A 55830-nucleotide genomic window follows, 5' to 3' on the forward strand; every position below is an offset into this window, starting at 1 on the left:
CCCTGCTCCCTCGACCGCTTAGCCAATATAACGGGAAGCATGGGAAGGTGTCAAGTAAAAAGGCGAAGAAAAAATCCGGGGGCTGAAAACGCCTTCCTACAGCCTGCTGCGTTGAGTTAGTCTCTAAGGGTGTAGAGATTAAGGAGCAAGCAAGCTGTGAATATCGGCGCTGTCTTACCGTCGTGGATCGTTTTGCAACCGCTTTTACAGAGTTGGCTGGTTGAGGATATTGGGCGAGGTGATCGTGCTACCAATTCACTCTTTTTAAAGGGTGCTCCTCTTGGCAGGGCGGAATGGATTGCAAAGGAAGCTGGTGTCATTGCTGGGCTGCCGATAGCAGCAAGAGTCTTTTCCCTATTGAATGGGCAAATCAGCTTTGATGCAAAGGTGGCTGAGGGAGAAAACGCAGAGCAAGGACAGGTAATCGCGTTGATTGAAGGGTCGCTAGACGCGCTGTTGACCAGTGAACGGGTTGCACTGAATCTGGCGATGCGATTGAGCGGCATTGCGACGTTAACCCGCAAGTATGTAGAGCAAATTGCAGATTTGCCCACTCAACTGGTGGATACACGCAAGACAACACCGGGCTTACGCCTGTTGGAAAAATATGCAACGCAGGTTGGAGGAGCAGTCAACCATCGAATGGGACTAGACGACGGTGTGATGATTAAGGACAATCACATTGCAGCGGCTGGAGGGATTGGAGCAGCGATCGAACGAATCCGCCCTTTTGTACCGTACCCATTGATGATCGAGGTAGAAACAGAAAGTTTGGAGCAAGTAAGAGAAGCGCTACAGCATAGGGCTGACATCATCATGCTGGACAATATGCCGCTGGAACGAATGCAACAGGCAGTCTCCCTCATTCGCCAAGCGAACGATCGCATCAAAATTGAAGCGTCTGGCAATATCACGCTGGAAACGATTCGATCTGTTGCGGAAACAGGAGTGGATTATATTTCAAGCAGTGCGCCTGTCACGCGATCGACATGGCTAGACCTCAGTATGAGACTTGTGAATGCTGGCTAAGCCGCTTACAAACCCGTTGGTAATCCTGTGGGCTTACCCTTAATGCTGGTGACTATTCTTCCCCAACCTGCTTCACCGCCTTGATCCCAGAAGATGCGCTGCATCGTGTCGTAGGTGTAGGGATCAAACGCGCCGCCAATACCGATGTCGTAATTATCGCTTGCGCCGTGGCGAGTACCGTAAGGGTCGTGGATAAGCCAGAGCTTTTTGGCAGGATCATGCCCAACGATGACGCAAATGTGACCAGAGAATTTGTATGCAAAGCCAGCAATGACGGGAACACCTGCTTTGAGAGACGACAGTACATCCTTTGAGGAGACAGTGTAGCTGAAGTAAGACTCGACACCCAATTCGTTTAGGGCTTTAGTTTGAGCATCGTGATCGGTTGTATCACCGTACTTGGCAACAATCCGCATATAGATTGATTCTGGCTCTGAGAGTCCTTGTTCTTTCGCCTTATGAGTCAGCTCTCCCTTAAGGAGAAAGTTTGCCAGCATTGTATTGCTAGTAGTGTTGCACTGTCGCCAGTCATACCAAATTTGCCCATCTCTGATAATTTCCTCGTTCCCCAATTGACTGGCATATGCCACGTTTAGCTTGAGGGTTTGAGTGGCTTCTTCGCCTTCAACATGAATATGTGGATCGTAAGCGTAAACTGCGTAAAGTTTGGCAACGCCATCTTTAGACGTTATGGGTGATGCCAGCTTAAGAAACAGGTGCTGGTTGCGATCGGGCGCAAACTCGGTGATAAAAAAGCTGCTGCCTTTAGACATGAAAAGTTTTTCAGCATCCGTTAAATCGTTTGCTCCTAAAACGCGCTTTTTGAGGAAAGTATCAGCTTTGACAGTTACTTTGGGCATCGGGATATGGCTTTTCAAGCTCAACTAATTCTCTTAAAGTTCCCAACTCCGATCGGATCTGATCGGAGGGCGACAAATTCTAGTTTGAGTTGTGTAGGACATACAGGCAAGCGTCGCTGGCAATGGTTTTGCCCTAAACAAGACTATTATATCAAGGAGAAATAACTTGGAAGCGTGATCGGGTCTTCAAGAAGAGTACGCTAGTTTAATCTGTTAAGGTCTATGAAGCGGACGGCGTTTTCTTTGCTATGAATTTTACGATCGCTCAACTAAAAATTCGCCTTGGACAAGCATTGATAGCCGCTTTTGGTGCTGATTATGGATCAGTTGACCCGGTCTTGGTGCCTGCAAGCAACCCCAAGTTTGGAGACTATCAGGCGAACGTGTCTTTGTCGCTAGCGAAACCGTTGGGCAAAGCACCACGAGCGATCGCCGCACAGCTTGTCCAACAGCTTGATGTCGCTGATCTGTGTGAGCCGCCAACGGTAGCAGGTCCCGGTTTTATCAACCTGACGCTAAAAACGAGCTATCTAGAAGCGCAGATTAAAGCCATTCAGTCTGATCCCCGGTTGGGAGTGGTGGCGATCGTTCATCCCCAGCGCGTGATGGTGGATTATCCCAGCCCCAACATTGCGAAGGAAATGCACGTAGGGCACTTGCGTCCAGCCATCATTGGAGACTGCCTCGCGCGGATTCTGGAGTTTATCGGGCACGATGTCTTACGCATCAGTCATATCGGCGACTGGGGCACTCCGTTTGGGATGTTGATTGCTTACTTGCGCGTAGCTTATCCAGACGCGCTAACGGCAAGTGAATCGTTAGATTTGGGCGACCTGTCTACGTTTTATCGGCAGGCAAAACAGCGGTTTGATGCGGATGACGCTTTTCGTGAGGCGGCGCGACTGTCCGTGGTGCAACTTCAGGCAGGTGATCCGGAAACCCTGCTTGCCTGGAAAATTGTGTGTAAGCTGTCCAGCCGCTCTTACCGCATCATCTACGACCTGATGGGGATCGCGCACGTACTTGAGCGAGGCGAATCGTTCTACAATCCCTTACTGGAAAGTGTTGTTGAAGATCTAAAAGCAACTGGACTGTTGGTTGAAGATAACGGGGCGCAATGTGTGTTTCTAGAAGGCTTCACCAATAAGGAAGGCAAGCCGCTACCGCTAATTGTGCAAAAGTCGGATGGCGGCTATAACTACGCGACAACAGACCTGGCAGCCATTCGTTATCGGGTGAAAGAAGACAAGGTGCAGCGGGTGGTTTATCCGGTTGGCATGGAGCAAACCAATCACTTTATCCAGATTTTTCAGGTGGGACAGCGAGCGGGCTGGATTACGGATGCGGTGGAGTTCATCCACGCACCATTTGGTTTGGTGCTGGGGGAAGACAATAAAAAGTTGAAGACCCGATCGGGCGAGGCTGTGCGTCTTCAGGATTTATTGGATGAAGCGATCGCTCGTGCCCGTGCTGACCTCGAAGCCCGATTGGCAGAAGAAAATCGACAGGAGACAGAGGAATTCGTTGCTCATGCGTCTCAAGTAACAGGTATTAGCGCGATTAAGTACGCTGACCTAAGCCAGAACCGCACCAGCAACTATATTTTTAGCTACGATAAAATGCTCTCGCTGCAAGGCAATACAGCTCCCTACATGCTGTATGCCTACGTTCGTGTGCAAGGCATTAGCCGGAAAGGTCAGATCGATTTTGAGCGGTTGGGCGCTGATGCCGCGATCGTGCTGAAAGATGAATCTGAGCTAACGCTAGCAAAACACATCTTGCAACTAGATGAGATCTTGGCACAAATTGATCAAGATTTATTACCCAATCGGCTCTGCCAATACCTGTTTGAGCTGAGTCAAAAGTTTAATCGGTTTTACGAGCAGTGTCCCATTTTGGAAGCAGAGGAGCCATTACGAACCTCACGGCTGATTCTGGCTGATTTAACGGCACGATCGCTCAAGTTGGGACTCTCTCTACTCGGTATTCCTGTATTAGAACGGATGTGAGGCGGTAGAGCTAGCAATTAATCGCTAAGGTCGATCGTGAGAGGTTAAGTACTCATTTCTGTCACTGGTTCAAGCCTCTGTTCAGGCTTCCAGGTGGAGGAAGAGGTTGAACTGGTCTCACGACTGGGTTTCTTAACCCGCCATTAGGACTATTAGGAGTAAGAAACGTACCAGAAGGGTTGACTATCTTGCTCCCTGTAGTGACGCGGCTGCCATCCGGGTAATAGTAGGTGTTGGAGCCGTTTGTACCTGGAACAGTGACACTGGGGTTCACAACCGTTCCAGTCGGGGTCACGATCGCGCCACCTTGATAAATTCGTGTGCCAGATGGGTAATTAAGCAAATTGCCCGTGTTCCCAATACCGTTTTGTACAACCTGAGCACTGGCTGCCATAGCAGGAGCGATGCCAATTAATAAGCCCAATAAACTACGCAAAAGCAAAGATTTCATTGCAGAAGTCCGATGAACTAGCTTGATCCTAGAGTAGACACCTACTATAAACCGCTCATTGCAGTGTCATGTTAGGCAGTGGGTGTCACTGTAGCGACCTCGGTAGCATCAATGGTGTATTGGCGTACAGAGAAGGGCTTGGTCAGCCAACGGGCACGCAACAGCGTGAGATACTTCTGGAAATGCTCAGTGTGGAAGTGAAAGTCGAATGCCTCCTTGCCAGTCCATTCCTCTATAAAGACAAATGTGTTTGGATCGGTGGTGTCTTGGAAGTACTCCCAGCTCACGCAACCCTCCTCGGTGCGAGATGGCTCGCTGAGAAGGTTGCTAGCGGAGATAAATGCCTCACGCTCATCAGGCTTGATCGTGAGCTTGGCGACAGTGAGCAAATGCTTATTGCTAGATGTTTGCGCTTGCATAGGGGCGATGCCGAAGACGATGAGAGAACAAGAAAGGTAATTTTCATCAAAAGCATCTCACCATTCAACCTAGTTTATAATCAAGTCCTATCTGCTTGCTTCCGCTTAACTAATTGCCCCTTGCCAGCGATAGGCACGTAGATTGATGCGTCCTTGAGCGTTGAACTGGATGCCTTCAGCTTCGAGAAGCGATCGCTGCAAGTGATCACTTCCATACCGCACAGGCGACTCCGAAATCTCGCCTTTTGCATTAATCACCCGATGCCAGGGAATATCCGCGTCTGGAGCAACCCGAAACAGGGCATAGCCTACCAAACGTGCTCGCCCTGGTAGGTTTGCCAACTCTGCCACCTGCCCATAGGTTGCCACCTGACCATAGGGAATTTGTTGCACGATCGCGTAGATGGCTTCGTAGGAGGACATGGAGAAGAAAGGCTAAAGGCTGAAAGTTAGAGGCAGCATTTTTATACTTCATCCTTCATACTTTAGCCTTCCGCCTTGCCGTCTCCAGAAGATCGCCACTCGTTCTTCCCACTGTTGCCAGTAATGATTGATCGTTTCCAGGTCAAACCAGAAGACTTCGGCGGGCAAATCAGGGATGGCGATCGCCAGCAGCGCATGATGCAAGTTTAAATCATAGTCCTGATAAGTTTGTTGCACTGCTCCCCAGTAAGCAACGACTTGCAAGGGATAGTCGTTCAAGTGCTCCAGTGAATGTTTGGGGCGATCGGCGGTTTTCCATTCGCAAAGACACGCAATGCCGTCGTAATTGGCAACACAATCAACTTTCCCGGCATAGCCGAGATCATGGTGAAAGACGGTGCCTTCAACCAGTCTCACCTCATCCACAGCGAGAATGACAGGCTTGATGCTTTCCCAGTAGGGCTTGATTCCGTCTGGGCACAGAACGACTTCGCCTTGCAGATAGCGCTGCACCTGTTTATGCGTGCCCGTACCGCGACGGCTGGCAGTGCCACTAATGCGGGCAGCTTCCTCTACACCCACGCGTTCTTTCCAGTGAGCAAGGGCATCTCGCTGCTGCTGCGATCGCGTCGCGTTGAGAATCGTGCTGACACTGGGTAAGCGATCGCCGCGATCGTTTACATAATACTGCCTGCCGCTCTGCCGCTCTTGTTTCGCGCTAAGTACAGGAAGCGCCTGAGAATCAGAAATCATACCATTGCAGTTGTGACAGTCTGCTTAGATTGTAGGCGTTGCTGAAAGCCAGATCCCCGACTTCTGCACCAGACTTAGCCAATTACAGCAAGACAAAATCAAGAAGTCGGGGATCTCTGTCGCCCTTTCAACGCTAACCACTCCCGACTCCCTAACGATGCTCTCTTACACCCACCTGCTGGCACATTTTAAGCAGCGGACAGGTTGAACAACGGGGTGAGTCTCCAGTGCAAATGTGTTTGCCAAAGGGCACTAATCGTTCGTTGAGTTCAATCCAGTAGCGCTCTGGCAATTTTGCTTCCAGCGCTTTCAACGTTTTTTCGGGTGTGCGCGTTTGCACATAGCCCCAGCGGTTTGTGACGCGATGCACGTGGATATCCACACTGATAGACGGATGTTTACAAGCAATACCCAGCGTCAGGTTGGCGCATTTCGGACCCACGCCTGCAAACGAGACAAGCGTATCGAAATCGCACGGCAGCTCATCGCCATACTTGTCGATAATTTGACGGGCGATCGCCCAGATTTGCGGCGCTTTCGTCTCATGAAAGGTAGAGTCGCGGATCAGATCTTCGATTTCTTCGGTAGTCAGGCGTGCCATTTCTGCTGGAGTACGAGCGCGATCGAACAACTTAATGGCAACTGGAAGTGACGCTTCATCCCGCGTGCGAATGGAGATGATACAGGCGATGAGTTGCTCAAACGGCGACGTGTAGCCCAGTTCTGCCAACGCAAACATTGCTGCTTTCGGGAAGGGACGAACGGCTTCTCGCAGCAAGATCATTGCCTGATCAATATCGAATAGTTGCTGATTCAAACGGCTAAACGCGAGGGGTTACACTTTTTATCCTTCATCCTTTAGACTTTAGACTTCCTTCAACAGGTAGAATATCTACGACCAACCTAACGAAACCACCATGTCTCAGGCAGCGATCGGCATTATTGGCGGCAGCGGACTCTATAAAATGGAGGCGCTGAAAGATGTAGAAGAGGTGACGATCGACACGCCCTTTGGCAAACCGTCTGATGCGATTATTTTAGGGACGATCGACGGCACACGCGTTGCCTTTCTGGCACGGCATGGCAGAAACCACCATCTCACACCGTCAGAGCTGCCGTTTCGCGCCAATATCTACGCCATGAAAAGTCTGGGTGTGCAGTATTTGATCTCCGCCTCAGCCGTTGGTTCGCTCAAGCAAGAGGCAAAGCCGTTGGATATGGTGGTGCCGGATCAGTTTATCGATCGCACCAAAAACCGCGCTTCTACCTTCTTTGGCGATGGCATCGTTGCCCACATTGCCTTTGGTGATCCCGTTTGCCATAACCTGGCAAATGTCCTATCAGATGCAGTCGCCAGCCTCAATCTTACGGATGTCAATCTGCATCGCGGCGGCACCTACGTTTGCATGGAAGGTCCCGCTTTTTCGACCAAAGCCGAATCCAATCTGTACCGCAGTTGGGGCGCAACGATTATCGGCATGACCAATCTGCCAGAAGCGAAGCTGGCGAGAGAAGCAGAGATTGCCTACGCCACACTAGCACTGGTAACTGACTACGACTGCTGGCACCCCGACCACGACAGCGTCACCGTTGAGCTGGTGATTGCCAACCTTCAGCGCAACGCCGTCAACGCCCAAAAAGTCATTCAAGAAACCGTCCTCCGTCTGAGCGAGAATCCACCCACATCAGATGCCCATTCTGCGCTCAAGTACGCGATCCTCACACCGCTGGATAAAGTTTCGGACGCAACTAAGGCAAAGCTGAACTTGCTACTGCAAAAGTATCTTTAACGCATAGCGAATGACACACGCCCTGAGACTCTTTTGGAAGACAACGGCTGCACCAGGTTAATCGCAAGGACGCTGCCACTCAACTGGTGGATCTGATCGAAGCAGCAGCCAGCGACGAGTCTGAAGACCTCATCACCTAACCACTTAGAAACGGTAAAAGAGTCATTTCGCAAACCACTTATGGTGCTATTAACATCAGCGATCGCACCTGAAATCTTACTTTTTTCGGCTCGAATTTCTTGACTATTGTCCTGGGACGTTTGTTACTTGAATAACGTGAATAGGAAAAAGTCTACAACTTTCCCAACTGCTCCGCCAATATGTTTTCCAACTTCGCTGCCAGCAGTTTTTCCGGGCTTTCCACCTACAAACTTACCAATTGTTGAGCCTGACGGGTAGAACCATTACCCCATGTCCAATTAGGATCAGACTGTTTTGAACCATAACTGATTCTGTCGATCGTAGCCATCAAGTAGGGAATTACACCTTAATCACGAATGCGAACGAAAACCTTTGTCCAAAGTTCACCTAACCACTGTTTGCCGTCAGGAGTGACCTCACGCCCATTCGCTACAGCAACAACAGGAATGCATTCAGCAATATCAAGGCTTGTGTACTCTGCAATTACACTGCGAATACGATCATCCATTGCAGCATAATTGATCTCTGTCATGGCTCAATCTTCACCCCTTACTCCTCACCCCTTACCCCTTACTCCTCACCTCATTGCTGCTGCGCCATGTCCATCAATAGACGCTGAGAGCTTTGCTCGGAGACACCTGTAGCGGGACGACGTTGAATATAGTGTCCGTCTGGCTGTAAATCCCAAGCCTGGCGGTTGTCGGCGAGGAGGATGCCGAGGATTTCTTGCAGGTCTTTGGCGATCGCGGGATCGTCGATCGGTACCACAGCTTCCACGCGGCGATCGAGGTTGCGTGTCATCCAGTCAGCGCTGCCGATGAACACCTCTTCTTGTCCCTGGTTGTGGAAGTAGAAGATACGGGAGTGCTCCAGGAAGCGCCCGACAATACTCACGACGCGGATGTTTTCGCTGATGCCGGGTACCTGAGGACGCAAACAGCACATGCCACGCACAATCAGATCGATCTGCACACCTGCTTGCGAGGCTTCGTACAGCGCCACGATAACGCCAGGATCGACCAGTGCATTCATTTTGGCAACGATACGGGCGTGATGTCCGTTGCTGGCATGGTCGCTTTCGCGATGAATGAGCGAGAGCATACGATCGCGCAAATTGACGGGAGCTACCAGGAGCTTGCGGTAGACCTGCTGCCGTGAATAGCCCGTTAAGTAATTGAATAGATCGGTTAGATCGGCACCGAGATCTTCGCGGCAGCTCAATAAGCCTACGTCTGTGTACAGTCGAGCCGTTTTGGGATTGTAGTTTCCGGTGCCAATGTGGACGTAACGCCGAATGCGTCCCTCTTCTCGCCGCACAACCAGCATGACTTTAGTGTGGGTCTTGAGTCCAACTAAACCATAGACGACATGCACACCGACATTCTCTAGCTTGCGTGCCCAGTTGATGTTGTTTTCTTCGTCGAAGCGGGCTTTGAGTTCTACCAGCACGGAGACTTGTTTACCGTTTTCGGCGGCGGCAATGAGAGCATCGACGATCGGTGAATCGCCAGAGGTGCGATAGAGCGTTGTTTTAATCGCCAGTACATCTGGATCGTGCGCTGCCTGCGTGAGGAACCGCTGCACTGTGTTGGAGAAGGAATAGTAGGGATGGTGCAGCAGCAAATCTTGCTTGCGAATTACCGCAAAAAGGTCGTCTTCCAGCTCAAGCGAACTGCGATCGACTTCAAGGCTCCGGCGCAGACGGTTGGGTAATGCCGATCGCCAGGGTGGATCTTTCAACTCTGGCAGCGGTAAGCCATTCAGCGCAAACAGATCGCTCAAGCAAAGCAACCCTTCCACTTCGTACACATCGATATCGCCCAGTTCCATTTCCTGACGCAGCATCTCGCGCACCAGTTCGGGCATGGAGGCATGAACTTCTAACCGCACGATCGAACCACCAAAGCGTCGTTTGCGAAGCTCTTGCTCGATCGCCAGCATGAGATCATCCGCTTCATCTTCGGCAACTTCTAAGTCGCCATCGCGCGTAATGCGAAACGGGTAGTATTCCTGGATGTTCATACCAGGAAACAGGCTTTCTAGATTGTGAGCAATCACCTGCTCCAGCGGTACCGCAGTCCACGCAGCAGGCATCTCTTTTTGCTGCCGTCGCAGATGCTCTGGCAGCGGTAGAAAGCGTGGCAGAATTTTTGGCACTTTGACTCGAGCAAACAGTTCCTCACCATTCGCCGGGTCTTTGATGACCACTGCCATGTTGAGACTGAGGTTAGAAATGTAGGGAAAGGGATGCCCTGGATCGATCGCTAGCGGTGTCAAGACTGGAAAAATTTGCTCGTCATAATACGTTTGCAGGTAAGCGCGCTGCTCCTGATTCAGCTCAATGTAGTCCAGCAGATACACTCCTTTGGTTGCCAACTGCGGGCGCAACGCTTGCTCAAAGTGTTGATGCTGCTGCGTGACCATAGGACGCAATCGCTGGCTGATCAGGTCTAGCTGTTGCTGTGCGGTGCGTCCATCAGCAGGCAACTTTGTGACCTTCGCTTCCACCTGTTCTTTTAGCGCTGCCACTCGCACCATGAAGTATTCATCCAGGTTGGAGCTGAAAATCGCCATGAATTTCAGCCGCTCTAACAGCGGTGTGCGCGGGTCAAACGCCTCGTGCAGCACTCGATTGTTAAACTCTAACCAACTGCTTTCACGGTTGAAGTAATACTGAGGATCGGTGAGGTCAACGTCGAGCGGAGACTGCTTTTCTGTAATGACCTTTCTACGCCTTGGCATGATTTAACCAAACACCTCATCTTCTCTGCCTTTCCACCACTCTCCGAGCTGCATCATATCCTGATGGATATCGGCGATCGCCTCCAGGTATTCTGTTTCAGAAAGAGAATCGCGGCGCTCACGCAGCTTGAGTAATCGTAGTTGACCTAACAGCCAGGGCTTCGTTATGCCATCAGTGTGTTCAATGTAGAAGGCGAGGTCGTCGCTCGACAGTTTCTTAGGCGCATCATCATTCATGGGCAGCACGATCGAGAATCAGGTGGCAACAGCAAACGTCACTCACCCCATCGTATTACTGATACCTGAAGAAAGCGAAGCCAGGTCGAAGTTAATTATTCACTGAGCCAGACGCGAGTCAGCCAACCGCGATCGTGCGTTAGATGTCAGCCAACGGCACTGCTACTGTGAGCCACTGCAATGCACTGTTGACTCAACACAATCGTACGGTGCGCGATCGCATTAATAGAGTGAGCCACTGCAACAGCAGCGTGGGCGGCTCGCATTGGCATGGTGCGCGATCGCCTTAGCATTGTGATGCATCACGTTAGTATGTTGAGTCAGCACAATTGTATTTTGAGTCAGTACAATTGTATGTTGAGTCAGCACAATTGTATTGCGAGCGATCGCACTAGCAGTGTGATTGGAGATACCTATAATCTGTCACAATCGGTAGTCTTGAGTGATGGAAGTTCGAGCTGAGAAGCCAGACGATGTAGAAGCGATTTTTAGAGTCAATGTTGCGGCATTTGGGCGAGAGGGTGAGGCAAATTTAGTCGATCAGCTGCGAGGGGTTGCTTCCACGTTGTCCTTCGTTGCTGTTGAGTCCGAGCAAATTGTTGGACACGTTTTCTTTAGCCCAGTGGCGATCGCAGGAGACTGTGCTGATCGTTTACTCGTTCTTGGATTAGCGCCAGTAGCCGTGCTACCTGACTATCAGCGACAAGGAATCGGGTCATTGCTGATTCAGTATGGTTTAAGCGAGTGCGCTCGGTTAGGTTTCAAGGCTGTGGTCGTGCTGGGTTCTCCAGACTACTATCCACGATTCGGGTTTGTGCCAGCCAAGCAGAAGGGACTGGGATGTGAGTACTCAGTGCCCAATGAGGCGTTTATGGTGTTGGAGTTGGAACGTGGCGTATTGGAGGGACGTGCTGGAATGGTGAAGTATCGGTCAGAGTTCAACGAACTTGAGTAGCGATCGCCGTAGAACAAATCTGTTAGAGCGGTGAATAGAGGCTCTACGCTTCGTTGTTGGATGCATTCGTTCGGTTGCGACGACAGGAAACCCAATCTTATCAACCACTCCGAAGTGAATGATTCAACTTGACGCTGCCACACGGTGTCATTCCACTCGCTCTTACATCTTTACAAATCTGGCAACCCAAGTTGCTGGCTCAATTCTTGGCGTAAGCGATAGATGATGGTGTTGGGTTCTAGCTGGTTGAGAATGTCTCGAATCACCGTGTTGGGTCCTTGTGATCCCCAGCTACAGCCTTGCTCCAGGTAGACCTGCACAGCCCGACCGACAGCATACGCTCCGTAGCCTGCAATGCCGCCCTGGGCGATCGCCGTCCCTGCATATGCCGAAAAGCTCGTCGAAGCTTCCAAGCCTGACGCAGCGGCTGCCGCACTTTTACCCATACCCAGCAGCAGACCGCTGCCAAATTCAGATAGCATCAGGCTACCAGAGCTGAGGAGAATCGTTTTCCAAAGCTTGGTGGCTTCGTGGCGAGTGACCGGTAAACCGTAGAGTTCAGACAGGGCGCGAATCATTGCCAGATCGGAAATGGTGCCGCCAACCAGATCGAGCACTGCGATCGGGTTAATGCCCACCGCGATCGCCTTGTAGCGAGCAAACTTCCAGATCAGCGCATCCGCTTCGGCATTGCGAACAGCCATAATTTTGCTGGCTAACGCTGCCTCGGCATCTCTTGCTTGAAAAAGGGCATTCAGCGCTAATAGCGTCCGTCCTTCTTGCCGCAGAATGGCGAGGATTTTCTGCTTGAGGCTGTCGATTTGCACAGGCGGAGCCTCCCATTCATAGGTTACGCGACCATCCACCTCAACCCGTACCTGCATGGGAGCCGGATCAGCCGCAACAAGGATGATCTCATTTGCCGACATCAGCCGCTGAAGCTGCATCCCATCAATGCTTTTAGCGGCAAGCTGCTGCAAATTCTGGTAAATTGCCTGTCGGGTCTGGTCAGGATACAGATCGATCTTATTGAAGACCAACAGCAGAGGCTTTTGCGATCGTCGCAGGTCACAAAGCGCCTGATATTCGGTGCGCGTAATGTCGCCAGCAACCACAAACAGAATCAGGTCTGCTTGACGAGCAATGTCTTGCGCCATCTGTGCCCGTGCTTGTCCATCAATTTCATCCAGCCCAGGCGTATCAATGAACTCAACCGTCAATTCCTTAGTAGCAAGAGTGGCTAAGGCTGCACTCTCCGCGTCTCCGCGTTTCTGCGGTTCCCTTCCTGCCAGCGACCAGTAGACCGATCGCGGTGCCTGCGTTACACCATTCAACGGTCCCGTAGGCAAAATCTTCTGACCCAGCAGGGCATTCAACACTGCCGACTTGCCGCGACTAACCAAGCCAAACACGGCAATGCGAACCACCTGACTTTCAAGCTTATTCAGTGTGACGGTGAGTTGCTCGACATCACTGCGAAGCGTTTCACGATCGGTACCGCTAGGCGGACGATTTTTCTCAGACCGAAAGAACGCATTGTAGCGACTCAGTGCCTGCCGTAAACTACTACGGGCGCGATTGAGAGACGATTCTTGCGGGTCAACACTACTGGTCGATCGCGGGTTGGGTTCAGTGGGAGGAAAGAGTTGAGTCAAGGCTCGGCATAGAAAGACGGACGTTAGCTCCATTCTCGTCCAAAACTTGAACTTCTTGGCGATCGCCTAAAGCCGAAGCCGATTTAAGCGGGATGAGTAGCGGCTCGTTCAACAGTTCAGGGGCGGTTTCAAGAGTGGCGGTAACGGTAAGTGGCGATGGCTCTGGCGCAGAGGACACCAGTCGCTCCATTGCCTGTCTGACAAAGCCTTGTAGAAAGGTTAACTGCTGATTCTTCTGAAAAACAGACTGCAAAATTTCGCTGAGACGCTCGATCGCCAGCGGATTGGCTTCCATCAGCGTCAGGTTTGGCTCTTGATTGTGGAAATACTCGATCAGGCTCAACCCCACGATGCGCGTGAGATAGGCTGCACTCACCCCTTGAATGCAGCCACCTGCTACATACGTCAACGCATTCACTTTCAGGAAACCCGCGATCGTCTGCGTCGATAGCTCCACCAGACCCAACTTCAGCATCAGGCTACCGAGCGTTGCTGCCATTTTCTGCGCCTGCTGGAGCGAAAACTTCTGGCGGTACAGCGTACCCAGGTCAAGAATCATTTGCGCGTTAATCGCAGCCGTTGCCAGCACATCCAGGGTTGGTACGGGGCTAATGAAGGCGGTTCCGGCAGCGACCCATTGGAATTGCTCCACGACAGGCAAGGCGCGCGTCCGACGAACATCATTCAGCACCAGCTTTGCCTGATGTTTGAGCGTGACTGCCCGGTTCAAGGCGCTTGCCATGACCAGTTGCTGGCTTTCCTGTGCCAAAATCTGCTCCAATCGCTGAGTCAAGTCAGCTAACTGTGGCACTTGTGCTTCTAACCATTCATGAACGGAGCCATCCACTTGATGTTGACGGACTTTGATCGGTTTAGGTGAGGCTGCGATCGCCACCACATCCGCCTCAGCCAGAATGCCCTCAACATGAGTACCAAGCTGGTTCAGGATAGCTTCCCGATCGATCGGCAAATACTGATCCAGCTTATTGAACACCAGTACGGTGCGCTTAGTAGCGACCATCTGTTTCACAGCGTGTAGTTCCGAGGCAGTCATATCCCCTGTAACGACGAACAGTACTAAATCTGCCGCTACTGCCTGTTGCAGCGCCAGGACATCGCCTGTGAGGACAGTTGCAGTCGTTGCCACAAAACCAGGGACTTCATTAAAATGCAGCACTCTCGAACGATGATCAACACACGTAGACTGCAACAACTGGAGTAAAGCCGTTTTGCCCGTGCCTTTTGCACCCACGATCGCGATCCGCACCTCCTCCCGATGCAGCTCATGAGTCAGTTGAGAGATTTGTGACTGGAGTCGCGACACGCGCGGTTGAGCGTCCGTGCAGACGACTTTCTCTGTTGGATCTTCGACCTCTTCTTGAAGCTGCGTCATAACTTGCGCGGCTTCTGCCAGCGTTCGCTTCACGGTCACAGAGTCAACAGCCAGAGGTGCTTGAGTCGTTACTTTCTTCCGGTCTGCTTGCCTGTGCAACCATTGCACCCCTGCCGCTCCTATCAGCGCAAAAGCCGCATAAACCCCCCACTCGCCCACCAGATAATGAAGAATGTCTAGAGTCGCAAGACTCAGCGCCAGGAGGCTACCACCAATCACGAGAGGGCGTTTCAAGTTAACGGTCATAGTCAGTCTGATTTAGTGGTGGGGTCATCCAGCCGAACGACCGTTTTGACTGAGATCATCTATCAATAGCGGCATCCAATCGCACTATCTGGCAGTCGCTCTACAGCTTAAATTGAACGTCAATATCTCTTATTGTATCGGGGCAAGGTCAGCGCTAGAAAATAGTTAACCACAAAATAATCCCCTGTCAGTGTGTTCATCTGACAGGGGATTATTTAACTTGGTGGCGGGGCATGGATTTGAACCATGGACCTTCGGGTTATGAGCCCGACGAGCTACCAGACTGCTCTACCCCGCGACGGCTTATTCAATATAGCAGTGAATTGTACGATTACATCATATTTTAACAATCTCGCTGAAACCCGTAGTCGAGAAAGGGCGGAAGCAACCGAGTTTAGCCCGCGGCAACCATCTCTGCCCCAGCAAGAGCAACCTAGACCATCTGCTGGAGTTTGTTGTGTGGTCAAACCTCATAAGGGCATTACTGGGGTTGTGTTAATTCCACTCGATGCCCGTCTACGTCTGCAACCACTGCACGTCGTCCCCAGGGTGAATTTGCGGGAGGGGAAATGATTGAAGCACCGTACTTTCTGAGTTCGCAGACAACGGTGTCCACAGAAGTCACTTGGAAGCCTAGCCGAGTCGCTGTTGTTGGCACTGTCCCAGGAGTATATGGATAAATCTCAAAGGTTACACAGCCTCCTTCACAAGCAAAATGCTCCAAACCATTACCATGTCGATGTTTGGTGAAAGATAGACCAATTTGTTGATAGAACATAGCGGCTTGGTCAATGTTACCTGAGCGGATGACAACAAGATTCAGTTGAACGTCACTCACTATTTCTTACCCCTTCTTTTTTATCATTCATCCTTTCGGATTAAACGACCCAATCAATTCACTGCCGTCGGCGTTGTAGACTTCTAGCGGCAAGCCTGCGTTGTCAGCAATGGTTTGGAGGGCGGTTTGAAGGGTCTCGATGTGGTTGACAGCACCTCCTAAGGTGCCGCGATCGCCCGATCGACCCACAATAAACGCCGTTCGTAGTTGCCGTTCGTAGGATGCGGTGAACTGCACTCGAATCACATTGTTGGCGATCGCATAGCTACACAGCTTGGGTGATCCAGCACAGACGCGATTCAGGTCATCCCGTGTGCGTTGCATGGCGGCAGCAACCTGTAACTGGGCTTCTGCTTGCTTAAGTGAAGTGCCGTAGGAGGCAACCAGCGGTTGCGCTGGTTCGGAGTAAGCAGTGTTGTTGGGTACTTGCTTGACATTGGTGAGTGCCTCGCGCCAGTTTGCCACTGCCTGCGACCACTGGTTGTTGCGCTGGGCGATGTCAGCTTTTTGAGCCAACGCCAGCGCTTGCGTAAACGATTTCTGGGCAATCTGCTCCTGGGTGGCACGATCGCGCGCCGTTGCCAGCTTCGGTTGGTAGTCAGACAGTAGCTGCTGTGCGTCAGCGTAACTGGTAGTGCTGGTAGGAATCTGCTTCAGCCTATTGATGGCAACTTGCCAGGTTGCTTGTGCTAACTGCCAGTTCTCTGGTGTGCGGGCAATACCCTGTCTGGCTTCCGCAACTTTAGCTGTTTCTTTAGCAACCGTTAGCTTTTTCTGTGCCTGTTGTTCTGCTGTCGTGAGTTTGCCGAGCGCTGCCAGGTTTGCCTCATAAGCCGACAGGCGCTGTTGAGCAAAACCATAGAGAGTATTGGGTTGAGGTACTGTTTGCAGTTGCGCGATCGCCTCTCGCCATAGTGCTTGTGTTGCTTGCAGTGATGCTATTGACTGCGGCAACGCCTGACTTTTTTGAGTCGCTGTGGCTGCCTTACTTTCTGCCGCTAGTACCCAATCGATCGTCTGAAGCTGAGTCTGATACGTTGCTTGTAGCGCCTGCGCTTCCTGATGATGACTCGACCAAGCTGGAACCGCATTCAGTTGCCGCTTTGCATCTGTAAGCTGCTGCTGCACCCGCTGCAAGTCTTGCCCAGTTTGCGCGGTTTGGATGGCTTGCATGGACTGCTGGTTGAGCCTCTGCGCTGCCTCTAATGGTTCACACGCACCAATCATGCAGGGACGCGACATTACCCACAGCCCTGTCCCAAAGCAAATTACGCTCACTCCTACGCCTGCAATCAGCCAGGGAAAGAGGGGCGATCGCGCTGGCAATGGAGCCTTGTCCAACGGTTCTTCCGGTTCAGGGCGGAGTTGTGTCAGATCAGAGAACTCTGTGTCAAGTGACGCGCTGGCGCTGAGTTCACTTTGAGTGACAAAGGCATCAGCATCGCTATCCCGGTTGTCGTTCAGAGTTTGTTCCCCGATCGCTGGCTCTCCTAATGGCGCTTCAGTTGTTGCAAGAGGCTCTACTACTAACGGTTCTAACTGAAAGCGATGAGCAGCATACGGTTGCCGTTGACCCACCACACGCAGGTAAAGTTTGCCCTCAACCGGAGCATGGTCTTGCCCAAGCATGAACTCGTGCACTAATTCTGGTAGTAGGGTTTGAAGCGTCTGCTCTAGCGCACTGAAAACCGCTGACGGATGGGGCGTTTCGTCAGGCGGATGCTGACCCAGAACCATCAGCTTTTCCTGTTTGATCACACAATGAATTTGCATCAGTGTGGTCTCTGGCAGCGCTAGTAACGCCGTCTGCAACTGGTGCGCTAAGCGCTGCAAATCCCCCCGGTGTATGGCGGATTCCATGAGGCAATTGAATAAATTGATTCCTTATCCTACTCTTCAAGCCTTGGCGATGACCATAGTTCTCAGCGATGACCATAGTTATAGAAGAGCGGCTGGTGGTGAACGATCGCGCCACCAGCAACAGCACCTTTTCAGGAGCAAAAGCCCGATCTGTTTTCATTGCCACTAGCCTGACGCGTCGCCCAAAAACTCTAAATACGTACTGCTCAGTTCCTTGACCGCCAGATCATACAGTTGCCTACCGTGCTCAGGGGTCGCAAGCGCTGGATTTGACCCCATGCGACCATCAGGATACCGACGGCGAAAATCGGCTGCCCCATAAATTTTGTGCCCTTTTGCAACAGGTTCACTCAGAGGAGCCTGCTTAATCGCCTCTGGGTAAACATACTGAGTCAGCGCAACCTCACTGGGCGTTGCATGAGAACCTTCCTGATCGCCGTACAGCTCTTTTGCTAGTTGATACACAGAACCACACATATACCAGTTACTCACCTGACACTGCACCTGCTCTGCGTTCGGCACATTCAAATCAACCAATGTGGCATAGACCTCCGAGAATGCTGCCTTGAGTGTTGCCACATTGCCTCCGTGCCCATTGATAAAGAAAAAACGCGTAAAGCCTGCACGTGCCAAGCAGGTAACATAGTCCCGAATGAGCAAAATCAACGTACTGGGTCGGAGACTCATACTACCTGGAAACGCTGTGTGGTGCAGCGCCATACCGACATTAATGGTTGGACTCACCAGTGCATGAGTGGCTTCACTGACCCCACGCGCGATCGCCTCTGCACAAATGGCATCCGTACCGATCAGCCCGGTTGGACCATGTTGCTCGGTCGAGCCGATCGGCAAAATAATGCCCTTCGACTGCTCCAGATAGGACTCTACCTCTAGCCAGGTACTTAGTTGCAGCAGCATTCAACGCTCCACGATGCTAAAGCTCTAATCTAATCTAATAAACTGACTGGCTGAAGAGACGGGTTTCTAGTTTCTGCGGACTCAAAATAAACTTTCGTGGCGCGATCGCCTGTCAGTACGGCACTTTATATCAGGTTAGTAACCAATCATCCTCACCCCGCTTAACAATCGCTAGAATAGTTGGTACAATCCGATACTTAAGGGGATAGATATTACTAAGCCCATTGCACGTTTAGTGAAGGAGAATGCTAGGCACGATGGCTGGATTCATGACAATCACGACTCGCTGCGCCTTGTCAACGCTTACCTGCCTCCACCGCTTCACATGCCAAGCCGCTCTTCTTTGTAAGGGTCTGCGCTCCTGTCCTCAACCGATGCAGCCGTCCCTAAAATTACCAATCTTTCCTGAATAATGCCCTTATCAGCTACTTTTTCACTTCAAAGGTATCCTAGAGCGATTGTTCGCCATTCCCCTGAAGCTGAGACTCTTTGTTCAGGCTCTCCAACGCTTTACACTCAACCGCTTGTTAAACAGGCGCTGAAGTTTGAGCTGAGCGTTAAAAACACGCTCATTCGCACGGTTTTAACGCTTAGTGGAGCCTTCTATCTCAGCCTCGACGGTGCCAGCAGCTTTACGTACTGTGGAAAAGCTGCATGAAGTCTTTGATAAAACTCACTGCTCAGGAGAAGCAACATGTTACACCGCAAGATTTATCAACTGTGTTGCGACGGTCGCGAAGTCTGGATCTTCTTGCGGGACCAGCAACGTTGGATTGAGCGGGCACGTATCCTTGATATTGAAGGAGACTTAGTGACCTTGCGCTACGAAACCGAAGAAGAAGATGAAACCTGTTCTTGGGAAGAAATGGTTCGTTTAGAGAGCATCGGTGCCGTCACGCAAAAATTAGCGTCTGTCCCCAAAGGCAATGTGGAGTTTGCTGTTTCCGAGGATTGCCCGGAAGCCGAACAAATTCCTAAGAATCGCTTTCCAGACGCAAACCCTGATTAACGTGGCTCAGCATGGATGGTTTCGTCTGCTTGCCGCCATGCGGGATCAACAATGCAGATGAAGACTAAGGGTGCCGTGCCATTGTTGCGGATAAACTGCTCCGCATGAGGTGGGATATAAACAGCGTCTCCAGGCTCCACGACCTGGTTTTCGCCGTTGATGTGCATCTCACCCGTACCGCTGAGAATGTAATAGACTTCAGACGTTTTTAGTGAATGCGGCAGAGACGATCGCCCACCTGGAACGATCGCGTGCGCCAAGCTGTAGCGTAGAGCGATCGCCTGCTTCTCTGGATGTAATAACTCACGTAGCAGTGTGCCATCGCCAGCCACAAATTCTGTACAAGCAGTCAGCTTTTGAATCAACATTCCTTTGCGCTCCTTCGCTCTCGCTGCCTTGATTGTCTGCAATTATGACAGCGTCTGACCCTTAGCTGAGTAAGCGTTAGTGCGAGGCTCGTAGTCTGGGCAGCTAATTGCTTCTTCGGTTAAGGCTATAGAGGGACGTACTGTGCATTTGAGATGATAATCGCTCGTAAAAAACTGGCAGCCAGCACAGGGAATCCGGTGCATTTGCCGACCCCGACCGATCGTATCGCGCGTTGCTGTCCACACACTCCAACCCAAAAGCCCCACGATCGCCCAGGCAGAGAGAAAGCAAAACGGCACTAACCAGGGTTGTATAACGTGTACGAGTGGTCGCAGAAGTTGGAACACGGCAATAGATTAAGATATGAACGATGGTCAGGCTTCTAGTGTGTCGCTTTAATGACGATCGTGCCTCTTTATTAAGCTTGAAAGTTTGGCACTTCAGCTTGAAAATTCTGAAGAAACATTAAGTTTTTGTTACCTAAGTCAAAATGCTCCTGGAAAACAGGCACTTTAGACGAAGCGTCTACGCTATCAATGTCCGTCACGCTCGCTTTTAGCAGAGGCAGTAACGTCGATGAAAGTCTCTATCTCCTCTACGCCTGCACAGTCCAGACAGATCAGACAACAGCTAGCTGACCCCAAGGAGTCTCTCTCCTATGAATTGGGCAAAGCTGTCCAGGAATTGCCCCCGCTCTACACGCGGTTGCTGGCAGGCGGCATTAGTGCGCTTGTGTTTGGCACGATCGCGTGGGCACACTTCAGCAGAATCGATGAAGTTGCGATCGCTCAAGGGCAAACGATTCCGTTCACCGAAGTTCGCCCCATCCGCGCTGGTTCAGTTGGCAACATCCAGCAAATCAACGTCAAAGAAGGCGACCAGATTCGCAAAGGGCAAACGCTGGTGGCAATGGATGCTGGCTTACCCCAGACTGAAGTCGATCGCTTAACCCAATCCTCCAAATTGATTCGTGAAGATATTGCCCGCCTGCAAGCAGAACGAACGGGTAGCGCTAAGGCTGGCACTCAAGTGCAGGATCAACTGCTAAAAGCCCGTCTTAGTGAATTTGATCAAAAGAAAGCCGCTGCCATCAATGAAGCACAGCGTCAACGGGCAACTCGTGATGAGGCAGTCGCAACTCTATCTCGCTTGCAAGCAAACTTAATCAACGCCAGGGAAGGTCTTAAGAACGCCCAAACACGTGAACAGGCGTTGTCATCGCTTAAGGGTAGCGGTGCCGTTCCCCAGCTTGACTACATTCGAGCGCAGGATGAAGTCACTCAAGCCAGAGATAAGGTGATCTCACTGGAGAAAGAAATTGATGCTCAGCAGGAAAGAATCCGTCAGGCTGCCGAAGCCTATGCCTCGGCTCAAAACACAGCCAGCAGTCTCGATTCGCAGCGGCAAAGCGAAATCCTCACTCAGTTCACCAAACGTCAGGAAGAGCAAGCATCGGTTGATGGGCAGTTAGCACAGGCGAAAAAGCAGCAGGATCGTGAAACCATCACCGCACCCTTTGATGGCACCGTTTATAACGTTAAAGCCACGAGAGGTCCCGTGCAGTCTGGCGAAGAGCTGTTATCCATTGTGCCAAAAGATGAAGACCTGGTGCTAGAGGTCAAGATTCTCAACCGGGATATCGGCTTTATCCACGAAGGCATGAGAGCCAAAGTCAAACTGGCAACCTTTTCTTACCAAGAGTTTGGCATTGTGGAGGGGGAAGTCATCGGAGTCAGCCCTAACGCGATCGTCGAAAAAGATGTAGGTCTTGTCTTTCCAACGAGGATTCGGTTGGCTAAACGCGCTGTCGAGGTTCGGGGACAGGCGGTCAGTTTCACGCCTGGTATGCAAGCCACGGCTGAACTTGTCACGCGCAAGAAATCAGTTCTGGACTTCTTGATTGAACCCATCACTCGCCGCTTTAGCGAGGCGTTCTCAGTGCGGTAATCGCTGATGTGATGTTCAGTTAGCAGAGCGCGCTACTCGATCGGAAAAACATCCTTGAACAACCGCCGAATCGTTTCTCTAGCAGCGCTGAACCCACCGTCAAAGTAGATACCACCGATTACCGCTTCCAGACTCTCAGCCAGTACGTAGGGTTGCTCGTAAGCACGCTGCTGTTTTTCGCCAATGCCCAGTTTCAGCACATAGCCAATGCCTAGTGCCAAACTGATTCTTGCCAGATTTTCTTCGCGCTCCAGCTCAATTTTTCTCACGGTGATGTCTTGTCGAGTTGACGAGCCAGCGCGAATGAGCAACTCCGTCAGCACAGTTTTCAAAACCGCATCACCCAACGTGCGGTAAATTTCTTGATCGTCACACTCCTGATTTTTTTGGCGTTGCTCCAGGGCATACGCTTTGCGGGTCAGCGATCGTGCCAGAATGCGTTTATCGAAAAAGAAATAGCCGAGTTGTTCTTCAAGCGCGGTAGACATGTTGGTTGAAAGGATAAAGGCTGAAGGATAAAGGCTGAAGGCTGAAGGATAAATAATGTAGCCAGTGGTCAGTGGTCAAAATTTACTCAAAGCTCAAAACGCTTTCCTCGACATCTTCATCTTTTATCCTTGATAATTTATCCTTCCCCACTATGCTGCACGGCTTTATTCCGCCCGATCGCTTCTTTGCGTACCTGACATGGACAGACATTCAGGCAATGCCAGGTAAGGACAATGTGGTCATCATTCAGCCTGTGGGGGCGATCGAGCAGCATGGACCCCATTTGCCACTGGCAGTTGATGCGGCGATCGGTCAGGCGGTGCTGGGCAAAGCGTTGCGACAACTACCGACTAGTGTTCCCGCTTATGCGCTGCCATCACTGTACTATGGCAAGTCGAATGAACACTGGCATTTTCCTGGCACTGTGACGTTGAGCGCTCAGACCTTAATCGCAACGCTGATGGAAGTGGGCGATAGCCTTTATCGATCGGGCTTTCGCAAATTGGCGTTTGTGAACGCTCACGGTGGACAGCCTCAAATCATTGAGATTGTGGCTAGAGATTTGCACCAACGCTACGACGATTTCATTGTCTTGCCGCTGTTTGTTTGGCGTGTACCGAATATTGCAGATGATCTGTTAACGGAGAAGGAACAGGCGTTAGGCATCCACGCAGGTGATGCTGAAACCAGTCTGCTGCTATCGATCTTGCCGGATCAGGTGAAGATGGATCGAGCTGTAGCGTCATACCCTCAAGGCTTGCCGAACGATAGCCTGCTGAGTATGGAAGGGAACTTGCCGTTTGCCTGGATGACGCGAGATCTCAGCAAAAGTGGGGTTTTGGGCGATCCCACAACGGCAACAAAGGAGAAGGGCGATCGCATTCTCGCCTCACTGGCTAACGGCTGGGTGCAAACGATCAAAGACATCCACCGCTTTCAGCAACCGCAGGCATGGAAGCGATGAAAGAAACCGGGTTTCTTGACGAGCGAGTGGTTACCATTCCTCATACATTAGAAACCCGGTTTCTGTATCTCACCTTCATTCAAACAACCGGAAATACGGGTATTGGACGGGTGCACCAGGCTCTTTGTCGAGATCAAAGTTGATTACGTCCCAGCAGGGTGCATCTTTGGGATCGGGGCTAAACTCAACGGGAAGACCATACAACCGAGGACGCTGAGAATCTGACTGCCCACGCCAGGACGTGCTGCGCTCCAGGTAGGTACTTACCAGGTCTTGATAGCGTCGGGCAATGATCACGCGAGTCGCTCGGTAGCCCTGCGTGTAGAGGCTGTCGAGCGCCTCATGAATCTCAAACCGAATGCCATCGGGATGGGTATGTTGGCGATACCATTCGTTTTCCCATCGTCTCCAGTGCCGTCCCGACTGGAGATGTACTAATTCCCCTGTCTTAGGATCTGACTCAAACGCACCATGTCGCTGACACAGATACGTATCGGTGAGCGTCAATGCCGGAATGGTTTGACGGCAGTGGGGGCACTGAATCTCCGGACCAAAGATTGGGTATTGCAAGCCAGGGTTAGTCATCAAGGGCGGGTATGCCTGTTGGTATGCGTCACTGCCAGTGGCTTTATTATACTCTTTAGGTAATTACCTCCCCTATGGACAATTTCACGAGTCTTTTTCTGGCGATCGCTCACCGTGACCAACCAACTACAGCCTTACCCCTCTTTTTGGGCAGAGCCAGATCGCTCGCAAGCCGCTTTTATTGCAACCAACGCAACGGTCATTGGACGAGTGACGATCGCCGCTGGAGCCAGCATCTGGTATGGAGCCGTTGTGCGTGGTGATGTGGAACAAATCGTGATTGGCGAAGGCACAAATATTCAGGATGGTGCCATTTTGCATGGCGATCCAGGTCAGCCAACCGTGCTTGAAGCGTACGTCACGGTGGGGCATCGTGCGGTCATCCATAGCGCCTACGTTGAGCGGGGCTGCTTAATCGGGATTGGTGCGATCGTGCTGGATGGTGTGCGGGTTGGCACGGGTAGCATTGTGGGTGCAGGAGCGGTGGTGACGAAAGATGTGCCAGCCCGATCGCTGGTGGTTGGCATTCCTGGCAAAATCACACGGCAGTTGTCTGAAGCCGAAGCCGAGGCACTCATTGACCATGCCAAACGCTACGAACGTTTAGCGCTGGTTCATGCCAACAAAGGAACCGATCTGGGCTTTACACCGAAACCCTGAGAAAAAGTCTTATGCCGAAAGACTAGGAAAACTTGGCTCTTTAGGTAAAAATAGAATATGAGAATCATTCAAGAATCTTTAAATTGAGAGGCTCCAGATATGGACTTTGATCTTCGCATAGTGGTTGTGCTACTTCCCCTTGCTGCTGCTGCTGGCTGGGCGGTGTTCAATATCGGTCAAGCTGCGCTCAAGCAGTTTCAGGGCTTCAATTCCAAGTAGTCTCAAGCTGTAAGGTTTATACGAAAGCGATCGTTTTTTAATCAAAGACGATCGCTTTCGTTTAGGGAAGAAATCAGGAGTCAGGAGCCAGACTATCAAAGAGCGTTGTCCAATGGACGGCGCGATCGCTGGCAGTGGCATTAACTTCAAAGGTGACATTGCAGGCTTGGGGTTGTTCGATCGCGTGGATGCAGATTGCTGCTACGTCATCGCGGCTGATGGCACCGCGCAAGTTGTCGCCCTGCTCCAGTGTCAGTTGCTTGCCGCCTGCTGCTTCGGTTAAGGCACAGGGACGAACGATTGTGTAAGGAATACCACTTTCGCGTACAGCCTCTTCACCCCGTCGTTTCCAGGTGAGAATGCCACCGAGTTGGTCGTTCATGCGCACGGCTGGCGGTTCTTCGTCAAGGTTAATGCCGGGGCGATCGATGCGGGTCACGCCTGCGGAACTGACCAGAACGAACTGCGGCAGAGTCGGTCTACCGTAAGCGCGGATGGTTTGAAGCTCCAGCGCAAAGGAACCTGGCGTAAAATGAGGATTCAGATCGCCGTCGTATTCAAACTTGCTGAGCATCAGTTGCAGTGAACAAATACGACTCGCATTAAGCGGTGCCGCATCGGACAGCGTTTTGGCACGAAAAGCTGGAATCAAAGTGTTGAACGGAATCTGTACATCCATCCATTCGCCTGCTTTTGTGTCGAATGAATGGGAATAGGCGATGCTGTCCCACTTAGCGTCACTCCGCAGCAAAAATTTGTACCGCTGACCGTCACCCTTCACGCGTAGCTGAATGCCCCCATAACCAGATAGATTCAGTGCTGGCTCAAGGTTACGGCTGCGAACAGAGGCAAACCCACCGGAGTTGTCAGTAGAAACGTTACCTGTAAACAAGGCTGCGTTATCTATTTGTTGCATGGTGCTGGCGCTGACACCACCCATCACGACATCATCGAGTGCGCCCCAGAGGTCGGAGAGTGGGGGGTGGGGAGTAGGGAGTGGGGAGTTAGTGAAGTCAAAGAGAATCTTTTCATGTGACTGAGCGGCTTTGAGCGGAGTGGCGATCGCGTGAAGCAGGTTTTTGATGCCCTGATAATCAATGCTTTCGGGCGTATCACCCACGACTTCTGGCAGGTAGAATTTGATGCCCTGGTAATATTTGGATCGATCGGGCGTATCACCTTCCTTGGGCTGCACTCGCGGTCCTGTACAGCAAATCACTGCACGAATGTCTTGTACAACCGTAGGCGTGAGGGTTTCAGGGATGGTAATGTCGGCATCAATGATGCCTACGTCATCCCCCAGCATTGTTTTGCCGCGCTCTAAATCTCGGACTAAGGCACGGACAGGATAGCCGCGATCGCGCAGTTGCTGCACAACCCGCTTACCTACGCCACCCGTTGCACCCACGACGAGTACAGTATTGGCAGTTGAAGGGCTTGTCGTCATTGTCGCTTGTGGTGCTGTAGAACTTTGAAACAGACGCTGAAACCAGTTCAGCACCGGAATCACCTCAAAATACGTGAGGGTTTGCAAAAATCTGCCAGCGTCCCAGGAGGATTTTGTTGCTTTCATCAGCTTATGTGGGAATATGCCTTGATAAAACGCCCTAGATACATCCTAGCGAGTTTGCCATGCTACAATTTCACCCCCCCGGTATTGGTCAACAGGTCGTGGAAACCTCGCTGGGCGCGATGGTTTACTACACTCCCGTTGGGCAACCGTGGACAATATCCTCATCAAATGCGCCATCACTGCTGTTTTTGCACAGTTTTGGCGGTGGTGCTTCTGGTTATGAATGGTCGAAGGTTTATCCCGCGTTTTTGGACTCGCACCGTGTCTTGGTGCCTGATTTACTCGGTTGGGGGCAGTCAGATCATCCTGTGCGGGACTATCAGGTAGCAGATTATCTGACGACACTGACGGAGTTTATGCAAAAAACCTGTACGGCTCCGGTGACGATCGTCGCCTCATCATTGACTGGAGCGATCGCCATTCGTCTTGCTATTCAACAACCCACTCTAGTGAAAGCGCTGTTTCTCGTCTCCCCGTCGGGCTTTGCTGATTTTGGACAAGATGCGGGACGGCGGTTACCGCTACAGGTCATCAACACACCGTTGCTCGATCAGCTTATCTACACGTTGGGCGCAACCACTGATGTGTCCGTTCGCAGTTTTTTGGAACGGTTTTTGTTTGCCCAGCCCGATCGCGTCTCTCAGGAAATGGTCGAGGCATACCTGGAGTCTGCCCGTCAACCCAACGCTCAGTATGCAGCACTGGCATTTCTGCGAGGCGATCTCTACTTTGACCTTGCTCGCTATATGCTGCAACTCAACGTTCCAACGGTGATTTTATGGGGTGAAGAGGCTCAATTCACCAATGCTGCTTTGGGTAAACGGTTAGCGAGCTTAAACCCATCTACTGTTAAAGCGTTTTTACAGTTAGCTGAAGCGGGTGTGTTGGCGCATCTAGAACAGTCTGCGATCGTCATTGGGCTACTCCGAAGTTTTCTGCCAGAGCTGGAGGGAGCAGGGATGAAGGCTGAAGGCTAAAAAGCTGACCGCTGACCGCTGACCGCTGACCGCTCACACAGCCTGTGGCAAATGCTGTTCGATCGCCTCACTGCACTCATCAACAGGAACACCTTGCGTCATTGCTGCCAGAAGCGCTTCATAGGCAGCAATATGTTCTTGTAGCAGGGTTTTGGCACGAAGGAGCGACCAGCGTTCTTTTTGCTCTCGTTCAGCAGGCGGCAAACCCAGTTGTGCCAGTAAGCCTCTCAGCTTTTGGCGATCGTCCGCACCGCCTTCAACGTTGCCATAGATCAGCATCTCAGCCGCAATGCCCGCCATCCAAATTGTGCAGTAGCGATCGAGCAGTTGCCCTGATAGTTGACCTTGCTGGATTGCTACCTCCAGCTCTTCAGAATCAAACCGCACACCACCCTGACCGGGATAGCCTTGCTTGAGCGCATCCCAGGCATTGAGCGTGTAGCCCGTAGCGGGAATGCCAAGCTGATGAGCAACTAAAAAGTGTCCGGCTTCGTGACGAATGACGCGATCGCGGTGTCCCGCCGAAAAGCCAGCCAACCAGTCGAGCATTAACGTCGAACCTTGCCCTCGCCAGCTTAAGGTATCCAGCGTTGCCAGTCCAAGGATGCCAGCAGTCGCGATCGCAGGCACCATTGGTGACACGTTAATCATCGGTCCCAGCAGGCTCAGCATCGTGATGGTAAAGATGCCGATCGCCACGAGATTGAGCGACAGTTGATTCATTGAACCAGTTTGTTAATATTTGTTTCTAACTTCTAGCCTAGCAATAATTGGCGAAGGGCGATCGCTGGTTGCGTTTAGCAAACCATAGTTCAGTTCTTTACTCTGGCAAGAAACTAGCATCAAGCACTTGTTCAGACTTGTAGGGACAATCTACGGGAAACGTCTGTAATGCCAAACCTGTTTCATCCGCTGCCTGTTCACAAGCGCTTGCATAGCAACCAGATAAGACGGCTTGCAAAAAAGGAGTCAAACTTGGTGAATCGTTCAAATCATCGTTGATACGTCTACGATGCTCTCGAATGCTGCCGCGCCAACTGCCACTCCGGTATTCTGGCTGATACTGCCATTTGAGAAGATGTAGCAAGAGCACCACAAGATTGCTCTTCAGGCTTTTGCGCTCCCGCCTGAACATATCCTCTATTTCTTCAATCAAGTTTGCCCAGTCCACATCAGCATAGTTCTGAGCGCGCAGTTGCTCGACGGTCGTCTCGACCCAGCCTACAAAATCGCGATCGTAGAGATTCTTTTGATTCGCCTGGAGGTCGATCGTCATCGTTCATCTCCTAATGGTTAAACAAGGTTAAGAGATTAGCATCTTAATCGGCAAATACGTACAGGTTCAAATTTCCATTGAGCGCGTCTCTACAAGCTTTTTCAAACATTTCTAGCTGCGTTATGACGCGACGATCACTTGTGAATTCTGGCTTGATTGCCTGAATTTCCTCTCGTAGCGGCTCAAGCTCATCCAGATCATAACGACAATCGCTGTAGAAGTCTTGTAAGCGATTGAGTAAAGGACAACACGACACAGTAATGCTTCTTGAATTGGTTGGAGAAAGACGATTAATCTTACCGATGAGGGCTGCATGAACATATTCGTCAAAAAATGCCCAGCGCTTTCGCTGGCTTGCGATCGCTTCAGATTTTCCAGCATGTACATCAAGCGCCATCTTAAACCAACGAAGCTCAATACTACTAACAACTAATAACTAACAACCAACAACTACTTCTGTCCTCGCGCTTTGTAAAACGTCTTCAGGCTTTGAATATCACCAGCATAGCGCCAGTGCCAAGGTTCATAGCTCACGCCCTGGCGGTTGCCTTTAGGGAAGGAGAGTTCAAAGCTGTAGCGGTTGGCGTTTGCCTTAAGCCAGCGATAGGCTGAGGTTTTGTCAAAATCAGGACTCAGGTTGAGTGCAGGTGTGTTGCCATCGCCAATATCAACGGCATACCCTGTGTGGTGTTCGCTGTAGCCGGGAGGGGCGCTGACCTTGGCGCGTTCGGTGGCATCCTGGTTGCGATCGGCTTTTACGTCAAAGTACAGATATTTCTGGTCAGCCAGCGATCGAAAGCCTGAAATGGGCACCAGGTTGACCCCTTCTCGCTGGGCAGCAGCGGTCATGTCTCGAAACGCTTTGGCAGCCGCTTTACGCATTTTGAGGCTGCCATCGGGGACGATCGGTGCCAGTTCTGCTTGCGGTGCCTCGGTATAAGCAAAGTGATTGAGTAGGGTATCCGCAGTGGGAGAAACGGTTGGGGAGGCGATCGGCGAGTCTGTAGGCGAAGCTTGAGCGGGGTTTTCTGTTGCCAACGTATCTGGCGCGTTCTGCAATCGCAACGCCACAAAGCTACCTGCTGCCAGCGCCACCAGACCTAATGCAGCTAAGCTACCGACTAGCAACGCAACATTCGTTCGAGGTTTAGGGGCGCTATCATTGCTCTCGCGCTGCGCTACGGGAATATCGTCAGCAAGCGGGGAAGAAACGTTTGGCTCAATTTCTGGGGGTTTTTCGGGTGTACCAGCGTTATCCAATCGATCGACTCCTACACGCAAGCGACAGCTATTACTAGGAATTGTAAACTGAGTCAGATCTCCTGGGGATGTCTTCATGGGTCAGTTCCAACGGCGAGGGAGCAGTTTTATTGTTGTACAGCCGTTTTGCGCCACCGAGCCACAATTTTCTCGATTGCCATCGCCATGACCATCGCCAGTTTAGTAACGATTTATGTGCCTCTATTGGGCTGGACACTGTGCGGCTGGGTTTTGGGTCGCCTGCTGCCTGCGACAATGCCTGCTTACCTAGGCAAGTTTTTGTTTTGGATTGGAGTTCCAGTCAGCATTGTGGCGTTTTTGCGTCATGCTCATTTATCTGCATCTCTGTGGTTAGCGCCTGTAGTCGCGTGGGTAGCGATGTTGCTGGGTTTGTGTCTGGCATGGTGGCTGACTCAGCGATCGCGCCATGCCCCTCGATCGCTGAGCCAACAACCGATGAGCCAGCAAACGCAAGGAAGTGTTCTGCTGGCATCTATGGTGGGCAACACAGGCTACATTGGCTACCCGATCGCGCTGGCATTTGTAGGAACGCAAGACTTTGCCTGGACGCTTTTCTACGATTTGCTGGGGTCAACACCCGGAGCGTATGGATTGGGGGTGGCGATCGCCGCTCGTTTGGGAGGTGCAAAGCCCTTAACCTACTGGCAATCCCTTTATGCAATGGCAAAAAATCCGGCGCTCTGGAGCTTTGGCATTGGTCTAATTGGTCGCGATTATCCAATCCCCCTGTGGCTAGAAAACAGCCTGCGAGGGGTTGCCTGGTGCATCGTGGCGCTGTCACTCATCCTCATCGGTATGCGCCTCAGCCAACTGTCATCCTTTGTGCGCCTTCAACTCGCTATGGTTGGTGTTGGCATTAAAATGCTGCTTGTGCCGCTGCTGCTGGGGCTACTGCTGTGGGCTTTGGGGGTTAAAGGCTTGGTGTATCAAGCCCTTTTGCTCCAAATGGCAATGCCGCCTGCGTTTGCCACTTTAGTGCTTGCAGAAGCCTACGATCTTGACCAGGAAATGACTGTAACCATGCTGCTGCTTGGCTGTGTGGCGCTCGTGTTCATGCTGCCTGTCTGGCTGTGGCTGTGCGGAGCGCTGGGAGTGCCTAACCGACCCAGCTAACCCCGTCATCAGGCTTGCCAACCGATGGTAATGGTTTCGCAATGGGCGCTTCTCGGCGAATGAGCTGTTTGCTTGGTTCCGGTTCAGGTGCTTTTGTACTTAAGGAATCGCGCGAATGCGTTGAACCCGTGCCATCCTGACGCTGATGAGCTGCGATCGCCCGCCCATTAGAGTGCTTCACTGCCTGCTGTTCTGGCAGCACCACTTTGTCCATCAGATACTCGATCGTCTGCTGCTTCACCCAGCCACGCGCCGCGAGAATCTCACCAAAGCGCATTCCAGTTAGCTTCTGATCGTTCAGCGCCACATCGACTTGACCAGTCGTCAGCAAACCAGCCTCGACCAGGTAGCCGCCCAGACGTTTCTTGGAATGGGAAGCTTCGGCTGCTTTTGAGATCGGTCGGCGATCGCTAGAATCTCGCATTGCAAACCTCGGAAACTTTAGAAGGTGTGGAGCCGCTAACACGCTTGGAGCTGATTTCAGCAATCAACTCAGCCGCTGAGCGATAGGTTGAGAGAGCCGTTCTGCGCCTCATTTGTTCTAGTATATCAATAGAATTACGGAAGCTTCATTCTTCGGTTCCGCCCAGCTTCAAGTTCTGCTTGTCACGCTCTGTCTTGACGCACTGGAGACAGTCGAGCGGCATTAAATCAATGGCGCTGCGCTTGCTGACGTTTGTGCTGCTGCCAAAGTAGCCGGACTCATTTGCTCATAGTGCTCAAAAGGCTGGTGAATCCACGGGTTGTCAGGTAAGTAGTCTACATAGTAATCGGGGGCAACGACAGAGCAGTCTTTGTACCAGAGTACGGCTGTACGAACTTCTTCGACATAGTATCCATAGCGGCGATCGAGCCAGACCAGCGTTTTCTTTAGCGTCACGCCAGAATCGACCAGATCATCCACTAGCAGTACATGACTGCCCAAATTCGCCGTCGTCATCGATAGATCCCGCGAAATAGTGATCGAGCCGCGCACCTGTCCACCAATACCGCCATAAGAAGAGGTTGCCAGAATCGCCAGCGGTAAATCAAAGACGCGCGCCAGGATGTCACCGACTCTTAGCCCACCTTTTGCCAGACAAATGATCTGGTTAAATTTCCATTCCGACTGATGCACCTTAACGGCAAGCTGTTCAATTTTTTGGTGATACTCTGACCAGGAGACATATAAATCTGACATGACGGCACGTAAAAGGATGAATGGCAAGCGGGAAGGATAAGCTTTAATGACTCACGCATTTTGACCAAAACCTCGGAGGTTTAGGCGATTACAGAGGTTTAAGTGATTACAGTGGTGACGATGCTTGATGCTTGGTTAAAACCTCCGAGGTTTACGTAAGTCTTAGTTTTAAGTTTTGAGTGTTGAGTTCTGGGTTTTGAGCAGAAGGCACTAACTTAAGACTCATTACTTCGCATTCTAAGCGTGCTGTCCAGGCTGGAAAAAATAATACAACTGTTATTTCGTTTTCTTCTATCTCACTATGCATGATTCCGCTCCATCAGTGCCGCCCGGATCGATGAAACTCAGCCTTTCTACGAAGCTAGCGTATGGGGCAGGCGATCTTGGTCCGGCGATCACTGCCAATATTCTGGCGTTTTTTCTACTGTTCTTTTTTACTAACGTAGCAGGCATCAATCCTGGGTTGGCAGGCAGTATTTTGTTGGTTGGCAAGATTTGGGATGCCGTGAACGATCCTGTTGTGGGCGTGCTGAGCGATCGCACCCAAAACCGTATGGGTCGGCGCTTGCCGTGGATGCTATGGGGCGCTATCCCCTTTGGCGTTTTCTATGTATTGCAATGGCTGGTGCCTCGCTTTAGCGCTGATCCCACAACGAACCAGTGGTGGCTGGTGGGATACTACATTCTCGTTTCGATCTTGTTCAATACGGCGTACACGGCGGTCAACCTTCCCTACACGGCGTTGACTCCTGAACTCACCCAGGACTACAACGAACGCACCAGTTTAAATAGCTTTCGGTTTTTGTTTTCCATTGGGGGCAGCATTGCCTCACTGCTGTTAGCGCAGGTCATTTTTGCCGTATTGAAGCCCAGTGCAGCACCAGGAGATAGCTGCAATGCAGGAGTCATGCAGTACACGGTGCTAGGTGTTGTGTGTGCAGTCGTTTCGATCGCCTCTCTCTACTGGTGTGTCTGGGGCGTTCGCAGGCAGGTTATGGTTGCCGAGAATCGCCGACTCGAAGCAGAAGCGACCGAAACCATACCACTCCTGGAGCAACTGCGCATCGCCTTCAGCAATCGACCGTTTTTGTATGTCATTGGCATCTACTTTTGCTCCTGGCTTGCCGTGCAGATTACTGCTTCGATCATTCCCTACTTTGTGGTCAACGTGATGCAGCGGGAGGATCAGTTCATTCCGGTGCTGCTGGCGGTACAGGGTACGTCACTGGTCATGCTGTTTGTGTGGACAGAAGTGAGTAAGCGCGTGGGCAAAAAAGCGGTTTATTTTATGGGCATGGGTGTATGGATCATTGCTCAGGCAGGGCTGTACTTTCTCAAGCCAGGGCAAATTGGCTTGATGTATGCTCTGGCTGTGATGGCAGGATTTGGCGTGGCAACGGCATACCTCATTCCCTGGTCAATGGTGCCCGATGTAGTTGAACTAGATGAATTGCAAACGGGGCAGCGGCGAGAGGGCGTTTTTTACTCATTTATGGTGCTGTTGCAAAAGGTGGGTCTAGCCGTCGGTCTGTTTGTGCTGGGTCAGGGATTGGCACTGGCTGGCTTTAAGGAAACCGTGCCGTGTCAGCCTGCGCCTGTACAACCAGCCTCTGCGATCGCAGCCATTCAACTGGCGATCGGACCGCTGCCAACACTGGTGCTACTGGTTGGTCTGGTGCTGGCGTACTTCTACCCCATCACGCGTGAAGTTCATGCCGAGATTTTGCTCAAGCTGCACGAACGTAAGCGAAACCAGGCGCGCGACGAAGGGTAAAAAAAACCCGGTTCCTAGCCTCCGCCAAACCCGTCTTCTCCATCAGAGACATCCTTCATTTCCACCACCAGATTCGGCAACCCATTGAGCTTTTCGGCGGGTACAACCTCATCAATCAGGGGGTGAAAGAGCGTCAGCCCACCAGGGACACACTCCACGTCGATCGGGGTTGTACCGATCAACTCACCATCCAAAACCACTTTCTGCTCTGGGTTCGCCGTAATTTTGACGCGTCTGACGCGGAGATAGCCAATGTCGTTGCGATCGACGGCATCGCCACTGAGAGCCGTTTGCAGCAGATGGTAGGTTGCCGCGATCGCGCCTGCCTTATTTGCCGGAGACACCAGCGTCACGTCTAACAACCCATCATCGACCACGACACCCGATGGACCTTGCGCCAGGACAGAGGTTGCAGGAGCCGCATTTGCTACGGTAATCGCGGCGGCTGATACCTTAATAATCCGGTCTTCGGTTTCAATCTCGGCTTCAAAGGTTTTCATCTGCCGCAGTGCTTGAAACCCTGCCAGCACGTAGGCAAACATGCCAAAGCGGTTTTTTGCGTCCCGATCGGCTAACTCCACTGCCTCTGCCTCAAAGCCAATGCCCGCCAGCAACACCATCGGGTAGCCGTTGCAATACGCTGCATCCACCGTTTTGGTTGCGCCGCCCAGAATCGTTTGACAGGCAGCATCGATCGTGTCGGGAATATCCAGCGCATTCGCAAACGCATTGGCAGTACCTCGTGAAATGATCCCAAAAGGAATCGTTGTGCCGACCAAAGCTGCTGCTGCTGCCGAAAGTGTGCCATCGCCACCAGAAGCAATAATGGCATCAACCCCACGCTCAACGGCTGCGATCGCCAGCGCATCGGCTCCCACCTCTTCGGTCGTCATCTGAATATCCAGATCGATCTCAGGTTCTAATAGCGCCTTAATCGCTGCCAGATCTTGCTCTGGATCACCCTGACCTGCCACCGGATTGAAGATCAAACAGGCAGAACGCTTCATAGATGCTGAGGATTGTTAGGTGAATTTAGACCAGCGGTTAGCTTCAAAGCCCATGCCGCGAAATCTTTGTTGTGCAAACAATTATACAGATGTTCTGTATGGCTGGCAGGCGACACAATAGAAGTATGCCTCTCTGCTGCCGTCATTTTAGTCCTTCCAAGAGAATAGCCAGTTATGCCTGATCCACGGATGTATGAAAGCGATACCTTTGTGCTGCTGGAGTCTGGGCGATCGGAGTCGTTTCTCACCACTGCCGAACTGCTCGACAAACTTAAAGCCATTTTGTCTCAACGCCAGGATGACCTCCCCAGAGATCTCCAACGCTTCACCTCATTGGACGAGCAGGCGCAGTACTTGCTTGAAACCTCCTGCGAACTCGATGTCGGTCCCGGCGACTTTCTGCAATGGTACGCCGTCCGCTTAGAAAAGTAGACGAGTTTAACTTAATCTTCTCCTTCTTCTCTAGCAGCTTTCGTCATCTTCGGTCGGAGGATGCCATCCAGCAGAGACCCAGGCTTGCCTGACTGTGACAGCATATGGATTATTTAGCTGTAAAGCTAAGACAGTTGCACGACCGCTGGCTGTTAATCCTGCAATGTGAGTGCTGTTGTTTGTCCAAGCAAAGTGACGTAACCATTTCTGTTGCCGAGGATTGAACAATTTGACGTTGCGATTCGTCACTGGATCTATCGCTTGAGTTTGTATGCCTTTGTAGGAATTGCAAAGACGACGGGCAAGCCAGAGATTCTCTTCATCGTCAGATCCGCCTGCTGCTTTAGGAATTATGTGTTCGATCTCTAAAACTCCTAAAACATACTTTTGAAGACTACGGCAATAGCCACACTGATGCTTTGCCCGTGCCCTCACGCGTAACCGAATTTCCTCAGAAATTTGACTCACTGGTTCAGAGGTTCAATTAAGCCACGCTTGACAGCCTCATTGAGAGCAGTCGCTTTTCGTAGTAGCCCCTCCTGATAAATTTGCATAAGGGTTTGTAGCTCTGAACGCTCATTTTCAGCTAAGAGATCTGCTTGCTGGCGATCGAGCAACTCACTCAACCAAGCATCTTGATCCGGTTCCATCTGTAATTCTGTTAGGGCTAACACCTGTTCATCAGACAGATCAGAGACAGGCTCAACATCAAGACTAGCGGCACCGATCGGCATCATAGAAAGTTGAATCGTGTCTGCTAAAACACTCGCAACATCCCGATTCGCTAACCGCGCAAACCGCTCAGCACGCTGATAAACCTCATCTGACAACGTAATCGTTATATCCGTACTCATAATAATTACTTGATGTTGTTTGTCTAAATTAGGCTTTTTCGTAAGGTGTTGGTAATCGAAGCAGCGATCGCCACTCCATAAAAAGGTCAGATTCAACGATCGCCCTCACTCTTCCTGCTGGCGCTTTTTGCGAATGTCGTCCAAAATTTTTCGCAGTTCTTCAGTTTCATCCCGTCCATTGGAGGGCGGCATAGTTGCCAACGCTGGCTCTGTCGCAAGTTTATCCATCAGGGCGTAGAACGCGTCTTGGTCATCCCGATGCTCAAAGAAGTAGGACAAGAGTTCTTTGCGATTCATTGCTTGAAAGTCTGGTTGGCTCATGGGAATGTCCTTTTACCGTCACGGTTAATCAAAACAATCGTCTCTTCACCCGCCAAGATGAAGATATTCCCTGTCCGCTCGTCGATGCGAACGATGTAAATAGGCAAATACATCTTGGTTAAACTGTAGCAGACGCTAAAACATTTCAAGGTTTGTGCTGCTGTAGGAATGGTTGATGCTCCTGAAAGCGCTTCAATGTTTAATCTACCCTTCAGGCAACCACACAATCATTTACGCACTGGATTTGGATTAATGCCACTCAAAGATCGAGCGTCGTTTAAGGGGTAAACTCTGTCACTACTCTGCCACCACTCACGAGGATGTTCTGGTCGCGTAGGGTGCCTGTTGCTCTTGGACCTGCCAGGTTCAAGGGCGGCTGACCCTGTTGGTAGCGAACATTCCCGTCAGCTTCAAACTTTTGGGTCGCAATGTTCCAATTCAAACGGTCTGAGTTGAGTTGAGCTTGATTCTTTGCACCAACGCCGCGCACGGCACCTGCCAAATAAAGCATCTTGGACTTGAGATCAATGCGCCCCTCATTGCCGCTGAGGGTGACTTGCTGCTGGCGGTTATCGATCGTCAACAGTTGGTCAGACGCAATGGTTTGACCTTGCAAATTCCAAACAATATCGTTGCTGGCGAGTTGAACGGGTGGGTCAACCAGGTTCAGCCGAGCATTTTGCTTGAGCGTAATCGTTTTTGCTTTGAGGTCTGCTACGCCTTGATTGGCACTGGCGCGATCGGTCAAAATTGTTTTGTTGAAGCGATCGATCTGTAAGGGGCGATCGCTCGCCAGCGTCTGCTGCTTAATCTGCCAGATCAGTCGCTCAGACTGAAACTTTAGATCTGGGTTGGTGGCTTGAGCCTTAACGCCACCCTGCAATTCCAACCGTTGGGCACGTGTAAACAACCGTCCTTCTTTCGCGGCGATCTTCAGTTGGCGGTGAGTACCTGTCAGATTGTTGCGAACGATGACCAGGTCATTGCGTGGCTGCCATTCCAGTTCATCACCCTGCATCACCAGTCCATCACGCGTGTCGGTCGCCGTAATTTTGCCACGTAAAAAAATCGTCTGACCGTTTTGCTGAACTTCGCCCTGTTGTCCTTTTACCTGCAAAACCGACTTCCCATCCTGAAAAAATTCGCCTGCGGGCTGCTGGAGGCGGGCAATCTTTTTATCTTTGCTGTAGCTTGCTTGCGTTGCTTTCACCTTCCACCACAGCCGACCCTTATTATCAAACTCCTCTAACGTGACAGCGTTAAAGGTGAGGCTGTTATCAAAGTCCGCAGCCTGCTTGCTATCCTGAGCGATTTTTTCGGCAGTGCGGCTACGGTTGCCGCAGGCTACGGTTGTACAAAGCACGAGCAGCAACAGCACGGGCAGTAGACGGCTCTTTTGCGCTGTAGCGTTGCGCTGCGAAGAAAAAAGAATGGGCATGATGGCAGTTACAGGCAAAGTGAAGCATTAGACGTGAGACTATCCTTTAGTCTACAGTCCAACGTCTAACGACTAAAAGGCAAGACTCCGATCGCGGCACTGGCGTTCCAGATGTTTCAACCGGATCGTCGCTTTCTACCAGACCAAAACAGGGAACTCATTTATTCTGCTTCAGCGTCTTCCATCAAGCCGATGGTTGAAAGAGGGCGATAGGTATAGCTGCGCGGCGTTTTTTGGATGTCTTCTTTAACGTTGTCTAGATCGATGTAGCGATCGGCGACGTTAATCAAACTGTCGCTCGTCATCGATCGCAGGCTTACCACTTCCACCCGCACACCACGATAGCTGACTGCATTCACCGCATACGCCAGATCACCATCGCCGCTCACCAGGACGGCTGTGTCATAAGAGCCAACCAGAGACATCATGTCAACGGCAATTTCAACATCCAGATTCGCTTTTTTAGAGCCATCAGGTAGTTGCACCAAATCTTTAGAGATGACCCGGTAGCCGTTGCGCCGCATCCATAGCAAGAAACCCTGCTGTTTTTCATTGGTGCGATCGACTCCTGTATAGAAAAAGGAACGCAACAACCGTGAACCAGCCGTCAGGCGACAGAGTAACTTGGTGTAGTCGATTTCGATTCCCAGTTGGAGCGCTGCATAAAACAGATTAGAGCCATCAATGAAAATAGCCACCCGCCCACGATTTTCGAGGACTTGTTCCTGAGTAAAAACAGATTCATGATCAAAATTATTGCTTAGCACGAGTTTATACCTTGGTTTTAAGGGCGGAACGGTTTAATCTATCAGTCAAGGGCTGAGGATTGCTTGAGCCTCTCAGTTGGAAGCAGCTTATAAAGTTTCTAATCGTTGAAAAACGGGTTGAGGTTCGCTCAACGCCTGCTTAAGTGGCAATATTCCCCAAGAGGCATGGAGGGCAAAGGGAGCAGCAACATTTATTAAAGCCTGTTGATTAAAGTCAACGGAGAAGCCTAGCTGTTGGTAGACAGCCGTGCTAAGTTTTGGCGTAATTGGCGCTAGAAGATATGCTGCAAGTCTAACTGACTCTAATACACTGTACAAAATTTGCTCAACTGCCTGCTGCTGCCCCTGCTTATGTAACGACCATGGAGCCTGGTCATCGATATATTTATTGCCAGTCTTTACCAGGGTCAAAATTTCCTCGCAGGCGCGACTGAAGGCAAGCGCACTGTACGCCTGGGCAACACGATCGCCCAATGTGCGCCCGATCGCAGCCAGTGTGGTTTCTGCTTGCACTGCCGCCTGTGATAGATCTGGAACAGAGGCACCACAGTACTTGTATGCCATCTTCAGCGTACGATTGAGCAAATTTCCCAAATCATTTGCCAGGTCGGCATTCAGAGTATTGATGAAGCGTGTTTCGCTAAAGTCGCCATCCCGCCCAAACTCGATTTCCTTCAAAAAATAATAGCGAACGGCATCAGAACCATAGCGATCGACCAAAGCGACTGGATCGAGCACGTTACCTAACGTTTTGCCCATTTTCTGCCCGTCTTTGGTCAAGTGTCCATGCCCGAACACCCGTCCAGGTAGCGGCAACCCAGCCGATAGCAGCATTGCGGGCCAATACACAGCGTGAAACCGCAGGATATCCTTGCCAATCAAGTGAGTATCGATCGGCCACCAATGCTGAAGTGCATTTGCCAAGGTCGCTTCACTCTCAGGCTCCAGTAACGCTGTCACGTAACCCAAGAGCGCATCAAACCAAACATAGATAGTGTGCTTAGGATCGAATGGCACGCGAATGCCCCAATCCAGGTTCACGCGGGAAATCGAAAAATCTTGCAGCCCCTGACTTACAAAGCTGAGGACTTCGTTGCGGCGTGCCTCTGGCTGAATAAAGTCAGGTTGCTCGGCATAGATCGACTCCAACTTGCTTTGGTACTTCGACAAGCGAAAAAAGTAATTTTCTTCGTTGCGCCATTCTGCAACCCGGTTGGTGTGAATCGAGCAGCGGTGATCATCCAGCAAGTCGCGCTCTTCTTTAAATTCTTCACAGGAAAGACAGTACCAGCCTTGCTGCCGCCCCAGATAAATATCGCCTTGATCCCAGACGCGCTGGAAAAATTCGTTGACGATCGCCTCATGGCGGGGATCAGTCGTGCGAATGAAGCGATCGTACTGAATGTCATACTGCTGCCAAAGCGCTTTAAAGCTTGCTGCAATCTGATCACAATGCTCCTGGGGCTGCAATCCTCGACCTTCAGCCGTGCGCTGAATATTCTGACCATGCTCGTCAGTGCCCGTAATCATCAGCACAGACTTACCCTGCAAACGCTGAAAGCGGGCGATCGCGTCAGCGGCGATCGTTGGATAAGCGCTGCCAACATGAGGCAACCCATTTACGTAGTAAAGCGGCGTTGTAATTGCAAATGCGTTGTTACTTGTTGGGCTGAAAACCATGTATTTTGAACGAAAAACGATCGTTGTGTAAACCAGTTAGAGCCTGCCAGCATCAAACCAGAATACAATTTACAGAGAGTATTGAACGACAATTCTTTCTGTCAGTTCACATCAAAAAACGGGCAAAAGTGCCAACCTCACCTTGACAAGCACCCTTCAATTGCTTAGAAATGCAAGTCTGCTGAAGATATAAGTCCTTTAACAATTCTAGCTACAAACTGTGTCGTGACAGCTAAGAAAAGCTTAAGTTAATCATTAGATTGAATAATCTTGTTGTTGCTTTACGCAAGAACTTGGATGCGACCGTCTTTGCAGACAACAAGACATTTAAGGCATTTATATACTTAACGCATCATGTTATTTGCCCTCATCCCTAACCCCTTCTCCCCAGGGAGAAGGAGCTTCCGCTTCCGGTTCCCTCTCCTGTGGGAGAGGGCTAGGGTGAGGGCGGATTGGGTGACGCAAGTATATAAACACCACATTTAAGCCCGTCTCATCTAGACGTTTGAACGCTGGCAAAGCGCTTGAGAACACTCAGTCCGCCTAGACTACCCCTATAGACTCATTCAGATAGACTCGCCTGAAACTAGACTGAGTCTGGAAGCGATGGTGTTCACCCATCGAAGCCTTCACCTGTGACCCATGCCATCAAACCAGCGGCTAAACCATGTAAAGTAATGTTAACACTTCCTTTATCAAGTAGAGCGTTCTAACTCCTTCTTGTCCATGCCTTCAGACCAACCACTCCAGCTCTCACGTCTTTTGCTTGCAGTTCTGGGGACTCGCCTTTACACGCATCATCAAGACCGCATTCCTCACTGTGGTCCAGTGCTGATCGTTAGTAACCATCGCAGCTTTTTGGACGCACCGTTGCTCATGGCTGCCCTCAATCGCCCTGTTCGCTTCGCTTGTCATCACTATATGGGTCAGGTACCCGTGATGCGGGAAATTGTTGAGAAGATGGGTTGCTTTCCCTTGTCTCTGCCGGAACAGAGACAGCAAACTTTTTTTGGACAGGCAGCCCAAATCTTGCAGGCTCAGCAAGCCGTTGGTCTGTTTCCTGAAGGGGCTGAACCGATGGTCAAGCGCACCGTACCAGAAGTGGTGGGAGGCTTTCAGCGTGGATTCGCTCACTTAGCGCTGCGTGCTCCCGTGCGAGATTTGGTAGTGCTCCCCGTTGCGATCGCCTCCGAAGCAGAAGCCGTCAACGCAGCGTTTCCCCTCAGATTGCTGAGCCTTATTGATCCCTCAGAACCGCTTTTCTCACAGGATGGTTGGCACCCAATGGTGATCTACCAGCGCGTCAATCTTTTGATTGGTCGTCCCTACTGGATTCGTCCTAGCCACCGTGAGCACTATCAAGGCAAGCAAGCGAAAGCGCTTGTAACTGAACTCACGCAACAGTGCCACACCGAGATTCGTGATTTGTTGCAGCAAGGGAGCTACTAAGACGATGCCTGACATTCAAAGCCATCCTTGCTTCCTCACGCCAGAACGGTTACAGCCAGAACTGCCGCTGTTTGTGTTTTTGCCTGGTATGGATGGCACTGGTCGCCTTCTCAGAACCCAGACGGCAGGTTTGGAGCCTGCCTTTGATGTGCGCTGTCTGGCGATTCCACCCGATGATTTGACCAATTGGCAGAGCCTTACTGATACTGTTGTTGCTCTCATTGAGGCAGAGTTACAGCAGTCGCCCGATCGCTCAGTTTATCTCTGCGGCGAGTCCTTTGGTGGCTGCTTAGCGATGAAGGTAGCACTCTCCGCGCCACGATTATTTGACCGTCTGATTCTGGTCAATCCAGCCTCTTCGTTTCATCGCAAACCACTGATCGCATGGGGATCACAAGTCACGCGCTGGTTACCAGAATTTGCCTACCGCCTGTCGTCGATCGCTCTGATGCCCTTTTTAGCGTACCTGGGGCGTGTGGCAGAGAGCGATCGACAGACGTTTTACGACGCTGTGCTCTCGGTGCCGCAAAAAACCTCGATTTGGCGGCTTTCTCTGCTGGGTGATTTTGATGTTGAGGATGAGCAACTGTCGCAGTTGCAACAGCCTGTCTTGCTTTTAGCGAGTGCGGGCGATCGACTGTTGCCTTCGCTGGCAGAGGTGCAGCACTTAGAGAAGTGGTTTCCCCACGCTCAAGCTGTTGTACTGCCGTACAGCGGTCATGCTTGTTTGCTAGAAGCAGACGTTAACCTGTATGAGATCATGCAAGCACAAAACTTTCTGACCGAGCACAGCCAGAGCCTCGCGCGATCGCGGCGAGCCACAAGCAGCACAGTGCCTATTCCTGCCGAGTGAGCCGCTGCATTGCTCCTGAGAGCATGTTAAAAAGTCATTGCATACTGTTGGAGCAGCCTTTCACTAGCTCACAACCGCTTACTGCTTGACAGACTAGCCGATCGCCCGACGCAACAATGCCTGATGCTCTAATGACAGTGACGCAAAGGCTTTCTCTGGCTGGGGCGACTGTAGTAATTGCAGCAGTTTCGCTAAGTCTTCTGAGGGCAAGCTGGACTCGATAGATTCGTCAGCGGGGTGACGGCAAACGCCACCTTCACAGGTCAGACCCAGTTGATGCCAATAAATAGTGGGGATCGATCGCCCCCGCTGACCGACATGTTCACGATTGAGCAAACGGGACTCCGTATATGCTTTCGGCGATACATGGTAGCGAGGCTCACGCGGGTGGGGCACCGTGAAGCAACCAAACGCCTTGCGGTATTCTTCAGAGTCAAGAATGGCTGTAATCATGGTCGCCACGCCCTCGTACATCATGATGTCGCAGTAATGCTTAATTTCATCCTGGCTTACGGGTGCCCGTCCCAGAAAGTGCTTGAAGCATAGCTCCAGAAACTTCATGTTGGAGGAGTTGTGATAAAAGGCGTTGAGGTAAACATCCGATCGCCCTAACTCACTGAGAAACCGTTTGACACCAATCTTATCCGTGAGAAAGTCTTTCTCAGCTTTGGCTAGACTTTGGCGCTCAAAGGTATAAGGCTGTCGCTCCAGCACTTGATGATAAAGCTGGTAGAGTGCGCCTTGACGCTCCTCGGCAGAAGAACGACGACTGACCGTGATCGGTTGGAAACAGTTCATACAGTGTCCTCAACGAATAGGTGATGCATCTGAGGAAACGCGAGGGCTGCGTCGAGGGCGTTTAGGCTTAGGAACTCAGTGCTCGTCGTTGTATTGAGGCACTGATGAAGGCTGAAGGCTAAAGGCTAAGGGATGAAGGCTAAGGGCTAAAGGCTAAAGGCTGAAAGCCGATCGCTCGTTGCTATCAGTGGCAATTTCTCAAGCGTGGGATTGCAGCGACTGCGTCACAATGTCGAGGTAAGGACGCGTCAGGGCTAAGTCCTGAGCAGGGAGAGCCGCCGCGATCGCCTCTTGCAAAAATCGATAGGCTGTCGTGCAATGAGCCGTTTTTTTATGAGCCAGTAAGATCGTATCCAACCACGACATCATTTGCTCCTTAAAAAAGGTCTCGTCATCTCGCAAAATCGATAGCGCTACGTAACGGAGCACTTCAGTCATGTCATATTTACAGCGCGCACCATGCTGTTGCACTAACTCTGGGTACATCTGTGCGAGCTTACGGAGTGCCTGGATCACTAAAGGTTCACCGTGATCACGTAGCTGCTGGTAGGTGTGCAAGCGCACGGCATAAGTTCGAGCATATTGTTCTAGAGGAGAAAGCTCCTGAGCGCTAAGGTAGCGACCATCAGCCTCCAAAACGCTTTTTTCCAGGTTGTGATTCAGGGTATGCATAGTTAATCGTGCTGAAATGACACCAAAATTTAGGAGGGTTCTGATTCACTCTCGCCAGTGTGGCAGTGCTCATGAACGGGCATCAGTAGAGGCAACCCTGATACCCGCGATCGCAAACCGATGACCGCTTCCTTAAGTTGCCCACTGTCAAAATTGGGCTAGACACGTCATAACAATTCGCAACACGTCCCATTACTTCTTTGCAAAGAAATAGTTTGTAAAGCATTGAGCAGTACCAGAAACGTCCCAGGCGATGAACCACTCGGACTGCTGACCGTTATTGATCATCAAAGCCTCATATAAAGTGAGGATACCCGTACCTGAAGCTTGTCCCCACGTTCTGGTGCAGGCGCGGTAGCTTAGAAGAAGGAGAATAAAGTATCGTCGCAGGCTAGTACTATGAGTCAACTTTGGAGCCGGGTCGGTAAAGCTGTTGGTGCATTCTTTCTGTTCGGCGGCGGCACCATGTCGATCGCGCTCGTGACGGCGATTTTGACTAGCCATGCAGTGGGTGGCTTTTTAGCGCTGCTGACAACCTTTTTGATTCTCTTTGGTCTAGCTCCCGCGTCTCTCGGTGTGTGGTTACTCTATGTCAGTGCCAGACTGAAGCGACAGGCGATTAGAGAGCGCTTCTTTCAAGTACTCCAGGTTAGTCAGGGTAGAGTGTCGGTGCTGGGTTTTGCCGCTGCTGCACGGTTAGAACCCGCGATCGCCCGTCAGCACCTGGATGATTGGGCAAAAGAATTTTCTGCCACATTTGATGTCACCGATGAGGGCAACATTTACTACATCTTTGCGAAGGAGCCACTCTCGCTACCTGAAACCAGCAGCAGTCTGTGGAGACAGGCAATCCGTCAATGGCTTCAGTCTGCGGTTTAGCTAGTGCAAACGCTGATTGCTACGCAGGGCAGGTACAACCCGTAGTTTTACAGTAGCGACCAAGTGCTTCTCCTAGTAAATTCAAGGGTAATTCGTGTTAGTACTGAGAACAACTTGGGCATACTTTGTTCAATGAAATCGTCAGGTCAAGCAAATCGTTAGGGACTCTACGTGCGGCTATCTCAGATCGTCTGCCTTGCCCAAGGTCAGCGGTTGGTCTGATTGTGTCTGGAACGCTAGTTTGTAAACGGCTACTCGGCTTTGTAGGTGCTGGCAGGATCAAGTCTACTCATGGATTGAGCTTGGCACTGGCTGGTGCAACCTTTTACTGAAGTCTTTTCTGAAAACAAGTACTCATGGTCGTTGTACGCCCCAGCCATGCTATGAAACCTGAACATCTTGAACGCTTGCGCGAGTGCTGTAAGAGTGATGTCGCGTTTGAGCGGATGCAGCAGATCCTATTGGCAGCAGAAGCCGAGCAGCAGCAAGTAGAGCTTAAAACACTCTGTCGATCGCTTCTGGGTGATCCAGTCCACAGTGGCTCGGTTGGCGCTGACCGTAGCCACTATTTCAAATCGCTTGAAGAACTTATGATGGAGCGGACGGCTGATTTGCTCAGTACCAACAGTCGGTTGCAGCAAGAAAATATCGAGCGTAGACGCGCCGAAAAAGCACTTCAGGAAAGCGAACAACGGTTTCGATCGCTCATCGAAAACGCCACCGACATTATCGTGGTGTTGGATCGGAAGGGCACTTTTCGCTATTGCAGCCCCTCAGCCGCAAAACTGCTGGGCTATACCATTCAGGATGTGGTTGGCTACAGCACAGCCGAGTTTGTCCATCCCGACGATATTCCCATCATTGTGACGGTGCTAGAACAGGCGATCGAACAGCCCAAAGTGAGCCAACCTGCGATCGAATATCGTGTGCGAAACCGTGATGGCTCCTGGCTGTTCTTTGAGGCAGTGGCAACGTGCCTGCTGGATGTACCCGCGATCAATGGTGTCGTGATTAACTGTCATGATATTACCGAGCGCAAACGAGCCGAAGAAGCGCTCCTCATTGCTAATCGTCAGACAGTGACGCTGCTGGAAAGCATCACTGAAGCGTTCATGTCTTTAGATAAACAATGGCGACTGACCTACGTAAATCAGCAGGCAGCGCAATTGTGTCAGCGATCGCGAGAGGCACTTCTGGGACAATGCCTTTGGGATGTATTCCCCGATATCGTCGGCTCTGTCTTCGATCGGGAGTATCACAGAGCGATGGAACATCAGGTGCCCGTCACCTTCGAGGAATTCCATCCGTCCCTTAATGCGTGGTTTGATGTCCGGCTATCTCCCTGCGCTGACGGGATGTCCGTGTTCTTCTTGGATGTCACTGAGCGTAAGCAAGCGCAAGCAGAGCTGTTAGAAATGAGTACCGCTCTGGGTAACGCCGTTGAGGGCATTGCTCGTCTGGATATTAATGGTCACTACATCGCGCTTAACCGGGCTTATGCCGCAGCGCTAGGCTATCAACAAGAAGAAATGATTGGCATGTCCTGGCAGCAGACCGTTCATCCTAATGATATTGCAGTGGTTGTGACTGCGTATCAGCAGATGATGATTGAGGGCAAAGCTGAAGTTGAGAGCATGAGCGTACGCAAAGATGGCTCGACGTTCTACAGCGAGAAGGTCATGGTAGCGGCGTATGACTGGCACGATCGACTCATTGGGTTTCACTGTTTCACTAAAGACATTACAGAGCGAAAACAAGCAGAAGCCGCACTATTAGAGAGTCAGGAGCGTCTCAAGCTTACGTTGGAAACAACGCAGATGGGCATTTGGGACTACGAGCCACACCGCAATACAGTGAAATGGTCTGATAGCTGCGAACAGCTCTACGGCTTTGCACCAGGCACATTTGATGGAACGAACGAGGCGTTTCTGGAGTGTATTCATCCCGACGATCGCGCCGCCGTACTGCAGCACACGATTCAGCAAACGCAACAGGCAACGAACTACAGCAAGGAATTTCGCATTATTCAACCAGATGGTAGCATTCGCTGGATTTCAGAGCGGAGCCACACGTTCCACGACGAAATGGGGCAGCCCACACGGACGCTTGGCATTTCGATGGACACGACCGATCGCAAACGCTTTGAGGAAGCATTGAGCCAGCAAGCGGAGCGGGAGCGGTTAATGAGCGCGATCGCGCAACGGATTCGCACCTCCCTGGATTTGGAGGAAACGCTCAACACCACCGTTTCAGAAGTGCAACAGTTCTTAAAAGCCGATCGAGTTGTCCTCTTTGAGGTGGAACAAAAAAACAGTGGTCGGATTACGGCTGAGTCTGTCGATGCGAACTGGCAGTCAATGTTGGGACTGAGGGTTCAGGACAACTGGGTGCAGCATACGTTAGAGGCGCAGCAGCAGGGTGAAGTTGTGGTCTGGGCTAAGGCTCAAGAGCTTGATTCAGACAGTGCTTTGCAGCGCTTTTTGGAAGCATGGCAGGTAAAAGCTGTGTTAGCGGTGCCCATTCTGCATGGCAATACTATTTGGGGTGTGCTGGTCGCTCAGCAGTGCTCGACCGAACGGCACTGGGAAACTTACGAAATAGGGCTGCTAGAACAACTGGCAACCCAGGTTGCGATCGCCATTCAACAGTCAGAACTGTATCGTCAAGTCCAGCAGCTCAACACAGCGCTAGAAGCTCAGGTACACGATCGCACGGCGCAACTTCAACAAGCACTACGGTTTGAAGCGACCCTCAAGCGGATCACAGACTCTGTCCGCGATAGTCTTGATGAAGACCGAATCTTACATACTGCCGTTCAAGAACTGGCATCGGGTCTTGAGATCATGGGCTGTGATGCCGCACTCTACGATCTTGAGCGCCGCACGTCCACGGTTTGCTACGAGCACATCCGCTCCGATCTACCCGCTGCCAATGGCACAACCATCAAGATGGACGACCTTTCTGATGTCTACGATTGGCTTTTGCGGGAACAATGCTTCCAGTTTTGCCGCACCCACCCTAGCCGCCCACGACTGTTGGGCAGTCAGCACGCCATTTTGGCATGTCCGATGGTGGACGACCAGGGAGTCATGGGCGATTTATGGTTATTTCGTCCCTTTGGCGACACGTTTACAAGCCAGGAAATTCGACTGGTGCAGCAAGTGGCAAATCAATGCGCGATCGCCATTCGTCAAGCACGGCTCTACCAGGCTGCTCAGGCGCAAGTCGCGGCGTTAGAAGAACTCAATCAGCTCAAAGACGACTTCCTCAGCACGGTGTCTCATGAACTGCGAACACCGATGTCGAATATGAAGATGGCAATTCATATGCTGAAAACGGTCTCAGCCCCCGATCGCCAAGCGCGTTACCTCAACATTCTGCAATCGGAATGCTCACGCGAGATTGAACTTATTAACGACTTGCTTGACTTGCAGCGCTTAGAGGCATCAGCCTATCCCGTTTCGCTTGAAACCGTTGACTTACTGGCGTGTGTCACCACAATGGTTGAACCGTTTTATTCGCGTACCAGCGATCGAGAACAAAGGCTGAGCGTACAGCTACCGACGCATCTACCTGCAATCACCACGGACAGAGCAACTTTACAGAGAGTACTGGCAGAATTGCTAAATAATGCCTGCAAGTACACCTCGCCTGGCAACGCAGTAACGCTAGCAGTGAACTGTGATCACTCTGATACTGCATACTCCGACACTGCATTGGGTGATGCAGCGGCACACGTCATCTTCACGATCAGCAATCAAGCGGAAATTCCCATCACAGAGTTACCACACATTTTTGAGAAGTTTTATCGCGTTCCCAATGCCGATCCGTGGAAACAAGGAGGAACAGGACTGGGACTTGCCTTAGTCCAGCGTCTAATCATGCAGCTTGAAGGGGTTATTCTAGTTGAGAGCAGCAACGGTTGGACGCACTTTTCCATTCAACTGCCCTTACTCAAATGTTCCTTGGCAGAGACAACCTTGCCGACACTCAGCCCTCAAGCATGTTAATCAACGACCTGCAAAAGACCCATTTGCAGACGGTCAAAGAGGTTTCTGACCTGGCTTTGCTCTTCATGGCTCAGTGGCGTACCAGCAACCATTGCATGCAGAAAGTAATTTTCATCAACGCGGGTAATTCTGCCGGAGCGCACGATACGATCGATGACCTGAGCGATCGTGAACGGGGTTGAATAGTTTGGTAATGGCATTGGGGAACCTCTTCTGCTCATGAAGGTTGGCTGTAAACCTTTGCTTCATGTAATCTTCACAGATATAGTTTCCCTCAACACGCAACTGATTTGCTCCACCCGAAGGAGTCATTCGATCGGGTGAACGTGTGCCGCGATCGCGACATAGGTCGCTGAGTCAGTCTTAGATGCAACGCTAAACAAGCATCTCAAACCCCTCATCCTCTATAGCAGTCCCAAATTGGTTGTGAGCAGAACTTAAGCATTGAGCGGTCAGCGGTCAGCTATCAGCTTTTCTCCAACCGCTGACCGCTGATAGCTGACTACTTGATATCAATATTGCTTCTCACGATTTGTACCAATTCTATAAAATCACCCTACAGATTCATTTTTGCTGCTGACCGCTGACCGCTGACTGCCAGTCGAAGCCTGCCTGTGTAGCTACAGTTTAGTGAAATGGTATTACTTAGGATCGCTCCATAAACGCACATTATTAGCATTGAACCTTCAACAACCGCTTACGGAAGCAAGCCGTGGCTCTCAGCCATGAGTGCAGGGTTAGCAACGGCTTTCTGTAATTGCTTTCCTAAAGTTTGAGCCTGTCTTTTCACCAGTTTTAAGCTGTGTGCAAGCGCTGAGATTTTTTGCTCGGTTTACGTGTTGATGTTCGATAAATTTCTTCTTGGGCAAAACAGAGTGAGAGGCGCTGTGCCCCGACCACAACCCAGACATACCAGCGAAGCTGCTCGATCTCACTCAACAACTGGTCAACCAGCCAGGGTTCTGAGCAGTGGATCGTCAGTACGTTCGTTTGATCAAGGTGCAGAAAGCATTTTGCCAACGTATCGGCAAAGAAAGACCGAAGACGCTCTATTCGGTGTTTTTCGAGCAGGAGCGAATCTTCAACGGTTAATTCCAGAGACATAGCAACAACCCTCAAGCGAAGATGTCCTGATTTAACTTCATTGATAGAATTCTTCCCTACGGTAAATCCCAGGATTTTAGTGCAAGTGTGCAAAAGCAATCTAAGGAAATTTACGGGTTTGCCACAGCCTTGCAGCAACCAATTTCCGGTTAAGAGGGCTTTTCGGTAGAATAGCCTATTGTGAAGCTAGGCAAGCTCATAGTAGTAGCGTTTTGTGAAGACTAATCTTTAAAGACCCGTCAGCAGCACCAGTCGTTACATTTGTTTTGCTTTCGCTTGATTTGCAGACGAGGTTATACCGTCGTTCTAGCTGTCTGATACCCTGCTATTAGTTTGTAAAGGAATATTATTGTGAGCCAGCCACGCGTTCTTTGCCTCGGCGAGGTGTTGTATGACTTTTTGGCAGATCAGCCAGGAATGCCGCTTGAACAGGTGAAATCTTGGACACCTTATCCTGGTGGTGCACCTGCCAACGTTGCTTGTGGGCTGGCGAAGTTGGGCACGCCAACTGGATTCATTGGCTGCGTTGGTCAGGATGACCTGGGTATAGGGTTGGTAGAGCTTTTGCAGGCGATCGGCGTTGATAGCACCGGGATTCAGCGTCATCCCACAGCACCCACTCGCGCCGTCTATGTAGTGCGATCGCTCACGGGCGATCGCACGTTTGCAGGCTTTGGCAAGTACGATACAGCGGTCTTTGCCGACACGCATCTCCAGGCTGACCAGCTACCGATCGCCCAATTTGAAACGGCAGATTTCCTGATTTTGGGCACCTTGGAACTAGCCTATCCTGACAGTCGAGCCGCGATCGAGCGCGCACTACAGTTTGCCGACCAGCACTTTGTCAAAATTTTGGTTGATGTCAACTGGCGACCCGTTTTCTGGCACGATGAAGCAACTGCTCTGCCGCTCATTCATGATTTGATTCGCCACGCCGATTTTCTCAAGCTGTCCGATGAAGAAGCAGAATGGCTGTACGAAACAACCGATCCCGGCGTGATTGCTCACCGTCTCGGCAGTGTTGAAGGTGTTTTGGTGACCGCAGGCGAAAAAGGCTGTGCTTACTACTTAGGTGGAAATGAGGGTAGCATTCCCGCCTTTAACATTGAAGTAGAAGACACTACTGGCGCGGGTGATAGCTTTGTCGCAGGATTACTGCACCAACTCTGTCAGCATGATCTTCAAACGCTCGCCGATCCCGATGTGGTGAAAGGCATTGTCAACTACGCCAGCGCGATGGGTGCTTTGACTACAACCCGTCCTGGCGCGATCGCTGCCCAACCCACTGCTGCGGAAGTGGAAGCGTTTCTCTATTTGCATCAACAACCGGGGTAGCAGTGAGATGAGAGGGGTGAGGAGTGAGGAGTTGAAAGGCTGAAGGCTAAGAGCTAAAGGCAAGGGAGTTGTTGGTTTTTAGTTTTTAGTTTTTAGAAGGAGTCAGGAAAGGCTCGTGCACTAACAATCAACCAACAACCAACAACTGGTTCAACTTAAAACTCAAAACTCTCTTCACTCCCTTACCCCTCTCACCTTACCCCTCACTCCTCACCTTTATGCCAGTTGAGATCGAGCGCAAATTTCTTGTCAAGGGCGACGCATGGCGATCGCTTGCAACAGGCATTCCCTACTGTCAAGGCTACATTGCCTCGACCGCAGGGCGCACGGTGCGAGTACGGGTCGTTGGGGAGCACGGTTACTTGACCATTAAAGGCGCGACCACTGGCATCTCACGGGCAGAGTTTGAGTATCCCATCCCGTTAGACGATGCGCTGGAACTATTGCAGGCGCTGTGCGATCCACCGTTGATTCAAAAAAAACGGTACACGATCGAGTGTGAGGGCTTGCTTTGGGAGGTAGATGAATTTGAAGGCGACAACCAGGGATTGATTGTGGCAGAGGTGGAACTGACAGATGCCAGCCAGACGATCGTGCTACCGGATTGGATCGATCGTGAAGTCTCCGACGATCCCCGCTACTTTAACTCGAACTTGGCAAAGCATCCATTTAGTCAGTGGAGAAGGGACGAGGCATGAATGGCTGGAGTGGCTTCTGACTACTGACTCCGCCCTCTTCTCTTTCCTAACAACTAAAAACGAACAACCAAAAACTCCTTCTACCATTTTCAAAGATTCAACGATCGTCTAATTTCTGCCACGATCGCCTCTGGAGATTGGTCAATGTCGATCGAAAGGGCATTAATGGGTTCTTCCAAGCTATCGAACTGGCTTTGTAATAAATCTGCTTTCATGTAATGTCCCTGTCGCTGCTGCAAGCGCTGTTGAATGAGTGCAAAGGAACCTTTGAGATAGACTTGCTTGATCGGCGATGATTGACTGAGGCGTTGGCGATATTCAGCTTTGAGCGCCGAACAGGCAAGGACAATGTGAATGCCTGCCTGCTGCCAATCGGCGATCGCCTGCTGCATTGCCAACAGCCACGGCAGTCGATCGGCATCGCTTAAGGGAAGACCACGACGCATTTTTTCAATGTTGGCGGCAGGGTGAAAGCTGTCAGCATCCTGAAACTGCCAGTGTAGTGAAGCCGCTAGGAGTGTACCGATCGTCGTTTTACCAGAGCCAGAAACACCCATCACCAGAATAACCATGACTAAAGCCAACCTCGTGCTGTTGAGAGAAACCGGGTTTCTGGACGCATAGAGGCTCACAGTCTATTCTCGTGCAGAAACCGGGTTTCTACGCCAGCCCGTTTCATGTATGATAAGTACAGTATTCCTACTTGCTTATCGTAGATTTTCTACTGTAGTCTGCTACCCTTTACAAATTCTAGCGGCACGGCTGCTTTCCACTTATGGCTGCAACCTCTTCTTATCGCACCCCAACCTGGCGTAACTGGTTGGGCATCGTTGGGCGGCTTCCCTGGATTTGGATTCTGCCGACAGCCTATCTTTTCTTGATGTTGGTTTTGCCGACGATCGCCCTATTGCTCAAAGCCAGCACTGAAGGACCTGCGCGCTTTTGGAGCATCGCCACTAGCCCGATCGCCATAGATGCTTATAAAGTAACCTTCGGCACCGCGATCGTTACAGCCGTTGTAAACGGTCTTTTTGGGCTGCTCATTGCCTGGGTGCTGGTGCGCTATGAATTTCCGTTTAAGCGCATAATTGACGCTGCCGTTGACCTACCGTTTGCGCTGCCCACATCCGTCGCGGGCTTAACGCTGGCAACGGTTTACAGCGAAAACGGCTGGCTTGGCTCCCTCTTTGCGCCCTTTGGTATCAAGATTGCGTTTACCCAATGGGGGGTGGCGATCGCCATGCTCCTGATCTCGCTACCCTTCGTTGTGCGGACGGTGCAGCCTGTCTTAGCAGATTTAGAACGAGATGTTGAAGAAGCTGCCTGGTGTCTGGGAGCCAGCAAATTTCAAACCTTCTGGCGAGTTATCCTGCCTCCGATCGTCCCTGCTGCTTTGACTGGCATCGCTCTGGGCTTTTCACGAGCGGTAGGGGAGTACGGCTCGGTTGTGATCGTGTCGTCCAATACTCCTTACAAAGACTTGATTGCACCTGTATTGGTCTTTCAGCGGTTAGAGCAATACGATTACGCAGGTGCCACTGTCATTGGAGCCGTGCTGCTAGTCATTTCACTCGTGTTACTAGTGCTCATTAATCTTCTACAGGCGTGGGGTCGTCGTTATGGCTAATCTTGGATCATCATTAAAAGCGTCCTCAACTGCCTCCCAGTCTGTGGAGGTGCAACCGCGTGACTGGTCAAAAATTGGGTTGATTACGGTGGCGGTGCTGTATCTCACCCTCATTCTGTTCATTCCAGCGCTCAACGTCTTTGTGCAAGCGTTTAGCAAAGGGATCGGACCTTTTTTCGCTAACATGAGTGATCCGGCGTTCCAGAGCGCGGCATGGCTGACATTCATCATTGCGGCGATCGCAGTACCAGTGAACACAGTGTTTGGGCTGTGTGCTGCCTGGATGATTGCTCGCAAGCACTTTCCTGGTCGCGCCTTTGTGATCAGCCTGTTAGATGTGCCCTTCTCAGTGTCACCTGTGGTGGCGGGCTTGATGATTGTGTTGCTGTACGGACGCAATGGCTGGTTCGGACCGTTTCTGGAAGCACACAACATTAAAATTATTTTTGCGCTTCCAGGGATGGTGCTGGCAACTGCCTTTGTCACCTTACCCTTTGTGGCACGCGAAGTCATTCCAGTGCTTGAAGAAGCGGGTACCGATCAGGAGGAAGCGGCTCAAACCTTAGGAGCCAACAACTGGCAGATTTTTTGGCGCGTTACGCTGCCGAGTATTCGTTGGGGCTTGCTCTACGGAGTATTGCTGACCAACGCTAGAGCGATGGGCGAATTTGGTGCTATCTCCGTTGTCTCCGGTAATATTGCCAGCAAAACGCAGACACTGCCGTTGTTTGTGGAGCAGGCTTACAAGCAGTATCAGACGGAAGCTGCGTTCTCTGCCGCTGTTTTATTAGGGCTTTTGGCAGTTGTGACGCTTGTCTTGAAAGAAATTTTGGAGCGCAAAACTCGCATCACAGAAGTCAAAGAGGAGGCGTAAATGTCACATAGCAGTATCTCTGAAGGCTCACTGGCAACGCCGCAACCGAATGATGCCGTGACTCTGGGCGACAAAGATGATCCTCGTCCGACTCAAACCCGCATCAGGACTCGGATTCCAAAGAACTATCACGATGAGCCTGTGATCTCCCGCTTGACCTCTCACTACGGCTTGACCGTCAATATAACGGCTGCCTTACTGGGCGCGAATGCCAAAGACGATGGCTGGTTTGACCTAGAGCTTCGCGGCACCAGCGAACAAATTCGCAGCGCTTTGCTTTATTTCAACGAGCTTGACTTAGAAATTTGGCGCGAGGACACCGAGGATCAGAGTGATGGCTGGTAGCGCGACTTACCACTACTGAACGTGTGATGGGTCTTACGACATACTGTTTTCGATCGCCCAGCGAGCGAGTTCAGTACGGTTGTGCAGCCCTGTCTTACCCAACATATTGCTCACATGGCTTTCGATCGTGCGTTGACTCACATTCAGCTCATCCGCGATCTCGCGATTTGCCATGCCTCGTGCCACAAAATGCACAACCCGCAACTCAGTGGGTGTCAGTTCAACATCAAACGGCACCTGAATCTTTGGTCCGCTATCATTTCCCTTGCCGGGACGGTCAGCGATGCGTGCTGCTTGCTTAAGTGACGACTCAACCTGAGCGACCAGTTCTTCTGGCTCAAACGGCTTGACCATGTAAACGTCTGCTCCAGTATTGAGTCCTTTGACACGATCCTGGCTTTGCCCTTTAGCAGACAGAAACAGCACTGGAACCCAACTGGTACGAGGATTTTCTCGAACATGCTTAACTAATGAGTAGCCGTCCATTTCAGGCATCATTACGTCACAGATGATCATGTCTGGAATCTCTTGTTCCAAGACTTCTAAAGCCTC

The 55830-nt window shown here is 51.1% G+C and carries 62 protein-coding genes and 1 tRNA gene (1 of these 63 only partly in view); 22 read left to right on the top strand and 41 right to left on the bottom strand.

Features of this window, described 5'->3' with window-relative positions; translation table 11 throughout:
* Positions 1-156: 156 nt before the first annotated feature.
* Positions 157-1029, top strand: a complete 873-nt coding sequence (nadC, locus tag AC5JO6_RS13310) for a carboxylating nicotinate-nucleotide diphosphorylase (RefSeq protein ID WP_496081550.1) — start codon at positions 157-159, stop codon at positions 1027-1029.
* A gap of 5 nt (positions 1030-1034) precedes the next feature.
* Here nadC and AC5JO6_RS13315 read toward each other — a convergent pair whose 3' ends face one another.
* On the bottom strand, positions 1035-1889 hold the full coding sequence (locus AC5JO6_RS13315; protein WP_496081551.1) for a C39 family peptidase: 855 nt from the start codon (positions 1887-1889) through the stop codon (positions 1035-1037).
* A 248-nt stretch (positions 1890-2137) separates the two neighbouring features.
* Here AC5JO6_RS13315 and argS point away from each other — a divergent pair, with 248 nt between their 5' ends.
* On the top strand, positions 2138-3898 hold the full coding sequence (argS, locus tag AC5JO6_RS13320; protein WP_496081552.1) for an arginine--tRNA ligase: 1761 nt from the start codon (positions 2138-2140) through the stop codon (positions 3896-3898).
* Positions 3899-3959: 61 nt separating this feature from the next.
* Here argS and AC5JO6_RS13325 read toward each other — a convergent pair whose 3' ends face one another.
* The 5 genes from AC5JO6_RS13325 to AC5JO6_RS13345 form a co-directional block, all read right to left on the bottom strand.
* Entirely contained in the window at positions 3960-4349 is a 390-nt protein-coding gene (locus AC5JO6_RS13325) for a hypothetical protein (RefSeq protein ID WP_496081553.1), read from the bottom strand.
* Between the two features lie 71 nt (positions 4350-4420).
* On the bottom strand, positions 4421-4768 hold the full coding sequence (locus tag AC5JO6_RS13330) for a putative quinol monooxygenase (RefSeq protein ID WP_496081554.1): 348 nt from the start codon (positions 4766-4768) through the stop codon (positions 4421-4423).
* A gap of 105 nt (positions 4769-4873) precedes the next feature.
* Entirely contained in the window at positions 4874-5191 is a 318-nt protein-coding gene (locus tag AC5JO6_RS13335) for an MGMT family protein (RefSeq protein WP_496081555.1), read from the bottom strand.
* 48 nt (positions 5192-5239) lie between these two features.
* Positions 5240-5944, bottom strand: a complete 705-nt coding sequence (locus AC5JO6_RS13340) for an exonuclease (RefSeq protein WP_496081556.1) — start codon at positions 5942-5944, stop codon at positions 5240-5242.
* 151 nt (positions 5945-6095) lie between these two features.
* The gene (locus AC5JO6_RS13345; RefSeq protein ID WP_496081557.1) at positions 6096-6761 is read right to left on the bottom strand and encodes an endonuclease III domain-containing protein; all 666 of its coding nucleotides are present in this window, start codon (positions 6759-6761) and stop codon (positions 6096-6098) included.
* Between the two features lie 100 nt (positions 6762-6861).
* Between AC5JO6_RS13345 and AC5JO6_RS13350 the strand changes: the two genes are divergently transcribed.
* Positions 6862-7734: an S-methyl-5'-thioadenosine phosphorylase gene (locus AC5JO6_RS13350; protein ID WP_496081558.1), complete on the top strand. Its 873-nt coding sequence runs from the start codon at positions 6862-6864 to the stop codon at positions 7732-7734.
* Between the two features lie 487 nt (positions 7735-8221).
* Here AC5JO6_RS13350 and AC5JO6_RS13355 read toward each other — a convergent pair whose 3' ends face one another.
* The 4 genes from AC5JO6_RS13355 to AC5JO6_RS13370 all read right to left on the bottom strand — a co-directional run bounded on the left by AC5JO6_RS13355 (position 8222) and on the right by AC5JO6_RS13370 (position 11126).
* Positions 8222-8407: a hypothetical protein gene (locus AC5JO6_RS13355; protein WP_496081559.1), complete on the bottom strand. Its 186-nt coding sequence runs from the start codon at positions 8405-8407 to the stop codon at positions 8222-8224.
* A gap of 50 nt (positions 8408-8457) precedes the next feature.
* Complete coding sequence (gene ppk1, locus AC5JO6_RS13360) at positions 8458-10617, bottom strand: polyphosphate kinase 1 (RefSeq protein ID WP_496081560.1); 2160 nt, start codon at positions 10615-10617, stop codon at positions 8458-8460.
* Between the two features lie 3 nt (positions 10618-10620).
* Positions 10621-10830, bottom strand: coding sequence for a hypothetical protein (locus AC5JO6_RS13365; RefSeq protein ID WP_496081613.1), 210 nt, complete (start codon positions 10828-10830; stop codon positions 10621-10623).
* Positions 10831-11000: 170 nt separating this feature from the next.
* On the bottom strand, positions 11001-11126 hold the full coding sequence (locus AC5JO6_RS13370) for a hypothetical protein (RefSeq protein ID WP_496081561.1): 126 nt from the start codon (positions 11124-11126) through the stop codon (positions 11001-11003).
* A gap of 173 nt (positions 11127-11299) precedes the next feature.
* Between AC5JO6_RS13370 and AC5JO6_RS13375 the strand changes: the two genes are divergently transcribed.
* On the top strand, positions 11300-11809 hold the full coding sequence (locus AC5JO6_RS13375; RefSeq protein ID WP_496081562.1) for a GNAT family N-acetyltransferase: 510 nt from the start codon (positions 11300-11302) through the stop codon (positions 11807-11809).
* Between the two features lie 170 nt (positions 11810-11979).
* On the opposite strand, the gene AC5JO6_RS13380 is transcribed toward AC5JO6_RS13375, so the two are convergent.
* The 6 genes from AC5JO6_RS13380 to AC5JO6_RS13405 all read right to left on the bottom strand — a co-directional run bounded on the left by AC5JO6_RS13380 (position 11980) and on the right by AC5JO6_RS13405 (position 18719).
* Complete coding sequence (locus tag AC5JO6_RS13380; protein ID WP_496081563.1) at positions 11980-13464, bottom strand: DUF697 domain-containing protein; 1485 nt, start codon at positions 13462-13464, stop codon at positions 11980-11982.
* Complete coding sequence (locus tag AC5JO6_RS13385; protein ID WP_496081564.1) at positions 13439-15103, bottom strand: slr1306 family protein; 1665 nt, start codon at positions 15101-15103, stop codon at positions 13439-13441. The genes AC5JO6_RS13380 and AC5JO6_RS13385 overlap by 26 nt, the downstream gene beginning before the upstream one ends.
* Positions 15104-15324: 221 nt before the next feature.
* Positions 15325-15401, bottom strand: a tRNA-Met gene (locus AC5JO6_RS13390).
* Between the two features lie 183 nt (positions 15402-15584).
* Positions 15585-15941, bottom strand: coding sequence for a VOC family protein (locus AC5JO6_RS13395; protein WP_496081565.1), 357 nt, complete (start codon positions 15939-15941; stop codon positions 15585-15587).
* 27 nt (positions 15942-15968) lie between these two features.
* Positions 15969-17801, bottom strand: a complete 1833-nt coding sequence (locus tag AC5JO6_RS13400; RefSeq protein ID WP_496081566.1) for a hypothetical protein — start codon at positions 17799-17801, stop codon at positions 15969-15971.
* A gap of 165 nt (positions 17802-17966) precedes the next feature.
* A complete protein-coding gene (locus AC5JO6_RS13405) occupies positions 17967-18719 on the bottom strand; it encodes a creatininase family protein (protein WP_496081567.1) in 753 nt (250 codons plus the stop codon).
* A 694-nt stretch (positions 18720-19413) separates the two neighbouring features.
* On the opposite strand from AC5JO6_RS13405, the gene AC5JO6_RS13410 reads away from it, so the two are divergent.
* Complete coding sequence (locus tag AC5JO6_RS13410) at positions 19414-19728, top strand: DUF6679 family protein (RefSeq protein ID WP_496081568.1); 315 nt, start codon at positions 19414-19416, stop codon at positions 19726-19728.
* On the opposite strand, the gene AC5JO6_RS13415 is transcribed toward AC5JO6_RS13410, so the two are convergent.
* Together AC5JO6_RS13415 and AC5JO6_RS13420 are read right to left on the bottom strand one after the other, a co-directional pair.
* Positions 19725-20096 carry a cupin domain-containing protein gene (locus AC5JO6_RS13415; RefSeq protein ID WP_496081569.1) on the bottom strand — a complete coding sequence of 124 codons (372 nt, stop codon included), beginning with the start codon at positions 20094-20096 and terminating at the stop codon, positions 19725-19727. The genes AC5JO6_RS13410 and AC5JO6_RS13415 overlap by 4 nt on opposite strands.
* A gap of 42 nt (positions 20097-20138) precedes the next feature.
* Complete coding sequence (locus tag AC5JO6_RS13420; RefSeq protein WP_496081570.1) at positions 20139-20444, bottom strand: hypothetical protein; 306 nt, start codon at positions 20442-20444, stop codon at positions 20139-20141.
* Between the two features lie 229 nt (positions 20445-20673).
* On the opposite strand from AC5JO6_RS13420, the gene AC5JO6_RS13425 reads away from it, so the two are divergent.
* Positions 20674-22044, top strand: coding sequence for an HlyD family type I secretion periplasmic adaptor subunit (locus tag AC5JO6_RS13425; RefSeq protein ID WP_496081571.1), 1371 nt, complete (start codon positions 20674-20676; stop codon positions 22042-22044).
* Positions 22045-22076: 32 nt separating this feature from the next.
* Here the strand turns inward: AC5JO6_RS13425 and AC5JO6_RS13430 are convergent, their stop codons facing one another.
* Positions 22077-22532, bottom strand: a complete 456-nt coding sequence (locus tag AC5JO6_RS13430) for a ribonuclease III domain-containing protein (protein ID WP_496081572.1) — start codon at positions 22530-22532, stop codon at positions 22077-22079.
* A gap of 152 nt (positions 22533-22684) precedes the next feature.
* Between AC5JO6_RS13430 and AC5JO6_RS13435 the strand changes: the two genes are divergently transcribed.
* Positions 22685-23497 (top strand): creatininase family protein, encoded by an 813-nt coding sequence (locus AC5JO6_RS13435; protein ID WP_496081573.1) that lies wholly within the window; start codon positions 22685-22687, stop codon positions 23495-23497.
* A gap of 75 nt (positions 23498-23572) precedes the next feature.
* Here the strand turns inward: AC5JO6_RS13435 and AC5JO6_RS13440 are convergent, their stop codons facing one another.
* The gene (locus AC5JO6_RS13440) at positions 23573-24082 is read right to left on the bottom strand and encodes a TIGR02652 family protein (protein WP_496081574.1); all 510 of its coding nucleotides are present in this window, start codon (positions 24080-24082) and stop codon (positions 23573-23575) included.
* 114 nt (positions 24083-24196) lie between these two features.
* On the opposite strand from AC5JO6_RS13440, the gene AC5JO6_RS13445 reads away from it, so the two are divergent.
* Both AC5JO6_RS13445 and AC5JO6_RS13450 read left to right on the top strand, forming a co-directional pair.
* Positions 24197-24742: a gamma carbonic anhydrase family protein gene (locus tag AC5JO6_RS13445; RefSeq protein ID WP_496081575.1), complete on the top strand. Its 546-nt coding sequence runs from the start codon at positions 24197-24199 to the stop codon at positions 24740-24742.
* Positions 24743-24841: 99 nt separating this feature from the next.
* Positions 24842-24961, top strand: a complete 120-nt coding sequence (locus tag AC5JO6_RS13450) for a photosystem II protein Y (RefSeq protein ID WP_496081576.1) — start codon at positions 24842-24844, stop codon at positions 24959-24961.
* A 73-nt stretch (positions 24962-25034) separates the two neighbouring features.
* On the opposite strand, the gene AC5JO6_RS13455 is transcribed toward AC5JO6_RS13450, so the two are convergent.
* Positions 25035-26537, bottom strand: coding sequence for a CIA30 family protein (locus AC5JO6_RS13455; RefSeq protein WP_496081614.1), 1503 nt, complete (start codon positions 26535-26537; stop codon positions 25035-25037).
* Positions 26538-26593: 56 nt separating this feature from the next.
* Here AC5JO6_RS13455 and AC5JO6_RS13460 point away from each other — a divergent pair, with 56 nt between their 5' ends.
* Positions 26594-27511, top strand: coding sequence for an alpha/beta fold hydrolase (locus AC5JO6_RS13460; protein ID WP_496081577.1), 918 nt, complete (start codon positions 26594-26596; stop codon positions 27509-27511).
* Positions 27512-27544: 33 nt separating this feature from the next.
* Here the strand turns inward: AC5JO6_RS13460 and AC5JO6_RS13465 are convergent, their stop codons facing one another.
* The 4 genes from AC5JO6_RS13465 to AC5JO6_RS13480 form a co-directional block, all read right to left on the bottom strand.
* A complete protein-coding gene (locus AC5JO6_RS13465) occupies positions 27545-28234 on the bottom strand; it encodes an ATP-dependent Zn protease (protein ID WP_496081578.1) in 690 nt (229 codons plus the stop codon).
* 97 nt (positions 28235-28331) lie between these two features.
* Complete coding sequence (locus AC5JO6_RS13470) at positions 28332-28787, bottom strand: DUF29 domain-containing protein (protein ID WP_496081579.1); 456 nt, start codon at positions 28785-28787, stop codon at positions 28332-28334.
* Between the two features lie 43 nt (positions 28788-28830).
* Positions 28831-29184: a hypothetical protein gene (locus tag AC5JO6_RS13475; protein ID WP_496081580.1), complete on the bottom strand. Its 354-nt coding sequence runs from the start codon at positions 29182-29184 to the stop codon at positions 28831-28833.
* A 53-nt stretch (positions 29185-29237) separates the two neighbouring features.
* Complete coding sequence (locus AC5JO6_RS13480) at positions 29238-30047, bottom strand: M15 family metallopeptidase (RefSeq protein WP_496081615.1); 810 nt, start codon at positions 30045-30047, stop codon at positions 29238-29240.
* Positions 30048-30212: 165 nt separating this feature from the next.
* Here AC5JO6_RS13480 and AC5JO6_RS13485 point away from each other — a divergent pair, with 165 nt between their 5' ends.
* The gene (locus tag AC5JO6_RS13485; RefSeq protein ID WP_496081581.1) at positions 30213-31181 is read left to right on the top strand and encodes an AEC family transporter; all 969 of its coding nucleotides are present in this window, start codon (positions 30213-30215) and stop codon (positions 31179-31181) included.
* Here AC5JO6_RS13485 and AC5JO6_RS13490 read toward each other — a convergent pair.
* On the bottom strand, positions 31165-31605 hold the full coding sequence (locus tag AC5JO6_RS13490) for a cyclic di-GMP-binding domain-containing protein, MshE-related (protein ID WP_496081582.1): 441 nt from the start codon (positions 31603-31605) through the stop codon (positions 31165-31167). The genes AC5JO6_RS13485 and AC5JO6_RS13490 overlap by 17 nt on opposite strands.
* A 222-nt stretch (positions 31606-31827) precedes the next feature.
* Positions 31828-32361: a phosphoribosyltransferase gene (locus tag AC5JO6_RS13495; RefSeq protein WP_496081583.1), complete on the bottom strand. Its 534-nt coding sequence runs from the start codon at positions 32359-32361 to the stop codon at positions 31828-31830.
* Between the two features lie 301 nt (positions 32362-32662).
* Between AC5JO6_RS13495 and AC5JO6_RS13500 the strand changes: the two genes are divergently transcribed.
* Entirely contained in the window at positions 32663-34135 is a 1473-nt protein-coding gene (locus AC5JO6_RS13500) for an MFS transporter (RefSeq protein WP_496081584.1), read from the top strand.
* Between the two features lie 14 nt (positions 34136-34149).
* Here the strand turns inward: AC5JO6_RS13500 and AC5JO6_RS13505 are convergent, their stop codons facing one another.
* Positions 34150-35142, bottom strand: coding sequence for a YegS/Rv2252/BmrU family lipid kinase (locus AC5JO6_RS13505; RefSeq protein WP_496081585.1), 993 nt, complete (start codon positions 35140-35142; stop codon positions 34150-34152).
* 174 nt (positions 35143-35316) lie between these two features.
* Here AC5JO6_RS13505 and AC5JO6_RS13510 point away from each other — a divergent pair, with 174 nt between their 5' ends.
* Positions 35317-35574 (top strand): CRR7 family NDH-1 assembly protein, encoded by a 258-nt coding sequence (locus AC5JO6_RS13510; protein WP_496081586.1) that lies wholly within the window; start codon positions 35317-35319, stop codon positions 35572-35574.
* Between the two features lie 30 nt (positions 35575-35604).
* Here the strand turns inward: AC5JO6_RS13510 and AC5JO6_RS13515 are convergent, their stop codons facing one another.
* From AC5JO6_RS13515 to metG, 7 genes are all read right to left on the bottom strand, one after another.
* Positions 35605-36042, bottom strand: coding sequence for an HNH endonuclease (locus AC5JO6_RS13515; protein ID WP_496081587.1), 438 nt, complete (start codon positions 36040-36042; stop codon positions 35605-35607).
* A complete protein-coding gene (locus tag AC5JO6_RS13520; RefSeq protein ID WP_496081588.1) occupies positions 36039-36428 on the bottom strand; it encodes a hypothetical protein in 390 nt (129 codons plus the stop codon). Before AC5JO6_RS13520 ends, AC5JO6_RS13515 begins: the two co-directional genes overlap by 4 nt.
* Before the next feature lie 105 nt (positions 36429-36533).
* On the bottom strand, positions 36534-36749 hold the full coding sequence (locus tag AC5JO6_RS13525) for a DUF6887 family protein (protein ID WP_496081589.1): 216 nt from the start codon (positions 36747-36749) through the stop codon (positions 36534-36536).
* The gene (locus tag AC5JO6_RS13530; RefSeq protein ID WP_496081590.1) at positions 36746-36976 is read right to left on the bottom strand and encodes a DUF6888 family protein; all 231 of its coding nucleotides are present in this window, start codon (positions 36974-36976) and stop codon (positions 36746-36748) included. The genes AC5JO6_RS13525 and AC5JO6_RS13530 overlap by 4 nt, the downstream gene beginning before the upstream one ends.
* A gap of 50 nt (positions 36977-37026) precedes the next feature.
* Entirely contained in the window at positions 37027-38187 is a 1161-nt protein-coding gene (lptC, locus tag AC5JO6_RS13535) for an LPS export ABC transporter periplasmic protein LptC (RefSeq protein WP_496081591.1), read from the bottom strand.
* Positions 38188-38348: 161 nt separating this feature from the next.
* Positions 38349-38954: a LabA-like NYN domain-containing protein gene (locus AC5JO6_RS13540; protein ID WP_496081592.1), complete on the bottom strand. Its 606-nt coding sequence runs from the start codon at positions 38952-38954 to the stop codon at positions 38349-38351.
* An 87-nt stretch (positions 38955-39041) separates the two neighbouring features.
* Positions 39042-40634 (bottom strand): methionine--tRNA ligase, encoded by a 1593-nt coding sequence (gene metG / locus AC5JO6_RS13545; protein WP_496081593.1) that lies wholly within the window; start codon positions 40632-40634, stop codon positions 39042-39044.
* A 726-nt stretch (positions 40635-41360) separates the two neighbouring features.
* Between metG and AC5JO6_RS13550 the strand changes: the two genes are divergently transcribed.
* Positions 41361-42083, top strand: a complete 723-nt coding sequence (locus AC5JO6_RS13550) for a lysophospholipid acyltransferase family protein (protein WP_496081594.1) — start codon at positions 41361-41363, stop codon at positions 42081-42083.
* A gap of 4 nt (positions 42084-42087) precedes the next feature.
* Positions 42088-42936: an alpha/beta fold hydrolase gene (locus tag AC5JO6_RS13555; RefSeq protein WP_496081595.1), complete on the top strand. Its 849-nt coding sequence runs from the start codon at positions 42088-42090 to the stop codon at positions 42934-42936.
* 93 nt (positions 42937-43029) lie between these two features.
* Here AC5JO6_RS13555 and AC5JO6_RS13560 read toward each other — a convergent pair whose 3' ends face one another.
* Together AC5JO6_RS13560 and AC5JO6_RS13565 are read right to left on the bottom strand one after the other, a co-directional pair.
* A complete protein-coding gene (locus AC5JO6_RS13560) occupies positions 43030-43734 on the bottom strand; it encodes a phycobilisome rod-core linker polypeptide (RefSeq protein WP_496081596.1) in 705 nt (234 codons plus the stop codon).
* A 198-nt stretch (positions 43735-43932) separates the two neighbouring features.
* A complete protein-coding gene (locus AC5JO6_RS13565) occupies positions 43933-44406 on the bottom strand; it encodes a globin family protein (RefSeq protein ID WP_496081597.1) in 474 nt (157 codons plus the stop codon).
* A gap of 399 nt (positions 44407-44805) precedes the next feature.
* Between AC5JO6_RS13565 and AC5JO6_RS13570 the strand changes: the two genes are divergently transcribed.
* Together AC5JO6_RS13570 and AC5JO6_RS13575 are read left to right on the top strand one after the other, a co-directional pair.
* Positions 44806-45285, top strand: coding sequence for a hypothetical protein (locus AC5JO6_RS13570; protein ID WP_496081598.1), 480 nt, complete (start codon positions 44806-44808; stop codon positions 45283-45285).
* Positions 45286-45668: 383 nt separating this feature from the next.
* Positions 45669-49295 carry a sensor histidine kinase gene (locus tag AC5JO6_RS13575; RefSeq protein ID WP_496081599.1) on the top strand — a complete coding sequence of 1209 codons (3627 nt, stop codon included), beginning with the start codon at positions 45669-45671 and terminating at the stop codon, positions 49293-49295.
* On the opposite strand, the gene AC5JO6_RS13580 is transcribed toward AC5JO6_RS13575, so the two are convergent.
* Together AC5JO6_RS13580 and AC5JO6_RS13585 are read right to left on the bottom strand one after the other, a co-directional pair.
* Entirely contained in the window at positions 49292-49495 is a 204-nt protein-coding gene (locus tag AC5JO6_RS13580; RefSeq protein WP_496081600.1) for a hypothetical protein, read from the bottom strand. The two genes, AC5JO6_RS13575 and AC5JO6_RS13580, sit on opposite strands and share 4 nt — an antisense overlap.
* 595 nt (positions 49496-50090) lie before the next feature.
* Positions 50091-50399, bottom strand: a complete 309-nt coding sequence (locus tag AC5JO6_RS13585; RefSeq protein ID WP_496081601.1) for a hypothetical protein — start codon at positions 50397-50399, stop codon at positions 50091-50093.
* A gap of 351 nt (positions 50400-50750) precedes the next feature.
* Here AC5JO6_RS13585 and AC5JO6_RS13590 point away from each other — a divergent pair, with 351 nt between their 5' ends.
* Positions 50751-51734, top strand: coding sequence for a carbohydrate kinase family protein (locus AC5JO6_RS13590; protein WP_496081602.1), 984 nt, complete (start codon positions 50751-50753; stop codon positions 51732-51734).
* A 218-nt stretch (positions 51735-51952) separates the two neighbouring features.
* On the top strand, positions 51953-52432 hold the full coding sequence (locus tag AC5JO6_RS13595; RefSeq protein ID WP_496081603.1) for a CYTH domain-containing protein: 480 nt from the start codon (positions 51953-51955) through the stop codon (positions 52430-52432).
* 89 nt (positions 52433-52521) lie between these two features.
* Here AC5JO6_RS13595 and AC5JO6_RS13600 read toward each other — a convergent pair whose 3' ends face one another.
* Positions 52522-53004: a gluconokinase gene (locus tag AC5JO6_RS13600; protein WP_496081604.1), complete on the bottom strand. Its 483-nt coding sequence runs from the start codon at positions 53002-53004 to the stop codon at positions 52522-52524.
* A 203-nt stretch (positions 53005-53207) separates the two neighbouring features.
* On the opposite strand from AC5JO6_RS13600, the gene cysT reads away from it, so the two are divergent.
* From cysT to AC5JO6_RS13615, 3 genes are read left to right on the top strand one after another with little or no spacing between them, the layout of a single operon-like run.
* Complete coding sequence (gene cysT, locus AC5JO6_RS13605) at positions 53208-54059, top strand: sulfate ABC transporter permease subunit CysT (protein ID WP_496081605.1); 852 nt, start codon at positions 53208-53210, stop codon at positions 54057-54059.
* Positions 54052-54933 (top strand): sulfate ABC transporter permease subunit CysW, encoded by an 882-nt coding sequence (gene cysW, locus AC5JO6_RS13610; RefSeq protein ID WP_496081606.1) that lies wholly within the window; start codon positions 54052-54054, stop codon positions 54931-54933. The genes cysT and cysW overlap by 8 nt, the downstream gene beginning before the upstream one ends.
* Positions 54934-55278 carry an NIL domain-containing protein gene (locus AC5JO6_RS13615; protein WP_496081607.1) on the top strand — a complete coding sequence of 115 codons (345 nt, stop codon included), beginning with the start codon at positions 54934-54936 and terminating at the stop codon, positions 55276-55278.
* A 33-nt stretch (positions 55279-55311) separates the two neighbouring features.
* Here the strand turns inward: AC5JO6_RS13615 and AC5JO6_RS13620 are convergent, their stop codons facing one another.
* Positions 55312-55830 carry the 3' portion of a response regulator transcription factor gene (locus AC5JO6_RS13620; protein ID WP_496081608.1) on the bottom strand. The gene runs 129 nt beyond the window's last position, so the window shows 519 of its 648 coding nt (coding positions 130-648); its start codon lies off the right edge, out of view; its stop codon occupies positions 55312-55314.

Source organism: Tildeniella sp., from assembly GCF_059505325.1.

Coding starts and splice junctions, on each gene's coding strand:
- AC5JO6_RS13315 (WP_496081551.1), bottom strand. CDS start 1,889: ATGCCCAAAGTAACTGTCAAAGCTGATACTTTCCTCAAAAAGCGCGTT.
- argS (WP_496081552.1), top strand. CDS start 2,138: ATGAATTTTACGATCGCTCAACTAAAAATTCGCCTTGGACAAGCATTG.
- AC5JO6_RS13325 (WP_496081553.1), bottom strand. CDS start 4,349: ATGAAATCTTTGCTTTTGCGTAGTTTATTGGGCTTATTAATTGGCATC.
- AC5JO6_RS13330 (WP_496081554.1), bottom strand. CDS start 4,768: ATGCAAGCGCAAACATCTAGCAATAAGCATTTGCTCACTGTCGCCAAG.
- AC5JO6_RS13335 (WP_496081555.1), bottom strand. CDS start 5,191: ATGTCCTCCTACGAAGCCATCTACGCGATCGTGCAACAAATTCCCTAT.
- AC5JO6_RS13340 (WP_496081556.1), bottom strand. CDS start 5,944: ATGATTTCTGATTCTCAGGCGCTTCCTGTACTTAGCGCGAAACAAGAG.
- AC5JO6_RS13350 (WP_496081558.1), top strand. CDS start 6,862: ATGTCTCAGGCAGCGATCGGCATTATTGGCGGCAGCGGACTCTATAAA.
- AC5JO6_RS13355 (WP_496081559.1), bottom strand. CDS start 8,407: ATGACAGAGATCAATTATGCTGCAATGGATGATCGTATTCGCAGTGTA.
- ppk1 (WP_496081560.1), bottom strand. CDS start 10,617: ATGCCAAGGCGTAGAAAGGTCATTACAGAAAAGCAGTCTCCGCTCGAC.
- AC5JO6_RS13370 (WP_496081561.1), bottom strand. CDS start 11,126: ATGCCAATGCGAGCCGCCCACGCTGCTGTTGCAGTGGCTCACTCTATT.
- AC5JO6_RS13375 (WP_496081562.1), top strand. CDS start 11,300: ATGGAAGTTCGAGCTGAGAAGCCAGACGATGTAGAAGCGATTTTTAGA.
- AC5JO6_RS13385 (WP_496081564.1), bottom strand. CDS start 15,103: ATGACCGTTAACTTGAAACGCCCTCTCGTGATTGGTGGTAGCCTCCTG.
- AC5JO6_RS13400 (WP_496081566.1), bottom strand. CDS start 17,801: ATGGAATCCGCCATACACCGGGGGGATTTGCAGCGCTTAGCGCACCAG.
- AC5JO6_RS13405 (WP_496081567.1), bottom strand. CDS start 18,719: ATGCTGCTGCAACTAAGTACCTGGCTAGAGGTAGAGTCCTATCTGGAG.
- AC5JO6_RS13410 (WP_496081568.1), top strand. CDS start 19,414: ATGTTACACCGCAAGATTTATCAACTGTGTTGCGACGGTCGCGAAGTC.
- AC5JO6_RS13415 (WP_496081569.1), bottom strand. CDS start 20,096: ATGTTGATTCAAAAGCTGACTGCTTGTACAGAATTTGTGGCTGGCGAT.
- AC5JO6_RS13425 (WP_496081571.1), top strand. CDS start 20,674: ATGAAAGTCTCTATCTCCTCTACGCCTGCACAGTCCAGACAGATCAGA.
- AC5JO6_RS13430 (WP_496081572.1), bottom strand. CDS start 22,532: ATGTCTACCGCGCTTGAAGAACAACTCGGCTATTTCTTTTTCGATAAA.
- AC5JO6_RS13435 (WP_496081573.1), top strand. CDS start 22,685: ATGCTGCACGGCTTTATTCCGCCCGATCGCTTCTTTGCGTACCTGACA.
- AC5JO6_RS13440 (WP_496081574.1), bottom strand. CDS start 24,082: ATGACTAACCCTGGCTTGCAATACCCAATCTTTGGTCCGGAGATTCAG.
- AC5JO6_RS13450 (WP_496081576.1), top strand. CDS start 24,842: ATGGACTTTGATCTTCGCATAGTGGTTGTGCTACTTCCCCTTGCTGCT.
- AC5JO6_RS13460 (WP_496081577.1), top strand. CDS start 26,594: ATGCTACAATTTCACCCCCCCGGTATTGGTCAACAGGTCGTGGAAACC.
- AC5JO6_RS13465 (WP_496081578.1), bottom strand. CDS start 28,234: ATGAATCAACTGTCGCTCAATCTCGTGGCGATCGGCATCTTTACCATC.
- AC5JO6_RS13470 (WP_496081579.1), bottom strand. CDS start 28,787: ATGACGATCGACCTCCAGGCGAATCAAAAGAATCTCTACGATCGCGAT.
- AC5JO6_RS13475 (WP_496081580.1), bottom strand. CDS start 29,184: ATGGCGCTTGATGTACATGCTGGAAAATCTGAAGCGATCGCAAGCCAG.
- AC5JO6_RS13485 (WP_496081581.1), top strand. CDS start 30,213: ATGACCATCGCCAGTTTAGTAACGATTTATGTGCCTCTATTGGGCTGG.
- AC5JO6_RS13490 (WP_496081582.1), bottom strand. CDS start 31,605: ATGCGAGATTCTAGCGATCGCCGACCGATCTCAAAAGCAGCCGAAGCT.
- AC5JO6_RS13495 (WP_496081583.1), bottom strand. CDS start 32,361: ATGTCAGATTTATATGTCTCCTGGTCAGAGTATCACCAAAAAATTGAA.
- AC5JO6_RS13500 (WP_496081584.1), top strand. CDS start 32,663: ATGCATGATTCCGCTCCATCAGTGCCGCCCGGATCGATGAAACTCAGC.
- AC5JO6_RS13505 (WP_496081585.1), bottom strand. CDS start 35,142: ATGAAGCGTTCTGCCTGTTTGATCTTCAATCCGGTGGCAGGTCAGGGT.
- AC5JO6_RS13510 (WP_496081586.1), top strand. CDS start 35,317: ATGCCTGATCCACGGATGTATGAAAGCGATACCTTTGTGCTGCTGGAG.
- AC5JO6_RS13520 (WP_496081588.1), bottom strand. CDS start 36,428: ATGAGTACGGATATAACGATTACGTTGTCAGATGAGGTTTATCAGCGT.
- AC5JO6_RS13525 (WP_496081589.1), bottom strand. CDS start 36,749: ATGAGCCAACCAGACTTTCAAGCAATGAATCGCAAAGAACTCTTGTCC.
- lptC (WP_496081591.1), bottom strand. CDS start 38,187: ATGCCCATTCTTTTTTCTTCGCAGCGCAACGCTACAGCGCAAAAGAGC.
- metG (WP_496081593.1), bottom strand. CDS start 40,634: ATGGTTTTCAGCCCAACAAGTAACAACGCATTTGCAATTACAACGCCG.
- AC5JO6_RS13550 (WP_496081594.1), top strand. CDS start 41,361: ATGCCTTCAGACCAACCACTCCAGCTCTCACGTCTTTTGCTTGCAGTT.
- AC5JO6_RS13555 (WP_496081595.1), top strand. CDS start 42,088: ATGCCTGACATTCAAAGCCATCCTTGCTTCCTCACGCCAGAACGGTTA.
- AC5JO6_RS13560 (WP_496081596.1), bottom strand. CDS start 43,734: ATGAACTGTTTCCAACCGATCACGGTCAGTCGTCGTTCTTCTGCCGAG.
- AC5JO6_RS13565 (WP_496081597.1), bottom strand. CDS start 44,406: ATGCATACCCTGAATCACAACCTGGAAAAAAGCGTTTTGGAGGCTGAT.
- AC5JO6_RS13570 (WP_496081598.1), top strand. CDS start 44,806: ATGAGTCAACTTTGGAGCCGGGTCGGTAAAGCTGTTGGTGCATTCTTT.
- AC5JO6_RS13575 (WP_496081599.1), top strand. CDS start 45,669: ATGAAACCTGAACATCTTGAACGCTTGCGCGAGTGCTGTAAGAGTGAT.
- AC5JO6_RS13580 (WP_496081600.1), bottom strand. CDS start 49,495: ATGCCATTACCAAACTATTCAACCCCGTTCACGATCGCTCAGGTCATC.
- AC5JO6_RS13585 (WP_496081601.1), bottom strand. CDS start 50,399: ATGTCTCTGGAATTAACCGTTGAAGATTCGCTCCTGCTCGAAAAACAC.
- AC5JO6_RS13595 (WP_496081603.1), top strand. CDS start 51,953: ATGCCAGTTGAGATCGAGCGCAAATTTCTTGTCAAGGGCGACGCATGG.
- AC5JO6_RS13600 (WP_496081604.1), bottom strand. CDS start 53,004: ATGGTTATTCTGGTGATGGGTGTTTCTGGCTCTGGTAAAACGACGATC.
- cysT (WP_496081605.1), top strand. CDS start 53,208: ATGGCTGCAACCTCTTCTTATCGCACCCCAACCTGGCGTAACTGGTTG.
- cysW (WP_496081606.1), top strand. CDS start 54,052: ATGGCTAATCTTGGATCATCATTAAAAGCGTCCTCAACTGCCTCCCAG.
- AC5JO6_RS13615 (WP_496081607.1), top strand. CDS start 54,934: ATGTCACATAGCAGTATCTCTGAAGGCTCACTGGCAACGCCGCAACCG.